This is a genomic window from Candidatus Cloacimonadota bacterium, assembly GCA_028706475.1.
Classification (GTDB): domain Bacteria; phylum Cloacimonadota; class Cloacimonadia; order Cloacimonadales; family Cloacimonadaceae; genus UBA5456.
Genome location: JAQWBI010000011.1, coordinates 1 through 49876 on the forward strand (window position 1 = coordinate 1; position 49876 = coordinate 49876).

36 protein-coding genes, 1 tRNA gene and 2 riboswitches are annotated in these 49876 nt (G+C 47.8%); of the genes, 18 read left to right on the forward strand and 19 right to left on the reverse strand.

Annotated elements, in window-relative coordinates; all coding sequences use genetic code 11:
• Positions 1–281 precede the first annotated feature (281 nt).
• Complete coding sequence (locus tag PHF32_03510) at positions 282–683, forward strand: hypothetical protein (GenBank protein MDD4559795.1); 402 nt, start codon at positions 282–284, stop codon at positions 681–683.
• An 85-nt stretch (positions 684–768) separates the two neighbouring features.
• Here the strand turns inward: PHF32_03510 and PHF32_03515 are convergent, their stop codons facing one another.
• The 4 genes from PHF32_03515 to ppdK form a co-directional block, all read right to left on the reverse strand.
• Positions 769–2031: a T9SS type A sorting domain-containing protein gene (locus tag PHF32_03515; GenBank protein MDD4559796.1), complete on the reverse strand. Its 1263-nt coding sequence runs from the start codon at positions 2029–2031 to the stop codon at positions 769–771.
• A 69-nt stretch (positions 2032–2100) separates the two neighbouring features.
• Positions 2101–2290: riboswitch (cobalamin riboswitch) on the reverse strand.
• 45 nt (positions 2291–2335) lie between these two features.
• Complete coding sequence (locus PHF32_03520; protein ID MDD4559797.1) at positions 2336–4522, reverse strand: TonB-dependent receptor; 2187 nt, start codon at positions 4520–4522, stop codon at positions 2336–2338.
• 67 nt (positions 4523–4589) lie between these two features.
• Positions 4590–4778: riboswitch (cobalamin riboswitch) on the reverse strand.
• 317 nt (positions 4779–5095) lie between these two features.
• Positions 5096–6106 carry a D-glycerate dehydrogenase gene (locus PHF32_03525; protein ID MDD4559798.1) on the reverse strand — a complete coding sequence of 337 codons (1011 nt, stop codon included), beginning with the start codon at positions 6104–6106 and terminating at the stop codon, positions 5096–5098.
• Positions 6107–6640: 534 nt separating this feature from the next.
• Positions 6641–9361, reverse strand: coding sequence for a pyruvate, phosphate dikinase (gene ppdK, locus PHF32_03530; GenBank protein ID MDD4559799.1), 2721 nt, complete (start codon positions 9359–9361; stop codon positions 6641–6643).
• Positions 9362–9830: 469 nt separating this feature from the next.
• Here ppdK and PHF32_03535 point away from each other — a divergent pair, with 469 nt between their 5' ends.
• From PHF32_03535 to PHF32_03550, 4 genes are all read left to right on the forward strand, one after another.
• Positions 9831–12596: a helix-hairpin-helix domain-containing protein gene (locus PHF32_03535; protein ID MDD4559800.1), complete on the forward strand. Its 2766-nt coding sequence runs from the start codon at positions 9831–9833 to the stop codon at positions 12594–12596.
• A gap of 12 nt (positions 12597–12608) precedes the next feature.
• Positions 12609–14063, forward strand: coding sequence for a hypothetical protein (locus tag PHF32_03540; GenBank protein ID MDD4559801.1), 1455 nt, complete (start codon positions 12609–12611; stop codon positions 14061–14063).
• 18 nt (positions 14064–14081) lie between these two features.
• Complete coding sequence (locus PHF32_03545; GenBank protein ID MDD4559802.1) at positions 14082–15737, forward strand: 5'-nucleotidase C-terminal domain-containing protein; 1656 nt, start codon at positions 14082–14084, stop codon at positions 15735–15737.
• Between the two features lie 68 nt (positions 15738–15805).
• Positions 15806–15931, forward strand: coding sequence for a hypothetical protein (locus PHF32_03550; protein MDD4559803.1), 126 nt, complete (start codon positions 15806–15808; stop codon positions 15929–15931).
• Positions 15932–16538: 607 nt separating this feature from the next.
• Here PHF32_03550 and PHF32_03555 read toward each other — a convergent pair.
• A complete protein-coding gene (locus tag PHF32_03555; protein ID MDD4559804.1) occupies positions 16539–17837 on the reverse strand; it encodes a serpin family protein in 1299 nt (432 codons plus the stop codon).
• A gap of 42 nt (positions 17838–17879) precedes the next feature.
• Positions 17880–19424 (reverse strand): YifB family Mg chelatase-like AAA ATPase, encoded by a 1545-nt coding sequence (locus tag PHF32_03560; protein ID MDD4559805.1) that lies wholly within the window; start codon positions 19422–19424, stop codon positions 17880–17882.
• Between the two features lie 393 nt (positions 19425–19817).
• Here PHF32_03560 and PHF32_03565 point away from each other — a divergent pair, with 393 nt between their 5' ends.
• The 4 genes from PHF32_03565 (at position 19818) to PHF32_03580 (ending at position 27593) form a co-directional block, all read left to right on the forward strand.
• Positions 19818–22265, forward strand: coding sequence for a glycogen/starch/alpha-glucan phosphorylase (locus PHF32_03565; protein MDD4559806.1), 2448 nt, complete (start codon positions 19818–19820; stop codon positions 22263–22265).
• Between the two features lie 374 nt (positions 22266–22639).
• Positions 22640–23965: a PKD domain-containing protein gene (locus PHF32_03570; protein MDD4559807.1), complete on the forward strand. Its 1326-nt coding sequence runs from the start codon at positions 22640–22642 to the stop codon at positions 23963–23965.
• Positions 23966–24427: 462 nt separating this feature from the next.
• Positions 24428–25420 carry a T9SS type A sorting domain-containing protein gene (locus PHF32_03575; protein ID MDD4559808.1) on the forward strand — a complete coding sequence of 331 codons (993 nt, stop codon included), beginning with the start codon at positions 24428–24430 and terminating at the stop codon, positions 25418–25420.
• 556 nt (positions 25421–25976) lie between these two features.
• The gene (locus PHF32_03580; protein MDD4559809.1) at positions 25977–27593 is read left to right on the forward strand and encodes an ABC-F family ATP-binding cassette domain-containing protein; all 1617 of its coding nucleotides are present in this window, start codon (positions 25977–25979) and stop codon (positions 27591–27593) included.
• 96 nt (positions 27594–27689) lie between these two features.
• On the opposite strand, the gene PHF32_03585 is transcribed toward PHF32_03580, so the two are convergent.
• The 6 genes from PHF32_03585 to rpsU form a co-directional block, all read right to left on the reverse strand.
• The gene (locus tag PHF32_03585; GenBank protein MDD4559810.1) at positions 27690–28547 is read right to left on the reverse strand and encodes a hypothetical protein; all 858 of its coding nucleotides are present in this window, start codon (positions 28545–28547) and stop codon (positions 27690–27692) included.
• Between the two features lie 298 nt (positions 28548–28845).
• Positions 28846–30585 carry an RNA polymerase sigma factor RpoD gene (rpoD, locus tag PHF32_03590; GenBank protein MDD4559811.1) on the reverse strand — a complete coding sequence of 580 codons (1740 nt, stop codon included), beginning with the start codon at positions 30583–30585 and terminating at the stop codon, positions 28846–28848.
• Between the two features lie 24 nt (positions 30586–30609).
• Positions 30610–32337, reverse strand: coding sequence for a DNA primase (gene dnaG / locus PHF32_03595; protein ID MDD4559812.1), 1728 nt, complete (start codon positions 32335–32337; stop codon positions 30610–30612).
• Positions 32338–32346: 9 nt separating this feature from the next.
• The gene (locus tag PHF32_03600) at positions 32347–34692 is read right to left on the reverse strand and encodes an endonuclease MutS2 (protein MDD4559813.1); all 2346 of its coding nucleotides are present in this window, start codon (positions 34690–34692) and stop codon (positions 32347–32349) included.
• Positions 34689–35225, reverse strand: a complete 537-nt coding sequence (locus tag PHF32_03605; protein ID MDD4559814.1) for a CvpA family protein — start codon at positions 35223–35225, stop codon at positions 34689–34691. Before PHF32_03605 ends, PHF32_03600 begins: the two co-directional genes overlap by 4 nt.
• A gap of 85 nt (positions 35226–35310) precedes the next feature.
• Complete coding sequence (gene rpsU, locus PHF32_03610; GenBank protein ID MDD4559815.1) at positions 35311–35517, reverse strand: 30S ribosomal protein S21; 207 nt, start codon at positions 35515–35517, stop codon at positions 35311–35313.
• A gap of 241 nt (positions 35518–35758) precedes the next feature.
• Here rpsU and PHF32_03615 point away from each other — a divergent pair, with 241 nt between their 5' ends.
• The 9 genes from PHF32_03615 to PHF32_03655 all read left to right on the forward strand — a co-directional run bounded on the left by PHF32_03615 (position 35759) and on the right by PHF32_03655 (position 42267).
• Positions 35759–37135, forward strand: a complete 1377-nt coding sequence (locus PHF32_03615) for a tryptophanase (GenBank protein MDD4559816.1) — start codon at positions 35759–35761, stop codon at positions 37133–37135.
• 135 nt (positions 37136–37270) lie between these two features.
• On the forward strand, positions 37271–37651 hold the full coding sequence (gene gcvH / locus PHF32_03620) for a glycine cleavage system protein GcvH (protein MDD4559817.1): 381 nt from the start codon (positions 37271–37273) through the stop codon (positions 37649–37651).
• 23 nt (positions 37652–37674) lie between these two features.
• Entirely contained in the window at positions 37675–38298 is a 624-nt protein-coding gene (gene gmk, locus PHF32_03625; protein ID MDD4559818.1) for a guanylate kinase, read from the forward strand.
• A complete protein-coding gene (locus tag PHF32_03630; GenBank protein MDD4559819.1) occupies positions 38299–38733 on the forward strand; it encodes a hypothetical protein in 435 nt (144 codons plus the stop codon).
• The gene (locus PHF32_03635) at positions 38733–39395 is read left to right on the forward strand and encodes a uracil-DNA glycosylase (GenBank protein MDD4559820.1); all 663 of its coding nucleotides are present in this window, start codon (positions 38733–38735) and stop codon (positions 39393–39395) included. Before PHF32_03630 ends, PHF32_03635 begins: the two co-directional genes overlap by 1 nt.
• On the forward strand, positions 39388–40164 hold the full coding sequence (locus PHF32_03640; GenBank protein MDD4559821.1) for a metallophosphoesterase: 777 nt from the start codon (positions 39388–39390) through the stop codon (positions 40162–40164). The genes PHF32_03635 and PHF32_03640 overlap by 8 nt, the downstream gene beginning before the upstream one ends.
• A gap of 6 nt (positions 40165–40170) precedes the next feature.
• Positions 40171–41004: a pyridoxamine kinase gene (locus PHF32_03645; GenBank protein ID MDD4559822.1), complete on the forward strand. Its 834-nt coding sequence runs from the start codon at positions 40171–40173 to the stop codon at positions 41002–41004.
• 39 nt (positions 41005–41043) lie between these two features.
• A complete protein-coding gene (locus PHF32_03650) occupies positions 41044–41883 on the forward strand; it encodes an HAD family hydrolase (protein MDD4559823.1) in 840 nt (279 codons plus the stop codon).
• Between the two features lie 54 nt (positions 41884–41937).
• On the forward strand, positions 41938–42267 hold the full coding sequence (locus PHF32_03655) for a DMT family protein (GenBank protein MDD4559824.1): 330 nt from the start codon (positions 41938–41940) through the stop codon (positions 42265–42267).
• Here PHF32_03655 and PHF32_03660 read toward each other — a convergent pair.
• From PHF32_03660 to PHF32_03690, 7 genes are all read right to left on the reverse strand, one after another.
• Complete coding sequence (locus tag PHF32_03660) at positions 42254–42595, reverse strand: carboxymuconolactone decarboxylase family protein (GenBank protein ID MDD4559825.1); 342 nt, start codon at positions 42593–42595, stop codon at positions 42254–42256. The two genes, PHF32_03655 and PHF32_03660, sit on opposite strands and share 14 nt — an antisense overlap.
• A complete protein-coding gene (locus PHF32_03665; protein MDD4559826.1) occupies positions 42592–43692 on the reverse strand; it encodes an iron-containing alcohol dehydrogenase in 1101 nt (366 codons plus the stop codon). Before PHF32_03665 ends, PHF32_03660 begins: the two co-directional genes overlap by 4 nt.
• Before the next feature lie 306 nt (positions 43693–43998).
• A complete protein-coding gene (locus tag PHF32_03670; protein ID MDD4559827.1) occupies positions 43999–46311 on the reverse strand; it encodes a M14 family zinc carboxypeptidase in 2313 nt (770 codons plus the stop codon).
• 72 nt (positions 46312–46383) lie between these two features.
• Positions 46384–47412 (reverse strand): M42 family metallopeptidase, encoded by a 1029-nt coding sequence (locus PHF32_03675; GenBank protein ID MDD4559828.1) that lies wholly within the window; start codon positions 47410–47412, stop codon positions 46384–46386.
• A 23-nt stretch (positions 47413–47435) separates the two neighbouring features.
• Positions 47436–48590, reverse strand: a complete 1155-nt coding sequence (gene dxr, locus PHF32_03680; GenBank protein MDD4559829.1) for a 1-deoxy-D-xylulose-5-phosphate reductoisomerase — start codon at positions 48588–48590, stop codon at positions 47436–47438.
• Positions 48584–49531, reverse strand: coding sequence for a hypothetical protein (locus PHF32_03685; protein ID MDD4559830.1), 948 nt, complete (start codon positions 49529–49531; stop codon positions 48584–48586). The genes dxr and PHF32_03685 overlap by 7 nt, the downstream gene beginning before the upstream one ends.
• A gap of 55 nt (positions 49532–49586) precedes the next feature.
• A tRNA-Ile gene (locus PHF32_03690) sits at positions 49587–49662 on the reverse strand.
• Positions 49663–49876: the final 214 nt, after the last annotated feature.

Here is a 49876-nt window from a genome sequence, read left to right on the forward strand (position 1 = left end):
TAATTACAATCGCCCCCACAGCTCACTAAACTTCCTACCTCCGGCAAAATACAGAGAAAACTATGAAAACAATGTCGATAAGAAACGTGTCACTTTACAAGTGGTGTAAAAAATGGGACAGGGTCAGTGATAACATAGACTTTTATATGGTCTTGCGTAAATTTCTCAAAGCTTGTAATCAGATCTGATATAACGAAGGCAATCCGTTATAGACAAGCCTTCAATGTGGATTAACCTATGCATTGTTATCATGATGCATACAAGGTGATATGGAGAACTCCATGAAAAAATTAACTCTTGTTGCAGCAGCCCTGATGCTCCTCAGCGTATCGTTGATGGGCATCACATTTAGTATCAACGTCATCAGAGCAACAACAAGCACACATGTGTATATTTCTGGATGGACAGGTGTCCCCGGCGGACCATGGACAGATTGGAATCACGTAGAAATGACACGCGGCGTGCCCAACTCTGGTGGGAACGGATATATCTACTACATAACTGCTCCCAGCAACGGGCATAATGGTTTCGATGTTACTGCATATGCCGGTGGTAAATCCAGTCGTAAAACAGGATCAGAATATATTAGCGGCAATAATGTTTGGCTAGATTCCATAGTATTCCCACCTCCTCCACCACCTCCTCCACCACCTCCTGTCAATGATCGTCCTGACTTTCGTTAGAATCCCACTCGTTCGAAAAGCCGTGCCCTCTCAAGGTACGGCTTTTCCCATTCAATCAGTATCAAGGGAGCTTTACTAGCTCTTATTACTTCAATATCACCAGCTTTCCTTTGCTTTTCATTCCCTTGCCGTCCTGCAGGCTATAGAAATAGACTCCGCTGGAAAGCTTTGCATCAGATACCGTTAGGTCGCTTCCCTGATAGGGATAGGTTTTCAGCTTTTGTCCTTTCAGGTTATACAGACTCAATTCCCCGTTGAGAGCTTCTGGGCTACTGAACTTCAGAGAGCTTCCTTGCCGCGCCGGATTGGGTGAAACCGAGAGCTGTGCTGGAATGGCGATCTGGTCTTCACTAAAGGAGGACGCATTATAGAGTTTAAGATCGGTAGGCATCATACCCACAGTGTATTGCTTCCAATTGCTCAGATCCGGATGCAGGATTTCCACAATCCCATTCCCACCCCAGTTTGGCGTCAATAAAGCCACTACATTGCTATTTCCCACAACCCCTGAACACGCATTGGGTAAGGGATTGGAGTCGCCATGCAAGATCGTAAAAGTGGAAGGATTATAGCTATACAGATGCGCCCCGTTGCCATCTGCTACCAACGCCAGATCGGTACCTGCAATCCAGAGAGCCCCGGGAGTGCCCCCAATATCGATGGTTTCCACCACCGTATCCGTGGAAGTATCTATGATGCAGATAACTCCGGCAGTATCTCCCCAATTCCCAGTACAGGAAACATGGAGCTTTCCCTCATACGATGCAAGATGCTGGGGATTGGCACTCACCGGAATGGTACTCAACACAGTAAAGCTCTCCAGATCGATCACGCTCACGGAGCTGCCAGCATAGTTTTGGCTATAATTTCCCGCATTACAAACATACAGTTTATTGCCCACCAGTTCCAGGTCTTCCGGAGCAACACCCACATCCACGGAAGCTTCAACCGTGCCGCTGATCGTATCCAGTTTATACACTTTTTGAGACAGCCAACCCGACACATAGAGCTTTGTTTCATGTTTCAGGGCATCCCAGGGATTGGCTCCGAGCCCAACAAAAATGTTGGATATTGTATTGCCGCTTTCCCGCGAAATCTTCTGTACTGCATTGTCTCCGGAATTTACCGACCAGATATAGTCTTCATCCACCACGATTTTATTGGGTACGGTTCCCAATACGCTAAAGCTGTTATCCACCGTGTCTGTTTCGGTATCGATCCTGCTTAGGGTGCGGGATTGTGAATTCACTACGTAGAGCAGTTCTGCAGCGGCAAAGCCATGAAGCAGCAATAATGCCACTATTAGCAAGAGCTTTGGGAGTCTAAGTCCACTGATGTTTGAGTTCATTTTGTTCACCTCTTTTTGTTTTGATTGTGACTTGAGATGAACACACTGGATATAGCCCATTCCCCGTAGGCTTCTTCCATACTTGTTGGCAGGTTTCCTGGCTTGCAGCGGGTTACGCTCTGCGCGTCATAATTGCCTTCCCATCATATTGACAGTGACAAATAAACCCTGTGTGCTGCTTACAGTGGCGGAGACCGCTTCCGATTCTAACGGAATTCCCTATTACCTTTTGTAAAGCACCATCAAGTCACAAATACACAGAAATCTGCGCTCCAGAAATAGTCAAGCTATTTGTTGAACTCGGCTATGGTTCGTACGCCACCTGCTCCTTTGCCCGATAGTTCTTTGTGGAGATCGATATCCCCGTTTCCCAGTTGATTCCGGGTTGTGGAGTGTAGGCATAGATTTCGTACATTTTATTTAGGATATTGTTTACTCTCAGGTCACAGCGGATATCGATAAACCGCAGCCCAATCCGGTAGAATCCAGCAGTATCCAGAGTATCAAAGCCTTTCAGCGGGGCGATCATGTTATCGACTGTGCTATATTGTTCGCCGGTATAGTTATATTGCAAAGAGCAGCCACGTATGTCGTTACCAAAGTTCAGCATAGCTACTGCCTTCATCGCCGGAGTATATACCAGTTTCTTATTATAAGACGGCGATGGTATGCCACCAGAATTTCTTGCCACATCTTTGGCATCGGTGAAAGTGACTCCGGCGTTTACCTTCAGAAGGCGGCTAATCTGCATTTGTGTTTCAAACTCATAGTTCCGAATCCTTGCCTTGCCCACATTAAAGGGCTTCCAGCTTATCCCATTCAGGTAATACTGTCTCCATTGGATCAGATTTTCCACCAGGTTTTGGTAATAGGCTATTTTCCAGCGTGCTTTACCGGTATTTGCCTCTGCATACATGTTGTAGCCGAATGAGCTTTCGCTCTTCAAGTTCGGATTGCCCTGGGTCTCACTATCCCCGATCCAATACATATCAAAGAGTGAGGGCTGAGAATATGCCGTTCCCACATATCCACCTATAGTAAGCTCAAATCCCAGAGGTACTTGCAGTTCTTGCTCCAATCTCCAGCTCGGCTGCACTTTATCTTCACAATAGTCCGCCCGGAATGCTCCCAGGGCCTTGTAGCTCATGATGCCGGGATACCATACCTGCTGGGCTTGTACGGCGATGGCAGAATTGTCTCGTTCACCGGTTGTTTTGATGTTGCTCAGTCTATTGAAGTAATCATAATCCACTGTACTATATTCCGCGTTTACGCCGAGCTTGGTTTCTTCCAGATTCAGATTGTTACTCAGCTTCAAGCCCCGGCTCTGCTGCGTCTGATCATAATGACTTTTCGCCAGTGTATTTGTGGAACCTTGATTTGTGAAGATGCTAAAATCCCTATTCCACCACAACAGCAACTCATGGGCGAAATCCCGATGCGACAATATGCCCCGCAGGTTATGCTGGGCATAGTTTCCTGTGAGTTTGGAGTTATCATATAAATCCAGGAAGTTTATAGTCCCCGGTAATTGCCGGACAAAGCTGCCCATATTGATGCTGTAGCTCAGCTCTGACGCATCCTTGGAATACCGTGCTTTGGCATAGAAGCTGTCACCAGTTTTTTTGTTGTGCTCTCTTTCCAGTTCCGGCTCTATCCCCCAAAAATCCGGAGTCTTGTAAGTAAAGTTGTTCAATGCCGTGTGATGCATATACTCTGCTTTCAGTGAGAGCGCATCCCGGTTGATCAATAACCTGTAAGCCTGCTTGTACAATCCAAATGACCCCATACTACTATAGATTTCGGCTTCCGCGGCTCTGGCATCGTCAGCTTTTTTGGTGTGAATGTGGATGATGCCGCCAATTGCTGCAGATCCTCCATACACGGATGAATTACCTTTTATTACTTCGATATGACTGATCTGACCAATTGGTATCCGGCTAAGGTCAAATGCTTCTCCAGCGGGATTCAGCACCACACCATCCAGCATCACCAAGCTGTGACGGCTAAAACTGCCCAAGATGGACACCGTCTGCCGTTCCCCGCTCAACCTCGTATCAGTGGTTACAAAAGCGGGATTCTGCAGCAATAGATCGTTGCTGTTATTGATTCCGGCATTGGTGTCCGGATGAATGATGCTGGAATTTAACGAAGGGCTGTTGGGACGGTATTCGATAGCTCGTACCCACACAGAAGGCAATACAATGTCGTCTCGAACCAGAACTACCGGTGCTTTCAGGTCTCTCGTACTAATGGTGCGATCATGAAAGCCCAGGCGATGAATATGAAGTGAATCCGCTTCTGTAGCCAGATAGAAGCTTCCGTCCTCCCGGCTGTATGTGCTGTGCCGGGAATCTGAAACACTGGCTGATGAGACGGGATCTCCATCGGAATCCACAATTTTGCCCCCTATGGCAAAGATGGCACTAGAACAAAGCAGTAATGCACATAGCATCAATACTTTGCCTGTAACTTCTCGCGTCCGTATCATTTTGTTCACCTCTTGAATTTGTTTGTGACTTGAGATGAACACACTGGATATAGCCCATTCCCCGTAGGCTTCTTCCATACTTGCTGGCAGGTTTCCTGGCTTGCAGCGGGTGCGCGATGCGCGTCTTAATGCCTTCCCATCGTTTCGACAGTGGCAAATAAACCTTTCGTGCTGCTTACAGTGGCGGAGACCGCTTCCGATTATCAACGGAATTCCCTATTACCTTTTGTTAAGCACCATCAAGTCACAGTTACACAGAAAAAGCCCCTATGAAATAGTCAAGATATTCCTTAGTTATGCTTCTAAAAATCAGCTCTGCTCCCCCTCAGGATCAAGTGGTGCCGAAGCTGATATCATCGGGTTATCATCGGGTGAGCACTCGATGATAACGGCTTGATATCAGGATAATGTATCGATGAAGTACAGGGGAAGTATTTGCAGGGATATCATGGAGCTAATCCATGCATCACAATATTCTTCGAAGACCTGAGATTGTCTTATTGTCGAAGGAACAAATTGGTTGTCAGTCTGTTACCCCAGAACCTTTCCCAGATTCATCAACTACCGGGCTATCTACACCACTCTGGCCGGAGCTTCTTTGCCTTGAATCACGGCAATGGCGTTGCGTGCGGCCATCATGCCCATTTCTTCTCTGGTCTCCATGCTGGCAGAACCGATATGGGGCAGGATCACCACGTTGGATAATCGTTTCAAATCTGCCGGAATCTCGGGTTCATCTTCATAAACATCCAAGCCTGCAGCCCAGATCCAGCCCTCGCTCAGGGCTTTGATCAGTATCTTCTCATCAACGATCGCTCCACGAGCGGTATTGATCAGGATGGCACCCGGTTTCATCGCTTTTAGCTCTTTCTCTCCGATCAGATGCCGTGTTACGGAGCTAAGCGGCAAATGCAGACTAAGGATATCCGATTCCCGGAGCAGGGTTTCAAAATCTACATACTGTGCCGGGATATTCAGTTCCTTTATCTGAGGTCCATGATAGATTACCTTCATGCCAAAACCTACTGCACGACGCGCCACAGCCTGTCCAATGCGTCCCATACCCAAGATTCCCAGTGTCTTATGATGCACATCTTTTCCCAAAAAGAGCAGCGGTTCCCAACCCACAAATTTCCCTTCCCGGGTATATTTATCGCTCTGCGGGATACAGCGGGCACTCGCCATGATCAGTGCCCAGGCAAGATCAGCTGTACTTTCGGTCAAAACTCCTGGAGTGTTGCATACTGCTATGCCTCTGGCTTTGGCAGCCTCCAGATCAATGTTGTTGTAGCCTACAGCATAATTTGCGATCACCTTCAACTTATCTGTTGCTTCGATCAAACTTCTATCGATTGTGTCGGACAAGAGGCACACTAATGCGTCTTTCCCGGTAATATGCTCTTTCATTTCATGAGCTAGCATCGCTCTTTCAGAGGTATTGGCATGCACTTCAAAGGCTTCCTTGAGCTTTTCCATCGCTTTCTGGGGCAAGAGACGGGTGAGCAGCAATTTTGGTTTACTGGCATCGGGATTCAGGATTTCTACGATTCCACTATTATCTTCCTGGATCTCCGAGGCTTTCATAAAGTATTGAAATTCCAGTATTCTACCTTCGGGATCGGCTCCCCAAAAGTGGTATATCCTAAAACTGGAATTTACGCACGGAGCTGATGTGCTGATGCTTTTATAGCGTTCGTAAGCAGTGTCTACCAATTTCTTCGAATCGTACAAGAAAGTGATGGTGCCTTGGGACTGGCTGCTTTCTCCTATGCAGAATCCCACCAGGAATCCATTATGTTCAAAAATTAGGCATTTGCCTTGATCTAGCCACAGATTTAAGCCCAACGAATCCAGATAAAAACTCCTGAGAGCTTCCAAGTCACGGGTGTTAAAGAAAACGATTCCGGACATTTATCTACTCCATATTATGTGTCGATTATATAGATATAATAAGGTGCGGACAAGAAAAATCAAATCCAAAAACCCACACAGAAGCGGGCATGGAGAAAGTGTGTGTAAGGAGGGAGATTTGTAAGTATCTGGATATAATGATAAAAAAGCAACCGGGACCGTACCCAAAGAAACGATCCCGGTCTATATCTGCTTGCTTGTGTGAAGTTATCGGATTGCTGCCATAGCTGCCGCGAGTCTGGCAATTGGTACGCGGTAGGGGGAGCAGCTAACGTAGTTCATGCCAACTCTGTGGCAGAACTCCACGCTTGAGGGTTCTCCGCCGTGTTCGCCGCAGATGCCCACTTTCAGATTCGGGCGAGCGCTGCGACCGCGGGTAGTTCCCAGTTCCACCAGCTGGCCTACGCCTTCCTGATCCAATATCTGGAAGGGATCGTGTTTCAGCAGGTTTTTCTTCAGATAAACGGGCAGGAATACACCAGCGTCGTCACGGCTATAACCAAAGGTCATCTGTGTGAGGTCGTTGGTGCCAAAGCTAAAGAACTCAGCGCTTTCGGCGATCTTGTCCGCTGTAAGGGCTGCGCGCGGAATCTCGATCATGGTTCCAACCAAGTATTGCACTTTTTCACTGGTCTCCTGGAAGACTTTCTCAGCGGTAGAGCGGATGATTTCTTCCTGCAGCTTGAATTCTGCCAAAGTTCCGATGAGCGGTACCATGATCTCCGGAAGTACCTTCACGCCTTTCTTTTGAACGTTGATTGCGGCTTCGATGATGGCTCTCGCCTGCATCTCTGTGATTTCAGGATAGGTATTGCCCAAGCGGCATCCACGGTGACCGAGCATGGGATTGAATTCATGCAGGGAGTCCACTCTGTTTTTCACTTTCAGGGGATCGATCCCGAGACTTTTGGCGATCTCGATCTGATCTTTTTCCTCATGGGGTACAAACTCGTGTAAGGGGGGATCCAAGAGGCGAACGGTAACCGGGAAGCCGTCCATGGCAGTGAAGATACCTTCAAAATCGCTGCGCTGCATGGGCAGAAGCTTGTCCAATGCCTTTCTGCGTCCGGCTTCGTCGTCTGCCAGAATCATCTCGCGCATGGCATTAATGCGTTCTCCCTCGAAGAACATATGCTCGGTGCGGCAGAGTCCGATGCCTACTGCGCCAAATTTGCGGGCAACTATAGCATCCTTGGGTGTGTCGGCGTTGGTGCGCACTTTCATTTTGGTATGTTTGTCTGCCAGTTCCATAATTCTGGCAAAATCTCCGCTCAATTCCGGATCCTGGGTATCAACTTTTCCTTCCAGTACCTGGCCGGTGGAGCCGTTCAATGATATCCAATCGCCTTCCTTGTAGCTTTTGCCGTCAACAGTCATGATGCGGGTTTTGTAATTGATCTGCAAGGTACCCGCGCCGGAAACACAGCATTTACCCATACCGCGGGCAACCACAGCAGCGTGGGAGGTCATTCCGCCACGAGCGGTAAGGATGCCTTTGGCAACGTTCATTCCACGCAGGTCTTCAGGAGAAGTCTCGGTGCGAACCAGGATCACTTTCTTGCCGTCTTTGGCCCATGCTTCTGCATCTTCGGCAAAGAAAACGATTTGACCGGTGGCAGCGCCGGGAGAGGCAGGCAGCCCCTTCGCTATCACGTGTGCTTTTGCCAGAGCGTCTCTATTGAATACAGGATGCAGCAGTTCGTCCAGTTTCTCCGGTTCCATGCGCAATAGTGCGGTCTTTTCGTCGATCATGCCTTCTTTCAGCATATCCACGGCGATCTTGACCATTGCAAATCCGGTGCGTTTGCCATTGCGGGTTTGCAGCATCCACAGTTTGTTGTCTTGGATGGTAAATTCCAAGTCTTGCATATCGTGGGCATGGTTTTCAAGTTTTTTCTGGATGTCGAAGAGCTCTTTATATGTGGCAGGCATCACTTCTTCCAGAGAGGGGAATTTTGCTGCACGCTCATCTTCGCTGATTCCTGCAAGTTTCGCCCATCTTCGTGAGCCTTCTTTGGTGATTTGCTGAGGTGTGCGGATTCCGGCAACTACGTCTTCGCCCTGGGCGTTGATGAGGTATTCTCCGTTGAAGATGTTTTCGCCGGTGGCGGCATCACGGGTGAAGGCAACGCCGGTGGCACTGGTATCGCCCATATTGCCAAAGACCATGGCTTGTACGTTTACGGCTGTTCCCCATTCGTGAGGGATACCGTTCAGCTGGCGGTAATAGACGGCGCGGTCGTTGTTCCAACTATCGAACACCGCAAAAATTGCACCCCAGAGCTGATCCCATGGATCCTCCGGGAAGTCGTGACCAGTATTGTCTTTCACGGCTTTTTTGAAGAGAACTACCAGCTGCTTCAGGTCTTCACTGGTCAGTTCGAGGTCGTTCTTCACGCCTTTTTCTTCTTTCATGTGATGTATAATAACTTCAAAGGGATCTTCTTCTTCTTTGCTTTGGGGTTTCAGGCCCAATACAACATCGCCATACATCTGCACAAAGCGGCGGTAGCTATCCCAAGCGAAGCGCTCGTTATTGGTCTTTCTGATGATGCCTTGCACGGCATTGTCGTTCATACCAAGGTTCAGGATGGTGTCCATCATACCGGGCATGGAAGCTCTGGCGCCACTACGCACGGAAACCAGCAAGGGGTTTTCGTTGGAACCAAATTGCATTCTCATGATTTGTTCCACGTGTTTGACGGCTGTTTTAACTTCATTGGCTAGCATATCGCGCATTTTCTCGGGGCCAACCTGATTGAACTCAGTACAGGCATCTGTGGTGATAGTGAATCCGGGGGGTACAGGAACGCCGATGAGATTCATTTCGGCGAGGTTTGCACCTTTTCCACCCAGCAGATTCTTCATATCGGCTTTACCTTCAGCGTGTCCGTTACCAAATAGGTAAACGCGTTTAGTTGCAGTCATTTATCCTCCATGAAAGCAATGTATATATTTTATTCATAGATTTTCCAAACAATCTGACATGCTTATTCTGTCAACTGTTTTTGTGTGAAGCTCTTATCATTGGAGCCAGGTTGGAAATAAGGGGTGTCGACCTCCAGGCAGACAGAAGCAGCGGAGCTACCTGCAGTTGAGGCTTGGCCTCTGTGGTGACGAGATGTCCCCACCCCCTGTACTCCTGTCCGTCATGCTGCTATTAACAACGAGGTGAAATACAAGAAGTGAGTTTGAAACGGGAGAAAGCTCTTAATCTCTTCATACGACAGCCGGCTTGGACAAAACAGTAGATAAAATAGCAAAAGCAGGGAATAAAAAAATCCCTTTACAGATAATGAGCTGTTTTTAGAGTGTGAATTCGGACTACAATCCGGTTACTTTGTAATAATACACGATACTTTAGTTATTATAAGCATAGACAGCATAAGGATACGCGATGAAAAAGCTCTTTTTGATGTTCCTTGCCCTGATATTTATAGGGCTGCTCAGCGCTAAGGTGGATCTGAATACCGCCGGCATGAGCGAATTGAAGCAGCTTCCTATCTCGGAGGCGCAAGCGCGGGACATCTATGAATACCGGACTTTTGTGAAGATTTTTGACAGCATATATGATCTTCGCGAGATCCCGTCCATAGATCAGCGCACAATGAACAAACTGAAGCCGCTGGTGGTGGTTTCTGTATATACTGAAACCGATGATGTGACATTGCGCAGAGAGGAAATCAGTGATCTGATCGAGAGGCTGGACAGCAATGAAGGAGCCAGCGAGGGTATGGCAGACGTTTGGGAAGACTATTTGATGACTCCTCAAAACGTAAACCGCATGCACTTCAACGACTTTGTGAGTCTGCCAAACGTATCAGCCGTTGATGCCGCAGCCATCCTGAAAAGAGTGGCACGTGGAGACACCATTGCCGACACCAGAGACCTCCGCGGTACTATGGGGCTTTCCTATTATGGCTATACAAACCTGCGCAACTACGTATATTTCAAAGAACCTCCGGTTAAGAACAGGCTGATGTTTGATGCTCAGATTCAGTACTACACCCGCTATTTTGAAGAAGGTCAATACGATATGCTGCACGAGCCGTTTCTGCCCAGCGATTATGGCAACAACTGGCTGACAATTCCTCAGGACAAACGCAAAACCTACTGGGGTTATTTCGAGCTTGATCAGGTGCATCCGGACATCACTGCAAAACTGCGGATGCGCTACGGCAACAATCTTAAGATGGGTATCATGAATTACTCCCCCAAAGCGCATGATGGCTGGCAATACATGGATTCCGAAGACTTTTGGAACAGCAGCAAATACTATGCCGGCTACGAAAATACCAAGATACCCTGGCTGGACAACACATCCCTAAAGATGTATCTGGGGCATTACCGCGCCACTTACGGCGAGGGCTTAACGATGGAGAATACCGATTTCTACAGCTCGCGCAAGACCGGATTTGGCTTTAGTAAGCGCATCATGGGCATCACTCCGGATCTGTCCAAGGCTTCGCAATATGCTTTGCGCGGAGCAGCGGTGGAATTGGCAAATCCTTATTTCAACGCATCTTTCTTTGTGTCGGACGACGATAAAGACGGCCTGGCATACATCAACGAAGATGGCAGCTATGTAATGCGGGATGAATATGGCAATGATGTCTTTAGAGATAGCGATGGCAAACAATACTTTATGGACGGCGCCACAGCTCGATATACTTATGACGACGGCAGTGCGGTAAGTGCCGATAAGAATAAGTTCTTTTCCTATATTACTCCAAGTCTGCCCTATGATAACGACACAATGATGGAAGCAGAAGCGTATATGAATTCATCTCTGTATCCGGAGGTGATACCTCCGGGATCTGCTTATATCCCGTATCAAATGCAATACATCAATTTAGCGGCTCGCAAGGACGCCATTCGTGAAAAGCTGTGGGGCACTCATTTGGAATTGAGCCCCATAATAGGTACCAGACTTGGCTTTACAACCTATACTGCTTTGTATGAAGATGCGCATTTTGTGGTGCCCGGTTTTAACGATCTGAAGAATATCCTGCTTCGTGATTCCTACAATATTCCCAAGATAGAGAAAGCCATGAATGCCGAAATCAGCAATCTCTACGGCACTCAGACCGATCGCTACAGCCGGGACTATCGCCGCGTTATCGGCTTTGACGGTGGCACAGTATTGGGTAATACTGCCATTCAAGGTGAATATGCCGAGATGAGTAAGTATGGCGAAGACACCAAATTGGGCGACGATCCCAAGGCATACCTGATCAGCTCTCACACTCAATTTGAGAATCTCTATTTTATTACCCTGTATCGAAACTACGACATTGGTTTTGATAATCCTTACAGCAATAGTTTCTCAGAACATGAGCGCTTCAACGATACCATCCTGGAAAAGAATATCTATGCGCTTAGCAATCCGCTGATCTCGGACATGTATCAAAACAGCAATCAATCTCAACCGGAAAAAGGGCTCTACTTTGAGACCAGATACAAATTTAATAGGTACTTCACTGTGGGACGCAGCTATCTGGACTTGTGGGAACGGCTTGCAGACGGTCGTCGCAGTGCTAGATTCCAGAGCGAACTGGAATTTCGTCCATTGTATCAATTGGCGATGAGACTGCGTTATAAGAACCAGGTGAACCGTTATGACGACACAGCAGAACGCGGAGTATCCAAAACCAACGAATACACTGTGGCGATCCGCACTTTCCTTTCCAACCGGGACTTTTTGGAGCTGGAATATCGTTACAATACCGTGCTAAGCCCGCCCTACACTTCGCTTACCTATCCCGCTCAACCGGGTAACAATACAATGGCTGCAGCACAAACCTTGATGACTGGCGATTACATCGGCGTGAATTACACTCACAACTTCACTCCCAGCGTAAAACTGCAGGGTTCCTTCTTGTACTGGTATGGACACGGCATCTCGCATTGGGATTGGGAAGACATGGAAATCGACTTTATGGGCGAACGCGGTGCCAAAGCATGGATCGCCATATCCAGCCGCATCTCAAACAATATGTATATGAATATCAAGTTCCGCAATAAAACCTATCAGGATAAAGAAGTAAGAATCCGCCAATTCAACAATCCCGCCGATGAGGCTTTGGAAGGTCAGCTTACTTATGCCGAGAGAGTGGAACACAGTGAAAACACAATCCGCTTTTCCCTTGATTATCGCTTCTAACGTGGAGGAAACATGTTATCAAATAAATCTCTGATTATATTTGGCCTGCTGATGCTGGTCTCTTTGCTTGGTGCTTTTAGTGTGAGTGACAACTATTATGGACATCCCCCTTATGGGCAGGCTTCACTGGGGCAACGTTACGGCATTTTGGATGCCCGCGGATTTGCCATGGGCGGCACCGGGATCTACAATAATATGCGCCCCGGATCCATAGCCATCAATCCTGCCAATATCACTGCGCAGGAGAACCATGCGGGACTTAGCCTGAATACTATGATCAATCGCGCTGAAGACACTCGCATGCTCCCGCTCTACAACAGCTTTGACGCATATATAGATGATTCGGTTTATGCCTCAAATATCAATGCTTTTACGGATTTCGCCGGAGCTGGCTACGCTGCGATGAACTTGGGGAGATTGCATCTGGGAATCGGCACTTATCATACGCCCTACACCAGTTTTTCCGGAAAGTACAGCGAAGAGATTCGCAACAACCGCAATACCGATAACGACGGTTATCCCGAAAAGATCGCCCAAAACGAGATCGATAACAGCGGTGTGCTGATGAAGACTGCTCTGGCAGCCAGTATCGGCTTTGACATTGCAGATTACTGGAATGTGAATCTGGGCGTGGATTATGCTTTGATGTCTGCCGATGTAGAACAGGAAACCACGATCAGATGGAGCGATTGGGCTGTGCAAACCGTAGGTGAAAACATACTTCCCGATTACAGCAGAACCAGAGATTGGGAGCTTGAGGGTCAGCAGCTGAAGCTTGGTGCGGCTTTCCGTATGGGTCCCCGCTGGGGGATGGGAATTACCATGAGCCCCAAAACCACATTGGACATCAGCGGTAGCGATTTTACCTATCTGGAAGCATCACCAAACACTGCAATGGACAGCACCCTGGTATCGATGGACGGAGATTATGATCTCCCCGCCGAATATAGAATTGGCTTTAGTTACTTCCCCCGCAACGTGATGCGTACCGTTTTCAAAGCGGATCTGGAGATGGTGCAATACAGCGATCTGGACGATATCTACGACGACGTCTTCAATTTCTACGCCGGAGTGGAACACCATGTGGTAAACCGCATTCCTTTGCGCTTAGGATTCCAGGCTGTTAGCAGTTATTTCCAAACCATGGAAGAGGATGTGGATCTGAATGGTGATCCCTTCACCTATCGAGCCGCAAAGAAAGTAATCAGTCCCAAGATAACCGGTGGTTCCTCCGTTCAACTGTACAAAAACTGGGTATTGGATCTTGGCTTTGGATATGGCTGGCGCGAATACCAGGCGTTGGATCTCTTTGGCGATAAATATTATGATGATAGAGTTTACACTGGCGGGGCTTATGCACTTTGGCCAAATTCCTATATAGACCTTCAAAACCGCGGATGGGAAAATCCTGATAAAGTAAAGGAAAACATCGTCAGCTTCAATGCCGGTATTTCTTTTAGCTGGTAAGACCTTGATGAGGTTATTATGAAAAGATATATATTACTATCAGTGCTGATATTGGCGCTGAGCCTGGCTGTGGCTGAGGACTTGCGTCTGGACATCATGTGGTCAAATGACGTGCATGGTGGCATAGACCGCTCTCAAGCCACTTTTATGAATCCGGACTTCCCTCCCCAGTTAGGAGGCGGTGCGTCGGCTGCTACACTCATCAAACACGTGCGTAGCTGGCAGAGCCCAACCCGTCAATCCTTGCTCCTGGATGCCGGAGACTTCTTTCAAGGCCGCCCGGTAGGGACAGTCACAAACGGCGTGTCTGTAATTGAATACATGAACATGGTCGGTTATGATGCCATGACCATCGGAAACCATGAATTCGACATCCTGCAGGATGAATTGGAACCCACTTTGGAATTAGCGAATTTTCCCATTCTTACCTGTAATGTGATCGACACCAGGACCGGAGAGATTCCCTGGTATGCTTTTCCCTATACCATTGTCAATCGCATGGGCGTACGCATTGGCATTCTGGGCTTTACCACCACAGATACTAAACAGATGAGCTTCCCGGAAAACATCCGCAATATCGAATTTCTGAATGAAAAAGAGTCTGTATCCAAATATGTAAAGATATTGCGGGAAGAAGAGAAAGTGGATTTGGTAGTAGTATTGGGACATGCCGGGCTTCCCTATGATAACGTGGAGACCTATCTGAGCCGTTACGACGAAAAAGGAAATCCTCGCTACGCAGAACGACGCGGTCACTGGGGTTACGATGCTCAGGAATTAGCCCGCGAAGTGGATGGTATCGATCTTTTTATCGGTGGACACATTCATAAGGGCTGGCCCAAACCCTGGATTGATCCGGTGACCCACACTATGGTTATCACAGGTTATGCCTACGGTTCAAACCTTGGTTTGCTTACTCTTACCATAGACCCGGAAACCAAGACTCTAACAGGTTATGAGCTCCCCGCCATCCGCGAAGGTGCAATGATCACCCTCTTTGAAGATCAGTTTATTCCCGATCCCGAAGCCAGAGACCTTATCGAAGGCTATGTAGCAGTAGCTGAAGAAGGCATGGATGAAGTGATTGGCTATGCCAAAAACCACCTTTCCCGCACCAATGTAGATGCGCAATCTCCCATGGGCAATACCATTGTGGAAGCCATGAAATATATGGTAGATGCAGATTTCTCCTTCCTGAATCTGGGTGGTGTGCGGGCCGAGATCAAGAGCGGCCCCGTCACCTATCGCAATATCTTTGAAGTAATGCCTTTTGACAATATGCTTATCAGCTTCAAGTGCGATGGCAGAACCTTGCGCCGCATCATCGAAACCCGTGTGGAAGGCAGTAGAGCGGGCTTGATCGTAGCCGGAGTAAAAGTGGTTTATTCCCGTCAACGTCCCAGTTTTGACCGCGTGACCACCCTGTTGGTTGGAGGTGAACCCCTCGATCCGGACAAGATCTATACCGTAGCCACCACAGACTTCCTGATGCAGGGTAATGCAGGACTCACCATGCTGATGGACATCCCAGCCGAAAACGTGACCAATCACAATATAAATCTGCGGGATGCGATCGTGAAATACTTCAAGGACAATTCTCCGGTGGACGTTCGGATCGACGACCGCTGGAAGCGTGACGACAACTCACGTCAAGCACCATATCTGGCACAATAAAAATCTGCATACTATGTCATAGCGAAACTGGTACCACAGAGTCTTTTGCGGCTGTCCTGCAGGAAAATATGCTACAAGCAGGACACAATGTGGAAGGGCTGAAAGTGGCCACACTGAACCCGGTGAAGCAGACTTCGGTGAGAGAAAAGCAGGATATCAGAATCACAAATCTGCCCGATCCGCAAGAAATATGATGTAATGATGTTTGGTGGTCACGTTTGGGCATTCGGCCCCTCCCCGGTGATAATTGCGGCGATAACGCAATTGGATCATCTACAGGGCAAACAATGCTTCAGCTTCGTTACCATGGGCCTACGCTGCCGCTGGATGGGTGGCTTGGACTTCAGTGCATAGTTTTCACCCCATGTATTGAAGTCCATTTGACCGAATAATGTATAGGTATGCAATAAGATACAAAAGGCCATATCAGTTCCAATCGCATTACTTAGGTTGAATCATTCCTCCTCTTTCCCCTTGTTCTATCCAGTGTTGAAGCTGATATCAAGGCGTTATCATCCTGTGCTCACTCGATGATAACCCGATAATATCTGGTTCAAGTATCGATAACCCAGAGGAGGAATGAAGCTATTGGACCGTTTGGTAGAAGTATCAATGTGCTGGAGTTAACAAGACACCTATGCTATCTATCTCTGTCAAAATATGTTAAGGGGTAGCTTGGACAATGCATAGTTACCACCTCAGCTATTGAAGTCCATTTGACCATGTAATAAATAGGTATACATATAGATACTAAGGTCAAATGAACTTCAATCGCATTATCTGAGATTATGCACGACGGAGCTATTCAGCGTCGTCCGGATTAATCACTTTGGCCATAAACAAAGCCTCATTGCTGGGTTTGTGCACTATCATACACAAGAAAGGCTGATCGGCTTTGAACACCGGGATATTGGGATCGGGTGGAGTAAAGGATGTCTTTGCAAAGCCGACCTGAGTGGCGGCCGCTGCTTCCGTTCCTTGTTCGATAACCTCCAAAAAGGCTTTGTGTACGATGTCTGAAATAAAGAGGTTCTGAGCACCGCCGGTTTTCATGATGCCGGAAAAATCCGCTTTACCAGCGTCGAATGCATCGGCAATGCCAAGTGTGCGGAAAGTATCCACCAGTTGATCCAGAGTGTGTTCCAAGCGGAATCTGGGGATTATTACTTCCACTTGACGAGGGCGGGAAAGGCTCTTCATCCAGCTTGTCCACATTTCTTCATTCAGTGCGGCGCTTGTCTCTTCTATATCTTTGGGCAATACAAAGAGCATTACCAATTCAGATTCCGCAAAGGGCATCTCGAGCAACTGGCAATTGCCTGTCTCAGCATAACGGAATGAGCCGGTCTGACGCATCAGAGGCATGGGTTTGCTCTGTTTTTCATCGCGTTCGGAGCTGGTATAGAAAATGCCCTTGCGGGTGTTGAAACTTTCAAACTGAGTCATCCAGTCGCTCTTGAAATAGATGCTGTTTACCAATACCATTCCATCGTTACTGTCGGCTATCTGTCGTTCGGAAATGATGTCTTTAATGCGGTTCTCAGTTTTCTTTTCCACCCACTGGTTAATGAAATCGGCAGTATCTTTGGCTTTATTGAAGTCCAGGCTAAACAGTTCGCTGCCAAATGATTCCTGCAATGTCTTGGCATAATTGGGGATCAGGATATCCTCATTCGCTTTGGCATTGAACATAGCGTTGGCTATATTCAATTTCGCGTTTCCCCGATGCTGGATTTCGTTCAGCATGGATATAGTTTTGCGGAAAGAAAGGTGTTCCTGATCGGGCTTGGAATCGTATCCCATCACTTTGGCAATCTCATCGGCGGTGTTGCCTCGGGAGCCGGTATAAGCCATTCCCAAGGCAGCTTTGATGCTAAGGGGGGAAAGAAAGAGGTTCTCATTCTTTCTATTTACCTGTTCCCATAAACTGTAAGGATATTCAAAGTGCTGCCGGTCAATCTTAGCTGGAGCAGGCACTTTATCCGCTACTACATTCTGCTCTGTAGAAACCTGTTTGGGTTCTACCTGTTTGTTTCTGCTGCAAGCACTTACGGCAAATAGTAATATCAGGGACAATACTATACTAAGATATCGGAACATTATTCCTCCATTTTCTTTATCATTATACGTGGGGTATTGGGATTAACTCCAATATTTTCTATCCAAAGTGCGATATTGGATGGCTTCGGAGATGTGGTCGCTTTTGATGGTGGGCGCATTATCCAAATCTGCGATAGTCCTGGCCACCTTCAGGATGCGGTCAAAGACTCTGGCAGAATAGCCCAGTTTATCGATGGCGTTTTGCATCAGGGCATGGCTTGCGCTATCCAGGGGACAAAACTCACGCATCATCTTGCTATTCATCTGGCTGTTATTGAATATTCCCTTGTTCTCAAAGCGTTTATGCTGAATCTCGCGGGCTTTGTTCACTCGCTCGCGGATAGTGGCTGATGAATCTCCGGAAGGTAGGGCGCTTAGGTCTTTATACGCCACAGTGGGTACTTCCACATGGATGTCGATGCGATCCAACAAAGGGCCGGATACACGGTTGCGGTATCGGCTGATAAAGCCTGGTTCGCATGTGCATTCGTGATTGGGTATGTTTGCCCCGAAATATCCACATGGACAGGGGTTCATGGAGGCGATCAGCATGAATTCTGCCGGGAATGTGAGGCTGGTGGAAGCCCTGGATATAGTTACAATGCCGTCTTCAAGAGGCTGTCGCAATACTTCCAGCACAGCTCGCTTAAACTCCGGCAGTTCGTCCAAAAACAGTACTCCCCGATGAGAGAGACTCACCTCACCGGGTTTGGGATAGGTTCCTCCTCCGATCAAGGCGATGTCGCTGATCGTATGGTGAGGGGCCCGAAAGGCTCTAGTAGTAAGGATACCATTGCGAAAGTCTTTGGAAAATCCCGCTACAGAGTGGATTTTAGTGGCTTCCAGCGCTTCGTCCAATGTAAGCTCCGGCAGGATGGTGGGTACACGCCGTGCGAGCATGGTCTTGCCGCTGCCGGGAGGCCCGATCATCAGGAGGTTGTGCCCGCCTGCAGCCGCAACTTCCAAAGCGCGTTTCACCTGATACTGCCCTTTTACGTCGTGCATGTCCAAAGGAAAGTCGTTCAACACCCGAAAGATCTTCTCCCGGTCAACCTTTGCCCTCTCTATGCTGGTCTCGCCTTTCAAGTAGCGGACTGTCTCTGCCAGCGAAGTAACGGGGATCACAGTGATATCGTCGATAATAGCGGCTTCTTCGGCATTCTCGTAAGGAACTATCAGTATATCCACACCATCACGTTGAGCAGAGATAGCGATCGGCAATACTCCATCTACAGGACGGACATTACCATCCAGGGAAAGCTCTCCCACCACAGCAATCTTTTGCAGACCGGGATCCGGGATGCCGTGGTTGTTCATCACAACAGCCAAAGCGATGGGCAGATCCAATGCGGAAGAATCCTTGCGGATATCTGCCGGAGCTAGATTGATAGTGTATCGGGCACTTTTATAGGATATTCCGCTGTTGCGCAGAGCGGCAAATACCCGGTCTTTGCTCTCCTTAACCGCGTTTGTGGGCATCCCTACGATGTTTACGCCCTGTTGCATGGTGCCTTCCCGATCGCATTCTACCGCAACTTGCAGCGCATCAATTCCCAGTGTAGTATATGTGAGTGCAAATCCTACCATTAGCTATTCCTTTTCGATATCTTTGTTACTTTATTCATCAGTTTTGATGAAGAGAGGGGAGTCAAGCTTTTTCTTGGGAAATGCCTCATCAGCAGTGCGCATATTGGTTGAATGCTCAGGCTTCGCCTTCGCTGTTGAACGGCCTTCGGCCTGTGGCATAGGCTACGCCCTATTGAACCATCACAATTGACCGTGAAAATCCATGCTAGTCTGTGGAAAGAAGAGTGTCTAGCCACACATCCGGATCCGGTACATCTCCTACATCAGAATATGGAACTACTACGAACAAGATATTTCTTGACCTAAATTGCTATCGTACTATACTATAATTATGCTTGATTCTGCGGTTACCTATGTTTATCTGCAGTAAAACTCTGCAGAAAAGGAGTTCTTATGAAGCTAAAACCAAATGATCGATGGCAGTTTTCGTCGACTGACATCTCTGTTGATACAATCGTAGACAGATTCCTTCATAACCTCAAATACGACTTGGGCAAGGATCGTTTTTCCGCCACTGCATACGATTGCTATGTGGCTTTTGCTCTCACCATCCGGGATTACCTTACGGATAACTGGCTGCAATACCAACAAGATCAATATGCAGCAGATGCCAAACGCGTGTACTACCTCTCTTTGGAATTCCTCATCGGCAGAGCTCTCAGCAATGCCCTGATCAATCTGGACATAGTATCTGAAGCTACTGCAGCGCTGAAAAAACTCGGGTTCAACATGAGCGAACTGGCGGAAATTGAATGGGACGCAGGCTTGGGTAATGGTGGTTTGGGGCGCCTGGCAGCCTGTTTTCTGGATTCTCTCTCCAGCCTGAAGATCCCCGCTTATGGTTATGGCATCCGCTATGAATACGGTATTTTCCGCCAAAGTATCCATAATGGCTATCAGGTGGAATCTCCTGATAACTGGCTGCGTTATGGCACAGTGTGGGAGATTCCCCAGCCCGAGCACCTCTATCCCGTCCGATACGGAGGCCAGGTTCATTTCTCGGAGGTCAAGGGCGGCAAACTGAAAGCAACATGGGACAATGAAAGCTATGTGATGGCAATGGCTTACGATTATATGATCCCTGGTTATAGAAACGGAGCGGTAAATACCCTGCGCTTGTGGTCTGCTAAAGCCACACGTGATTTTAACCTCAACATGTTCAATCAGGGAGATTATGTGAGTGCAGTGGCGGACAAAAATAACAGTGAAATCATCTCCAAAGTTCTGTATCCAAAGGACGACACTCTGCAGGGCAAAGAACTGCGCCTGAAGCAGGAGTATTTCTTTGTATGCGCCACTCTGCAAGACATTCTGCGCCGTTATCTGAAAATCCACGACAGCCTTACGGAACTGCCCCAAAAGGTTGCCATCCAGTTGAACGACACGCATCCGGCCATCGCCATTCCGGAATTGATGCGCATCCTCGTGGACGAGAAGAATCTACCTTGGGACAAGGCATGGGACATCTGCACCAAAACCTTTGCTTATACCAATCACACAATCCTGCCTGAAGCCCTGGAAACCTGGACTACACAGATAATGGATGCGGTTCTCCCGCGTCACCTGCAGATCATCTACGAGATCAACCGCCGTTTCCTGGAATCCCTTAGCCTGCATAGCGACAACATCTCCGAGCTCTCGATCGTGCAGGAATTCCCGGAGAAAGCGATCCGTATGGCAAATCTCGCCATCGTAGGCTCACACAGCGTTAATGGCGTCTCAGCACTGCATACTGAGCTTTTGAAACACAATCTCTTTGCCGGATTTTATAAACTCAGCCCCGGCAAGTTCAATAACAAGACCAACGGCATTACTCCGCGGCGCTGGCTGATCCTGTCCAACCAGTCCCTCACGGAACTGATTTGCGATGCCATCGGCGAAAAATGGATGGATGATCTTACGGAATTGAAGGCCCTGGAGCAATTTACCGCTGATGCCATCTTTGTAAAACAGTGGGGCAAGGTGAAGCAAGACAACAAGATATCCTTCGCTTCGCAGATGAAGAAAATGGACAAGATCGAGCTCAATCCGGATTCGATCTTCGACTTTCATGTAAAACGCATTCACGAGTACAAAAGACAACTGCTCAATGCCTTACACATTATTCACCTAGCCTTGCAGATACGCGACAAAGGCATGCGCCCGCTATGCCCTCACAGCTTCCTCTTTGCAGGAAAAGCCGCTCCCGGATACTATATGGCAAAGCTTATCATCAAGTTTATCAACGACATAACAGCATGGATTGCCCAGGATAAAGAACTGGCAAAGCTGATTAAAGTGGTGTTCCTGCCAAATTACCGCGTCAGCTTGGCAGAGCAGATAATGCCAGCTGCTGAGATCTCTCAACAGATATCGATGGCAGGAACCGAAGCTTCCGGTACCGGAAATATGAAATTTGCCCTCAACGGAGCGCTCACAGTGGGCACTCTTGATGGAGCCAATATCGAGATCAAAGCAGCAGTCGGCGCTAAAAACATCTATATATTCGGGAATGATGCCGCTGGAATCCAAGCCCTGCGCGCAACATCCTACAACTCCATGGAATACATTAATCGAGATCAAGACCTGAAAGCCGTGATCGACTTCATCGCTTCCAATGCTCTGAATCCCTCTCAACCAGAGCTGTACAAACCCATCCTGCAAGAACTATGCGAGTTTGGCGATCGCTATTGTCTGATGGCGGATTTTCGCTCTTATGCAGACACCATGGCCAAAGTGGCAAAAGATTACGATAATGAGGCCCTGTGGAACAAAAAATCCATCTGCAACGTTGCCAATATGGGCACTTTCTCTTCAGACTACGTGATCAAGCAATACGCAAAGGAGATCTGGGGATTATAATGCGATTACGTCAGCAATGTAGAAGCGGCATCTTGCCGCTTCTTCTTCGTTTGTCCACAGATAAACACTGATTATCACGAATTATCACCTGCTTTCGTTGGATTTCACGTAGATTTACGCAGATAAAAGCGCAGATAACGCATATTCGATTGAGGAGGGGTGAATCTGGTATCGCCCTCCTGGCTCAGGCAAGCACCATCAACATCAACAGTGCAGCGCAAAGGAACGTTCAACTGCAGCGCTGCAACACTAGAAAACCAAGAACAAAGAACTAATCCAGTCACTTTTAGCTTGACATTCTATCCATAAACCTGAAATTGTTCTTAGTATAGATAACTTTGTACTATCTATTGGATAGTCTGAATGAGGTACGAATGAAACGCTTATTATGCCAGATACTGTTTGCCTCCCTGATCTGTCTGCTCCCTGCTGATGTCCTATTGAACGACTATAGTTTCCAATATGCTACCGGCGTATATGAAGAGATCACAGAAGGTATCGCTTTGGGCTCTGCCGGAGCAGACCGGCAATATATCTGCAATCCCCAGCTTCCTACGGGTAGCAATTCAGTATCGTCCGGTCCCGGTTTTCCCCTTGGTTTTGACTTCACTTTTGCGGGAGAGAGCTTCGATCGCATCGGCGTGCATGTGGATGGCTGGATTGCTTTGGGCAAATCCACCTATGCCGATCAAGCCGTGGATATGCGTTCCAGCCTCATCTATATGCCTCTCAGTACTACTCTGGGCGGTCAGCAGGATGAAACTTTGGTAGCGCGCATAGCCGCCTTTGGTAATAACATTTGTGCTCAGGAAGGCTCCAGCATCCTGCTCCGATGTTCCGGTAGCGCACCACAGCGTAAAGTGACTATTCAATGGAAGCATTACGGCAGAAACGATATCAGCGGAGATTCCTTCAATTTCCAGATTCAACTGCGGGAAGCGGATATGAGTATAGCGATCAATTATGGGCAGATTCAGGTGACCACAGCCTTTGCCGTTCAGGTGGGGATGAGAGCGTCTCCGGCAAGCAATGGAGTAAATTTTGCCAATCGTTATCTTGCCTTGGGCGGAAGTTGGGATACCACGGTAGCCGGAACTCAAACCCAGGATACGGCAGCGGCTACACCCAGTCAGTACCCCGCGCAAGGCAGCAGCTTTATCTGGAATCCCCCTACCGTGTTACAAGCTGATTTTAGTGCAAATCCCCTGTCTGGCACTGCGCCTTTGAGCGTGCAATTCACCGATCTCAGCAGCGCGGGAGCGTCACCCCTCACCAGTTGGAATTGGAGCTTTGGAGATCAGAGCAGCAGCCTCCAAAATCCCCTCATCACCTTTCCCCATTCCGGAGTGTATGATATCAGCCTCAGTGTGGGAGACGGAACTGCCAGCGCCAGCATCACTAAAGTGGCTTATATTACTGTCTATCCGGCAGATATCCCCGGCGTGAACACCAGTATCATCATGGATGGAAACGATGCAATAGTCTCTTGGGAGCCCATCACAAGAGATGTTGATGGCAGCAACCGTACCTCCCAATACTACTTTCTATATTTCAATGGCTCCACTGATCCCTTGGGAGATTTTTACTTTTTGGCCCCGATCGCTTACCCGAATACCCAGTATCGTCATGTGGGAGTGGGACTTGGCGCTCAGCACATGTATTACCGGGTTACGGTCGTTAGTGCAGATCAGGAGGAGTGATATTTGACGGGCTAATCTCGCCTATCCTCATTCTGAGGATCAAGGAAGTCTGAAGCTGATATAAAGGCGTTATTATGCAGTCGTCACTCGATGATAACCCGATGATATCTGCTTGATGTCTGGATAATCCAAAGATCAAAAATGCGGAAGTGTCATCTTGACGCTTTTGTCTCAATCCACGAATTTCCGCGTGCTATTCATTCTTCATATTACCTCTATGACTCCAGCTAATTACATTGATCCGAATTCAAAGAGAAATGTCACCGAATGATGGATATACAGAAAACCTGGATGGGATCAGGCAAAAACACATATATGTTGATTGATATCAACAAAAAATACTCAAATCATGTAGCAGATCGCAATCATTGGTTGACACTCATCTGAAACATCAGTAAATTATCATTGTGGAAAAGAACTAATATCCGCTTTTTTCGAGAGGATAACCGTAAGGAGCTTACCATGAGAAAACTTCTTTTAGTATCAGTCTTTTTGCTCCTGATTTTTGCTGCCTGGGGGCAAGTGACCTATCACCTGGAGCTTACCCACATCAATCCAATGAATGTCAAAGGGATTTTCCGGATCGAAAACAACACCAGTAATACACTCGACTATTATTTTGGATCTTCAGCAAACTTTGAGCTGTGGATGGACGGTTTAGGACCTGGTATGGCTTGGTTGCCCATAGAAAACGAGATTCACATTGAGTCTTATGGAGCTTTTGAAAAAGAAGTTGAACATAGCACTATCCAGCAGCATGATGTGGGTACTCATTACCTGCAGGTGCATTGCTACAACCAAGTACCTGCCTATCCTATCGGTCCCGTTCTGAGCTTTACAGTGGGTAACGGTTCTACTGCGATCGATAATCTGGATTTCAGCTTCGTCCTAAACCATATAAGCACCGAGTCTATCACGGGAACACTTACCATTCACAATCAAGGTACTACTGCCTGGTACCAAAACTTTTCCGGTGGACTGGGCTTTATCGCTGTGGATGGCGATTATCCCGAGATCATTCCCCCAGAGAATTTCCTGAACTATTTGGAATTGGATCCTGGTGAGAGCTATGGCGCAGATATCACTCATCTGTTCAGCACGGCTCCTACTACGGGGAATCATACCGCTACAGTCTATTTGCGCACCTATCCCCCGATTGAATTGGGCCTTACCACAGACTTCGTGATAAATCCTACTGCAACTGATGATCCACACGTACCGGAGCTTGCGCAAATGAGAGTGTACCCCAATCCATTCAGAAATATGCTGAAGATTACTGTGGATAAAGGCCAAAGCCCAGCGCTGTACAATCTGAAGGGACAAAAACTGATGCAGTGGCAAAACCAGGCGGAAATCTCTTGGGATGGCAATGATGCACAGGGCTGCCAGCTGCCGCAAGGCATGTATCTGATCCGGAGCGGAAATCTGATCAGAAAGGTGATAAAGCTGCGGTAGGGGGATAGATTCATCTGCTGCTGGTGACGTATAGACTTCTCCAGGGAGGGGGAGATGCCGGAGCTTCGGAGATAAGTTGCTATAGATAAAGGGCACTATGATGTACTTGGTATCGAGTGTTACGTTACTTCAGTAGTAAAATGCTGTAATATACGTACAATGAGCCTAATCACAGCCATAGTTTGAGTATTCTGTTTTCATCCAGTCTGAATCACAGCAGTTAACCTTCCTCAAGGGGCCAAGATGGTGAATTGCTATCAGTTGAGTTTGATCCGCCAGTAAAGACTATTTCCATGTGAATTACAATGCTCCTGACAAGAGTTCCAACATTGTCCTCACCATATCCGCAATTCAAATAGTAACGCTCTGCAAAAAGTATTTGACACAAAGTCCTGCATATGCAGAGTAGCATGAAATACAAACAAAGGAGAAAAATCAGATGCACAAACAGAATTGAATCAGTAGCGGCTCTTGCATTGATTTAACACATCTGATATCTCAGGCTACGGGCTGTTACTGCTATATCCCCTTCTAAAACTGAATTAAGGAGAATAATATGCAGTTCATACAGCTAAAAGACATCCACTATTGTTATCCAGATCAATATCAATCCATCCTTAAGGGTATAGATTTGGTGATTGCCGAAGGTGAAAAGATAGCCCTGATCGGCAGCAATGGCAGCGGAAAAACCACCCTGTTGCGCATCATCCTGCAAGAACTATCGCCCACCAAAGGAAGGATAAATTACCCCGGCAGCCCTCCAGTAATTGCGTATCTGCCTCAGGACATAAAGGTAAGCTCCGGGAATCGAGTGCGGGAATTCTTGCTGAATGTTCAGCCGGAAAAATTCCGTTTGATTACCGGGATCGAAAAGCTCTCCGCCATCGATGAGCTTAGTCCAGAGGAGGGGATACAGCTTTCTTCCCTGTGGCACGAATATCACGCCGGCAATGTGACGGATTGGGAAAGCGATGTACAGTCCATGATCATGCGGATGAATTTGCAACATCTGGCAGAGCGCGATTGCAGCAGCCTTTCCGGAGGTGAATCCACCCGTTTGCAACTGGCGGCGCTGCTCTTGGAAAAGCCGGACATCCTGATTCTGGACGAGCCTACCAACCACCTGGATCTACCAAATATCATGTGGCTGGAAGATTGGCTTTCGTCCTACAGCGGAGCGGTACTGTATGTATCTCACGATAAGATGTTTATCGATAACACTGCCACAAAGATAGCGGAATTGAAAGCGGGTAAACTGGATATCCGCATGGGCAATTTCGCCAGTTTCAGCCGGGACAAAGCGGACTTGCAAAATCATCAAATGGTACAGTATCAAGAGCGCAAGAGACTGATCCGAAACCTGCAGCAAGCAGTGCAGAAACGCCGGGGCTGGGCGCAAAGCTTTCAACCGGAGACGCGGGCAGAAGGCAGAGGAGCGGTATATGAATCCGTCTTTAACGCAGCCAGAACCCAGATGCAGCAAGCCCGCTATATCGAAAAGCGGATCCGGATGCTGAATGAGCGCTATCACGTGGAACGGCCGATGTTTGATAAAGAACGTAAAGTGGATTTTGGCGAAGTGCATCTTTCCAACCGCGAACTGATCAACATCAGTGCGATGAGCTTCAGCTACAGTGACAAGTGGATTTTCAAAGACTTCTTTTTCAACCTTGGCTCTGCAGAGCGAGTATGGCTAAGCGCTGCCAATGGTTGTGGAAAAACTACCTTGATGAGGCTGATCTATGGCGAACTGAGCCCCCAAAAAGGCGAAATATCCTATGCTCCCCGCCTTCGAATAGCCTACTATCGGCAGGATTTGAGCCTTCTGGATGCCAACCTGACGGTGCTGGACTATCTTCCTGATAGTGGTGGCGACAACATACACATTCACAATATGATGGGCTGCCTCGGTTTGAAAGACGATCTGGCCAATGAAGAAATGGGAAGCCTTTCCTGGGGAGAAAAAGCCAAAGTACAGATCCTGGGCATCCTGCTGGGCGAGTATAATGTGTTGCTGCTGGACGAGCCTACGAACCATCTGGATATGCGCAGCCGGGATCTATTGGCGCGCGCTCTGGAGAAATATACCGGAGCCGTGATCTTTGTATCTCACGATCGTTCTTTCATACACCGGATAGCTACCAGGGAGTTGAATCTGGAGAAGGATGTATAATGCGGATGGTAGATGATGAGTTGGCCGGATCTTCGTTGAAATACAAAATAGGCGGGACCAAAATCCCGCCTTGTGCTGATGAATGAATCTTTGAGATTAAGCTTTTTGTGAAAGAACCACGCGCCATTCTTTATTGTGGATCTTGATGGTATCCCAATATGCTTTTTTGGCAACCACTTCTTCTTTTCCCGCTGCCTTGAAGCTGTATTCGCCTTCTCCGCTAGCTTTTGTGGAGATGGTTCTGGCTAGCTCCAGTAGGGATTCATTCCCCTGAAACATAGGATCCGTGAAGGTGTTTGCGCCTATCTCGGGCTTATCCTGATCGCTTACGACCATGCCATCGGGTTCCATTGCCCACAATTGATAATCTGTCCCGACTCCGGCATTGTTCATAACAATCTGGGGGAGCATCGATGTATCCAGAGTGAGAACGAGGGAGCCCATGAACTTCTGTTTGGCATCAAACAAATGATATGCTAAGACCACTGTGGCAAAGCCTTCCACGGCAATATCCCGAGAATCGCCACCGAATCTGAGTGCCGACTCCCAGACTTCGCCTATGTCAATCTTTGCCACAAATGCCCCAGCCCTACTTGATGAATGAATACCAAAATCTGCAGCATCGCCGTTGTTCCCCGTGATGTAAACACTTCCATCCGTGCCCGCAGCAATGCCGTGTCCAATATCCGCTCCTGTACCGCCCGCACGATTTGCCCAGGCCCAGGATCCTTCTGACAATATCACTGTTACAAACACTTCAGTGCTACAGAAGCCTTCTCCTGTTAACACATCATCTCCAAAGTAAGCTGGGGAAGCAACTGTACCGGTGAGATATAAATTGCCAATGGCGTCTCTGTCGATGCTGTAAACATAGTCATCTGATCTGCTGCTGCCACCGCTCAGGGCCCATAACCACTGTGGATTCTGGCCAAATAAAGAAACACATACGAGCAAAAAAATGCTCCCAAACAAACAATTCGCGTATCATCATGTCTTCATCCTAGCATGAATAGTGTCCCTATCATAATCAAATGAGTGTATGTGAAACTTTACTGTTAAGCAAAATCTCACATGTTTATCATTGTCTATTACGGGATTTGTATAATCTCTGCAACACTCCACACATAATTGATGTGGTAATACCAGTATTGTGTGGGTAGTACTTGCTATAGGGATTGCAGGTACGACACAAAAAAGAGCAGCCTAAGTGACTGCTCTATATAACTAATTGTATCCTGATAATGGTACTAGCTTATTTCACATGGAAGTTATCCAGGAATTGCTGCAGGATGGCAGCCCGGCTGGGATGCCGCAGTTTCTTGAGAGCCTTGTCTTCGATCTGGCGGATACGTTCACGAGTCACCTGAAAGATATTGCCTACTTCTTCCAGGGTACGGTGATAACCGTCGTCGATGCCAAAGCGGAGGCGGATCACGCGTTCTTCGCGGGTTGTGAGCGTTCTTAGCACTTCATCCACCTGTTTCTTCAGCAAGCTGCGTTCGGCTAGGCGTTCAGGGGAGATGATGGTTCTATCTTCGATGAAGTCGCCCAAGATGCTATCTTCGCTGTCGTGGCCGATGGGTTTATCCAGCGAGACGGGTTCTTTGCTGATGGACAGGATGTTTTTCACCTTTTCCACGGGCATATCCAGTACTTCCGAGATTTCTTCGGGATAAGGATCGCGGCCCAGCTTTTGCATCAGGCGGCGGCTGGTGCGGTTGATCTTGTTTATAGATTCGATCATATGTACAGGAATGCGTATTGTTCGTGCCTGATCTGCGATGGCGCGGGTGATGGCTTGACGAATCCACCACGTGGCGTAGGTGCTGAATTTGAAGCCCTTGCGGTAGTCATATTTTTCTACAGCGCGCATCAGCCCGGTGTTTCCTTCCTGTATGAGGTCCAAGAATTCCAGTCCGCGATTGTTATAACGTTTGGCGATGGAGATCACGAGGCGCACGTTGGCCTCGATCATCTCGTTTTGCGCCTTTTCCTTGTTGCGTTCAGCGCGGTCTATTTCACGCAGGAGGAAGACCAATTCGGTGCCGGTCATCTTTGTTTCCAGTTCTACGCGGCGGATCTTGCGGCGGGCGTTTTTGATCTTACGCAGAGTTTCCACAAAGATATTGGGATCCATATTGGTTTCGCCTTTTACTTCTTCAAAATCCTCATCGCTTTTCTTCGCGCGGCGTCCGTAGGTGCAGATTTCGTCTATGGTATAGCGTTTGATCTTTGTAAGTTCATTAATGGAGTGATAGCTTTCTTCGATGCGTTCCACCAGGCTGCGGATGCGGTAGACCATGCGTTTGATGAGTTTGTCGTTGTAGGACAAGCTCATGAAGGTTTCCACCACTTGTTCGCGTAGTTTATCTATCTCTTCTTGCCTGCTGGCGGTACCGGTTTCATCGAAGTTACAATTATCCAGGATGCCCCCGATCTTATCCAGGGTTTTCTCGTTTTCTTTCAGTATTTCTTTGAAGTGATCGATGATTTTGACGTCCTGATTTTTGTCGATCCAAGTACCGATATCCACTTTGAAGATTTGATCCAATCTCACGCGGCGTTCACGGTAGCGATGCAGGAAGTTGTACATTTCGCGCAGAGTGGAGCCTGCCTGGAACACATTTTGATTGATCATCTTCTGGTAGGTTTCGATCTTTTTGGCTACGCGTACCTCGCCATCCCTATCCAGAAGGGGAACTCTGCCCATCTCCCTCAAATACATACGCACCGGATCATCATAGAAGCGTTTGGTCTTGAACTTCTTGGGGGCAGTGGGTTTACGAATGGCCGCTCCGCCTTTGGTGATGCGTTTTTCGGTTTCGTCGATGATCTCGATTCCATCTTGCGAAAGGTCGAAGATAATGTCGTCTACCTTATCCAAAAAGAAGGGGCTATTTGGCAAGATGTCGTTGATTTGTTTGAAGGTGATATATCCGGAGTCTTTTCCCAGATCCACCAGCTTTTTCAAACATTCGTTATAAGTAATCATCAATGCTCCTTGGCAAAGAGTTCTCTAAAAGAGGACTTTATTTACCACCCGCTTTGTCATTCTGCGATACTCACGGGAAAGTGTTTCCTTCTGTTTGAGGAGTTCCAGATTGCCGGAATCCCTGTTTATTGCCTTGTCCAAGACCTCCAGATCCCGTTTCAGCTTACGCAGTTTCAAGTCTCGGATCATACCAGAAAGGTTTGCTAAATGCAAATCCTCAAACAGAAGTTCAGCCATGCTGTTTTTGATTTCATCATTTTCAATATCGTCCAAAAGCGCTGCCGGATTCCAGGTCTCCAGTTTTGGGATCCTGGATTGCAGGAAACTAAAGACTTGGCGGCAGAGCTTACTGTTAAAATAATCCACAGAGAGTTCATTGGCAAGAAGATTGTAACTATCTGCATCTTTCAAGGCCATGCCTAGAAGCTGCATTTCCATGCTGGTTTCGGATAGTTTTGAGGGGGATGGCGCGTCTTCCGGCTGTGCTGTCGTGGTTCCTCCGCTGCGGCGCAGACTGGAGAGCAGAGACTGAGTGGTGATACCGAAGCTGCGCGAAATGTCAGCGACAAATAGTTCTCTTTGGATGGGATCGTCCAACTGTCTCAGAGCGTCCAAAAGGAGGTCTATGCGCTCCTTCACAGGTTCATCGATATTCGTGGAAGTGGCCATGAAATCGATGAGAGTTGGCGCTTTATCTATCAATTCTTGTAAGGCGTCTTTGCCAAAAGCAAGCAGGAAAGAATCCGGATCTTCTCCTTCGGGAAGTGTGGCGATGCGCACTTGCATGCCTTTGGAAAGGCAGAGCATACCGCCCCGGATAGCTGCTTTCACTCCGGCTTTGTCGCTATCGTAGAGCATTACCGTTTTCCGGGAAAAGCGGTTCAACAGGAGCACCTGATTGAGGGTGAGCGCTGTACCCAAACTGGCAACAGAGTTTACAAAACCATGTTCATAGAGACGCAGAAAGTCGAAATAGCCCTCGCATACCAGAGAGTAGTCCATCTTGCTGATGTTGTATTTGGTCTTGAAAAGGCCATACAGCTCTTTGCCTTTGGTATAGAGATCGGTACCGGGAGAATTTATGTATTTGCCAGAGTTCTCTTTTTCTTCGATGATCCTGCCGCCAAAGGCAATTACATCCCCGGTATTGTTGTGAATAGAAAACATCAGCCGATCGCGGAAAAGGTCGTTCAAAGCTCCACTATATTCGGTAAAGAGTCCGCTTATTTTCAGCAAATCTACGCCATAGCCTTCTTTGAGCAGATGATTCAACAGGCTACGGTTTGAAGGCAGGGCAAACCCCAGTTGCAGCTCCTTGGCCGTCTGAGGGCTAAACTTCCTTCCGGCAAGGTATTCCAAGGCATTATCAGCGTGCTCAAACAGGCATTCTGCAAAAAAATCACCAGCACTTTTATATACCTGTAAAAGCTGTTGACGGCGAGTGGAGGCTACTGTGCCGCGCTCGTGTTCGGGGATGCTGAAACCGGAGCGCTGAGCCAGTTTTTTTACGGCTTCGATGAAGTTTAGCTTCTCATATTCCTGCACAAAAGTGAAGACGTTGCCGGCCTTTCCGCAGGCGAAGCACTTGAAAATCTGTTTGGGCTGGCTTACATACATGGAAGGTCGCGTATCATCGTGAAAAGGGCATACTCCACGCCAGTTTGACCCCATATGTTTCAGGGGTACATAGGCTTGGATTACATCCACAATGTCATTTGCCTGGCGAATTTGGTCGATCAGGTGGTTGTCCAACGCTCTTCCTTATATTTTTACTACCGTTACCCCGCTTCCGCCTTCAAACATGGGCGGGGTCTCGATGCTTTTAACATTCTTTTTTCGGGAAAGATACTCGCGCACCTTGGTTCGGAGGGCTCCGGTTCCTTTTCCGTGTACGATTCGAAGAGTACTGAAGCCGGTGAGGGCAGCGTTATCCAAAAATTCATCTATGAGGGGCATCGCTTCGTCGAAAGTGAGTCCCAAAAGCTTCAGTTCCGTCTGAACCTTTGCATTTACTTTACTGGATGTAAGCGGTACTGCCGGTTCTGTTGCGGTTTGTGTACTACGGTAGAGATTGCTCAGTCTGGTTTTGAAGCCGATACCGTTCATATCCACAGTAGCTTCTTTGCCATTGATGGACAGTATTTGTGCTTCCGCTTCAAAATCTGCCAGCCAGACGCGATCTCCCACCTTGGGATTATCCGCTTTGATGCGGCCTTCGCTGTTGCTTCGTTTCAGTTCGCGGTTCAGTTCGTCATTCTGTATGGAAATATCATGCAATTTTCTTTCCGAAAGCTTGCGGCGTTCTTCTTTGTCCAATGCTTTCAGCTCGTTCAACTCTCTATTATACAGCTTTTGGAAGCCTATTAGCTCGGTCTGCAATTCTTTGATGTGTTTCAGGCGTCTTGCTTTCAGTTCAGTTTGCCATTCTCTTTCTTTGTCGTCCAATTCGTTAAGGCGATTCTGTATGTTCCGGGTTTTCAATTCGTATTGATAGATGCTTTTTGCCAGGTCCTTCTTCTGATCCTGCAGTGTTTTGATTAGGTTGCTAAACTCCAGGTTTTGACTGCCGGCAAGTTCTCTGGCGCGGTCAATCAAACTGGGATCGATACCCAGAGAGGCAGCTACTTCGATGGCAAAGCTGTCGCCGGGAATGCCGATATTGAGGTGGTAGGTGGGGATTAAAGAACGCATGTCAAATTGCATGGCGGCATTCACGCAGTGTGGATGAGATTCGGCGAAGACCTTCAGAGCGGTGTAGTGCGTGGTCACAATGCCTTTCACACCTTTTTCGGTAAGCTGTTCCAAAATAGCCTGAGCTAAAGCGGATCCTTGCTGGGGATCAGTAGCAGCACCGATCTCGTCTATCAGGATCAGGCTGCTGGTTTTGGCACTTTTCAGCATGCTTCCGATCTTGTCCAGATGAGAGCTGAAAGTGGAGAGAGCATTCTCGATGGATTGATCGTCTCCGATATCAGCTAAAACTTCTGTGAAGCAACCGATCTCGCTTTCTTCATCTACTGGAACCGGCAAGCCTGTCATAGCCATCAAGGTAATGAGCCCTACGGCTTTCATTAGCACAGTCTTCCCGCCGGTATTGGGTCCGCTGAGCACCAGCATGTTGTAGCTTTCACCCAAATTTAGATTGAAGGGTATTACTTTATGAAAACCGTTTGTACCTTCTTCGGCGATCTTTTTCAGGATCAAAAGGGGATGTCGGGCGCTCTGTAGCCGTAGTACGGGATCTTCACGCATCTGCGGTACTCTAGCCTTGATACTGTTTGCCACGCGTGCTGCCGCATAAAGGAAATCCAGACGGGCGAGATGTTTCTGATTGTTCAGTAACTCGCGTTTATGTACGCGGATGGAAGTGGAGTATTCGCTGAGAATGCGGTAGATCTCGCGCTTTTCTTCATCTTTCAGGAGCTGCAGTTCATTGTTCAAGGGTACTATTTCTGCAGGCTCGATGAAGACGGTGGCACCTTTGGCAGAATGGCTCTGAACTATGCCCGGAACGAAAGAAGCTGCGGATTCTTTAACTGGAATTACAAAACGATCGTCTCGCTGAGTTACGAACTTCTCCTGTAGAAAACCTTCCATGCGGGGTTCGGTAAGCATGTTTTGCATTGTGCGCTGAACCCGGCTGCGCAGACTGCTGATACTCCGCCGGATGCGCCCGAGTTCCGTCGATGCGCTGTCCAGGATGTCGCCTTCGGGATCAAAGATACGATCGAAAGCCTGGCGAATCTGGGGCAGAGGGACTACTCGCTTTACTATCTTTTGAGCCAGTGGCAGTTCATCAAAAGCGGAGTTGCTTTCCCCCAGCACTGTAGCCAGAGAGGAATTCTGGCAGATCAGCTTCAGTTCCTCGTAATCAAAGATGCCGGTAGAGCTATCTTCAAAGAGGAAAGAGATGTCGCATAGATCGAAAAAATCGAAGGTGATGCCTTGCTCCAGGGCGTTTTGAAAGGCAGCGATTAGGTTTTGGGAAGCGCACATGGCGTTGATGTCGGTGAGCGGCTTCAGTTCCCTTATCTGCAGCTTGCCCAAATCGCTGTGACAACTTGCTGCCAGGTGACCCAGCAGCAGTTTGAATTCCCGATCGGTCATTTTGATTCGTCTTCCCGCTTCTGCAGAAACTCAGGCATTTTGATGTAGTTCATCCTGTTTTTTAGATTCAGTTTTGCAAACATATCCTCTTTCAGCTGTTGCACTCCCACGTACACCCGGTGTTTTTCAGGATTTTTCAGCGGTTCAGAAAGCTTTGGTATATAGTCCATTACAACGCTGAAAATGATTACCAGGATTAGTCCGTTCAAAAATCCTAGGATAGCGCCCAAGCTTCGGTCTATCCACGATAACTTCATGGCACGGATGAAGCGTTCGAAAATCCATATTACAAAGCGCACTATCACTACAATGAGGACGAGGATCAGCACCACTGCGATGATGGTGGAAAGGGTCTTGCTATGCCCATATTTCAGCATCAATTGATTTGCAAGCAGAGGATAGTAATGACCCACTAGGAAGAAGGCCAGAACAACTCCGGCAAATTGAACTACCGCTCCTATCAGGCCGCGTCTGATACCAATGACAGTACATACCAGCATAAGTGCCAAAATTATCCAATCTATCACGGCCATAATGTGCTCCCTTTTGCCATAAAAAGCATACAGGGATGCGCATTGATCCCTGTATGCCGTATTAATCTTACAATAAAGCTTGGCTTTATTTCATGTAGCGTTGCATCCGACGCTGGATTTTCAGCATCTTGCGACGTGCAGCGTTCGCTTCGCGTTTCTTCTTTACGCTAGGCTTCTCGTAGGCCTGATGCTTCTTTATTTCCGAAAGAATTGCGGCTTTCTCGCATTTCTTTTTAAAGCGCTTCAAGAGATAATCGAAGGATTCGTTTTCTTTTGACACTACTGTCGGCAATCAAATCACCACCTTTTGTTTATGATTTAAGAAATGCCAATTTCTTGGCTGCTGGAATTATGTCAAGCAGGAAATTTGCTACAGGCGAAACATCGGCTCAATTGGCCTGGAAAAGGGCTACTGGCGGTAAAGACAGTCTGCAAAGCCAAAAAAGATTTGACACAAATCAGTAGCACAGGACTCTGCCTTTGGCACTAATACAATAAACTAACTACTAGAAAAATAAAATAACGGAGTAACAATGAACACACAACCTTATGCAGAACCTTGGCGCATCAAAATGGTGGAGCCTGTAAAGATCCTGAGCCGGGAAGAACGTGCCGCAAAGATCAAAGCCGCGGAATATAACCTCTTCAATCTTGACGCTGAAGACGTGTATATCGATCTTCTTACTGATTCCGGTACCGGTGCGATGAGTGACCGGCAATGGTCTGCTCTGATGCAGGGCGACGAGAGTTATGCAGGGTCCCGCAGCTTTTTGCGCATGAAGAAGGTGATCAACGAAATATTGGGCTTTCCTTATGTGATACCCACTCATCAGGGCCGTGCCGCCGAAAACGTGTTGTTCTCTGCCACTATCAAAGCCGGAGACATCATTCCCGGTAATGCCCATTTTGATACCACCAAGGGGCATATCGAATTTCGCAGAGCCATTCCTGTGGATTGCACTGTGGACGAGGCCGGAGATCCCACTCTGGAGCTGCCATTCAAAGGGAATATTGATGTCAAAAAGCTGGAAGCCTGTATTGCCGAACATGGTGCGGACAACATTCCCATGGTGATTCACACCGTTACCTGCAACACCGGAGGCGGGCAACCAGTATCCATGGCAAATATCAAGGCAGTCTCAGCAGTCTGCAAAGCCCATAAAATCCCGCTGATATTCGATTCTGCCCGTTTTGCCGAAAATGCCTATTTCATCAAAGTGCGCGAAGATGGTTATCAGAATAAAAGCATCAAAGAAATCGTGAAAGAGATGTTCAATTATGCAGACGGTATGACTATGAGTGCGAAGAAAGACGCAATCGTAAACATTGGCGGATTCATCGCTTTGCGTTCTTTGGAGACATATCGCGAGTGTGCTACGTTCAACATCATGTTCGAAGGTTACCTTACCTATGGCGGTATGAGCGGCAGGGATATGGATGCCCTGGCGGCAGGATTGATGGAGAGTACAGAATATGACTATCTGCATGCCAGAGCATCTCAGGTAAAATACCTGGGAGACAAGCTCATTGCTATGGGAATCCCGATAGTAAAGCCGGCCGGTGGTCACGCCATCTATGTGGATGCCAAAAGTGTATTTCCTCATATCCCGCAGATTCAATATCCTGCGCAGGTATTGGCGGTAGCATTATACGTGGAAGCGGGAGTTCGCGGAGTGGAGATAGGCACAGTATTGGCAGATCGAGATCCTGTGACCCGTGAAGAACGTCCTAGTAAAATGGAATTGCTGCGTCTGGCGATACCGCGCCGCGTATATACAAACAACCATATGGACGTGGTTGCGTGGGGCTTGGAGCAAATCTGGCCAAAACGCCAGAGCTACAAAGGCCTGAAGATAAAATACGAAGCGCCGATTATGCGGCATTTCACCGCTACCTTTGAAACACTGTAAACATGTTTGATCATCGCGGGCTTCTTTATCCCTGATACCCGCATACCTTATATAGCCAAGCCGCACTTTATGCTTGACACAAAGTGCGACTCGTGACTTTTGGCTTGAAAATACAAAAAAATCCGGGAGATAAGCATGAACATTATTGATGACCTGTTCTATACCGATAGCCACGAGTGGGTGAGAGTTGATGGAGACATCGCCACAATCGGCATTAGTGATTTTGCTCAGCACGAGCTGGGAGACATAGTTTTCGTAGAGCTACCTGAAGTGGGTATGAAGGTTTCTGCCGGCGAACCCTGCGGATCCATCGAAGCCGTTAAAGCCGTTGAAGATCTCATCTCACCGGTTTCCGGGAAAATCACCGAGCGCAACACCGATCTGGAAGACAGCCCTGATCTCATCAACAAATCCTGTTATGAAGACGGCTGGATCATGAAGGTACGCCTCAGCAACACCGATGAGCTGGAAAATCTGCTCAGTGCGGTAGAATACAAGAAGATTATTCCCGAATAAAAACCGGTTCGGTTTCGCCGTCTTTGATAGAAAAAAGCGATAGCTTCCTGATCATTCTCTCTGCCCCTTCTGGAGGTGGGAAAAGCACGATTTTACACGAAATCCTGCAGCGGTTGGATAACGTGGATTATTCCGTAAGCTACACTACCCGCAGCCCCAGAGGCGAAGAGCAAAATGGAGTTCACTATCATTTTGTGAATCAAAAGGAATTTGAAAATCGCAGAGCAGATGGAGACTTTCTGGAATATGCCAAGGTCTTTGGTAAAAGCTGGTATGGCACTTCCATCTCCTACATCAAGTCCCGCTTGGCGCTATCACGTCATGTGATAATGGATATCGATGTTCAGGGCGCTTCACAGATTGCCGCTACAGATATTCCCTATGTAAAGATCTTCATCATCCCGCCATCCATGAAGGTTCTGAAAGATCGGCTGATCAAACGGGGCACGGATAGTGCGGAGGATATCCAGAGAAGATTGGATACTGCAAAAAAAGAACTTGCCTGCATTCCTGAATATGATTACTTGGTAATCAATGATATATTGGAAGATGCTATCCAAAATGTAATGAGCATTATCAAGGCGGAAGAAAACCGCATATCAAGATACAAGCAACCCATGCAAGGTTTCTTGGGAGAGGAGAAATAAATGATAAACGAAAAGATTGAAGGTTTCCTGGAAAAGGTAAACATGAACTACTTGTTCTGCCTTCTCTCAAAACTGGAAGCGCAGCGCATCAATCAGTTCCCCAGCTTCGTGAAAAACAAGTTTGACAAGAAGATAACTGTGTTGTCTATGGAACACGTTGCTGCCAATGAGGTCCCGGATTACATCAATGAACTGGCTGAAGCTGAACAAGCGATGGCTGCAGAGCGGGCCTTGTTTGAAGACAATGAAGAGGGCGACGATTTTACCGAAGAGACCATCGATGATTCCGCAAAGTTTGCCCGGGAAATCCAAGCTTCGGATCCCTCCGAATACGATAGCTTCGAAGTAGTGAAAGATCCCTTCGCAGAAAGCGATGACGACGAAGATATCGACGACTTTGACGATGATGACGACGACGAAGATGACGATGAATAATGTCACGCCGTGCACTCGTTCAATATCTTGAACTCTTAAAACAAAGCGGCATCCGGTATCTGTATCGCAGTCCGGATTCAGATCCAGAGCAGCAGGACAGGCAGCAATTGCTGGACAGCCTGCGCACACGTTACTCAGATTGTACAAAGTGTCCTCTAGCCGCCGGACGGATCAATCTGGTTTACGGAGAAGGTAATCCCTTTGCCACAGTGATGATCATCGGAGAAGCTCCCGGTGATAAAGAAAACCTGAGTGGCAGACCATTTGTGGGTGCTGCAGGTCAGCTTCTGGACAAGATGCTGGCTGCTATCCATCTGAATCGCGAAAACATATATATCGCAAACATTGTAAAATGCCGCCCGGAGGGGAACCGTAATCCAAGTCAGGATGAACGCTTGGCCTGTCTGCCATACCTGGTAGAGCAGATCCAAATCATCCGCCCCCGTATGCTTTTAGTGATGGGACTGGTGGCCGCACAGACACTCTTTGGAAACACAGAGACTCTGTCATGGAACCGCAGCCATCGCAACGAGTTTATGGGCATTCCGGCCTGGGCAACATATCATCCCGCCGCGCTCTTGCGCAATCAACATTGGAAACGGCCGGCCTGGGAAGACTTGCAGGAATTTCAAAAAGCATACGAAAGTCTGACAAATGCGTAAGACAATACTGCTATCCGTCATTCTCCTGATAGTAATCTCTTCCAGAGCCAAGGTTCTAATCTATGGTGATACCCGCAACTTCCCGGAGGTACACCGGGAACTGATCGGAGAGGTTCAAGACCTGTGTGTGGAAGCCATCTTTCACACTGGGGATCTGAATCAAAGGGGAAAGGCGCAGAGTGAATACGACTCGTTCAAAGAGATTATCTCTCCGCTAAAGGCTCCATTCTATGTTGCCAGAGGAAATCACGAAAAAGACCTTGCTCTATTCCTGGATAACTTCAGTTCAGCAGAGGGGCGCAGCTATTATAGCGTTGTCCACGATTCCCTGAAATTCGTAGTACTGGACAGTAATCTCTCCCTCCTGCCCAATACCGGGCAATACCGCTGGATGCTAAATGAACTGGAAAGCGCCGATCTCCCCATAGTGTTGATTTTGCACCATCCCATCTTCAGTTCTGGGTATCATGGCGATGAATTGGGCTTGCAGTACTATCTGCCCCAGCTACTGAAGAAACATCGAGTTGCAGCGGTAATCAGCGGACATGAACACAGCTTTGAACACCTCAGATGGGAAGGTTTGAATTTCTTTGTGTCCGGTGGAGGCGGTGCACCTTTGCGGGAGAGGGAAAATCACGATCCTCGTTCTCTATACTTCAATATGACTCATCATTACAATCTCCTCAGCAGAAAGTCCAACTCCTTACTGTGGCAGTGTTTTGACCTCCAAGGCAATTTGCTTTACGAATGCAATGTATATCTACCCTGAGTAAACATGAACAACAAGGTGCTGGCTATTAATGATCTTTCCGGATTTGGCAATACTTCGCTGATGGCCTTGATTCCTCTTTTATACAAGTATGGGTTGGAAGTGTGCGCCCTACCTAGCTCCTTGCTTTCCTCCAATACGTGTTTTCCTGGTTACCAGCTATTGGCTACAGATGTATTCATGAAGGATTGTCTGAAACACTGGCAGGAATTGGGGATGGAATTCGGTGCAATCTATAGCGGATTCCTGGGCAATCCGCAGCAAGTGGATACCGTGCTGGAAGCGATTGAGACGCTTGCTATCACAGAAACACTTGTGTTGATCGATCCGGTAATGGCAGACAATGGTGAACTTTATCCCTGTTATGACGAACATATGATATTGGCTATGCGTCGTTTGATTGCAAAGGCAGACATTATCACTCCAAACTTCACCGAGGCCTGTTTTCTGGCTGGAATCGATCCCAGGGATGATGCGGGAGAAGAGTGTTTCAATACTATTTGCAACAAACTACACGATTTAGGAGCTTGTGAGCTCATCATTACAGGTGCTCCGGGCGTAAAGGACGGCTGTAACATTATCTATTCTGCTTCTCCAAATACACAATTACAAAGCTATGCGTGTCAATACATCCCTTGTTTTTTCACCGGTACTGGCGATATCTTCAGCACTTTGATGCTGGTCTATATGCTTAAGGGCATACCGAGACCGGAAGCCATCACCAAAGCTGCGGATTTCATCTACAATGCCATCAACCATTCTCTGGCCAAAGGAAGGGATGGCAGAGCCGGAGTGCTGTTGCAGGACATTCTGCAAACAGGAGAATATGGATGCCAGTAAATGATCGGGAATGCATGAATCCCGTACCGTGGAGTTGATTTGTTTTTTCCCGGCGCTTGCGTAAGCGATCTGGACGGTACGCTGTTACCGCATAACAGCACAATCAGCAGGGAAGACCTGCACACTCTGGAAGAGCTCTCCGAGAAAGGAATATGCAGAGTGCTGGCTACTGGCCGTTCGCTTTATAGTATGCGTAAAGTGGTGCCTAGAAGTGCTCCTTTCGATTATGTGATCTTTGCCACCGGTGCCGGGATAATGGATTGGCATAGCCAAGAGCTTATCTACAGTCAAAACTTGGACGGGGAGCAGATTAGCCGCGTTTGTGCTGTATTGGAGGAGTTAAATCTGGACTATATGCTGCACAACGCCATCCCTGAAACTCACCATATGCAGTATAAGGCGTTCAATGGTATTCCGGATTTCCTGCAGCGAGTGGAGATTTATCGCGAGTATGCCACTCAATTGCGGGCAGATCAAGCCCCCAATTGGGATCAGGCCACTCAGTTCCTCGCCATTGTGGATAGCCACCGCAAGGATATCTATGACAGCCTGTCACGTCTTTTGCAACCTCTTACCATTATCCGCACCACATCGCCATTGGATTTCTCCTCGCTGTGGATAGAGATCTTTGCTCCGGGTGTGAACAAGGGTAGTAGCTTGGAATACTTGTTGAAACACATAGGCTTATCTCTCTCTCAGAGTATGGTTGTGGGAAATGATTACAACGACTTGCAGATGTTGAAGATATGTCCGAATGCCTATGTGACGGCAAACGCACCGGAGAGCATGAAAAAAGAGTTCAGAACAGTAGGTCTTTGCAAGGACAACGGCTTTTCCGAGGCTGTAGAGCTTTGGCTGGAAAGTGCCGGACTTGGCTGAACATCACGTAACTATAAAGATAAAATGAGAATAACTGGAAAAGAATAACTTGTTATGAAAACAATCGTTTTGCTCTCAATTTCAAACATCTTCATGACCTTTGCCTGGTATGGTCACCTGAAATACAAATCATCTCCCATTATCAAGGTGATCCTCATCTCCTGGTTTATAGCATTCTTTGAATATTGCTTCCAAGTGCCCGCAAACCGAATCGGCTACGGTGTTTACAATGCCTATCAGTTGAAAACCATTCAGGAAGTGATTACTTTGGTTGTATTTAGTGTATTTTCTGTCCTATATCTCAAGGAAGAACTACGCTGGAATTATGTAGTGGGCTTTTTTCTGATCGTGCTGGCTGTGTTCTTCATCTTCAAGAAGTGGTAGCCAGCTCCTCCCAGTATGCCACGGCTCTGCGCAGATGTGGGATTACGATGGATCCTCCCACCACAAGGGCGATATTCATGGCTTCCAGCAGTTCGTCTGTGCTTACTCTCGCATTATAACACTGATCCAAGTGATAACAGATACAATCGTCACAGCGTAACACCATGGAAGCTACCAAGCCCATCAATTCCTTGTGTTTGGCGGAAAGTGCTCCCTCAGAGTAAGCCGCTTGATCCAAGGCAAAGAAGCGTTTGATATTCAAGTTGGCTTTGTCCAGAGTAATCTTCGTAAGCTTTGCCCGCTGTTTCCTGAAATCACTCACTCTCATACTCTCTCCTTCTGAACGCTTTTCAACAGCGACATCAGATCAGCTTTATCCGGTATTACCGGGCTGATCACGGTGTTTCTGGCGGCTAGAATCTGGTCTGTCCAAGAGTATAAAAGGGCATCGTCCGCATCCACTTTCAGCTTGATCGGAAACGCATCCAACCACTCCAGAAAACCTTCCATAGTCATGCCTAAACTGGCAAAAAGCTGATCCAGTTCTGCTTTTACAGCAGGATAATAGTAGCGCATGATGATCTCGATGAACATGCCGTTGGCAAGACCGTGTGGGGTGTTGTACTCTGTGGTGAAGGGGTAACCTATAGCATGCTGCAAGGTTGTGCTGGTATGTGCAATGGTGATGCCTCCATACATCGATGCCAAACACAATGCATTACGGGCTGGCAGATAACCGGGATTCTTCAGGCAGGTCTGCAAGTTATCTTTGATGAGGGATATTCCGCGAAAGATCATGGGGTACAAGAGCGGATTACGCATGGAGCTGTAGATGCCTTCAAGTAGATGTGAAAGCGCATCAATGGAAGTGTTCAGGCTGATCCGTGGAGAAAGGCTCAATGTGTATTTTGGATCCACTATCGCCAGCCGGGGGAAGAGCAATTCGCAACCAAAACCAGCCTTCTTGTGAGAGCTCTTGTCCGTTAGGACACTGTATTGCGTAGTCTCAGAGCCTGTTCCGTGAGTAGTGGGAATGGCTACGATGGGGTAGGCATTCTGGTGCATTTCGGCATCGTATAACTGGTCAATCAGCAGGTCATTGGCAGCGGCTAGCGAGATGGCTTTGGCGGCATCCAGCGGGCTGCCTCCTCCTATTCCGATCACAAAATCGCATGCCTCTTTTATGAGTTGCCCTTTCCCGGCTATGATCTGCGTAGTGTCGGGGTTTTCAGAGATTTCTGCAAATACACTGTGGGCAATACCCTTGGAATCCAGTAAGGGCAAAAGATCGCTCATCACTCCGCTTTTGACAGCGCTGCTTTTCCCACATACGATCAGGGCTTTTTTGCCCATAGATGGTAAGTATGCGCCGGCTTCATTAAGGGCATCGGCGCCAAAGCATATTCTGGTTGGCAGGTACAGCATGATATTACTCCCAAAATGGTCTTTGAGCTAAATCAATACGAGCAGGGGCTGGGTGTCAAGACATATCCGCATTATTTGTTGCAGGAACGTATAGCTGGTGTAGCACATGTTACCGAAGTATGCCTTTCAATGGGCATCTCCATGGCTGCCTCAATGGTTAAAACTATGCCGAAGCAGATATAAAGGCGTTATCATCGAGTGAGCACTAGATCATAACGGGATGATAACAGCTTCATCACCACTTAATCCAAGGAGAAAGAAAACCCCAGGCACTGGGCTTGGGGTATTTCAATAATGTATTAATACTTATTTTACCCAGACCATACGGCGGGTTTTGTTATATTTACCGGCCTTCATACGGTAGAGATAAATGCCGCTGGCCAGAGTTTTGCCATCGTCATCTTTTCCGTCGTAGAGCCAGGTGTAGCTGCCTTCGGCTTTATTGCCGGGGCGATAGCTGCGTACCAATTGGCCGCGGATATTGTAGATGTCGATATGCACTTCTGAAGCATCGGTAAGGCTATAGGGGATGTAGGTTCTGTTTTTTGCGGGATTGGGGTAGTTCTGATACAGGGCATTCTTCTCCAAACCAGGCACCAGTACGTCTTTGTGGGCGGATGAGCTGCCGGAAACTATGTAGATGTTGTCGATAGTCCAGCCCGGATCGGTCAATTCATCGGCGATGCCAACATCGCGCAGTCGGAAGCGCAAGTATATCCTTTGTCCAGCGAAATCAGAAAGATAGGCATATTCCTTTTGCCACCAGTCATGGCGTCCGGATTTTATCCAGATTTCCTGCCATGAGCTGCCGTCCGTAGATACTTCCACGGTTACCGGATCAAAGTTCCATTCGGTATAAACATGCGAATCGAAGTGCAGTAAGGGATTTCCAGTAAGAGGAATATCGATCGGAGTTTTGGTGGCAATCCACACATCGCAGTTTCTGGCGTAGTGTCCGCGTCCACCCCAGCTATCCGTTATGGCATTCCCGTTCACACTCAATTCATCCTGCAGCAACCAGGGACCGTTGATCTCCCAATTGTCTGTGCCCTGTTCCCAGGTTTCAGAGAAAATGATATTGGCTTCTCCCAGTTCAAAGCTGATTTGAGAAGCTCCGGGAGCGATAGCCAAGTTTTCCAGGTATGGATAATAACCATTATTCCAGATTTCTATGGGATACGTGCCTTCAAAACCTTCGTATTGATAGGCACCTACTATGTTCAGTTCGTCTGGAATAAAGTCCTTGATGATGATCCTGGCGGGGATGTTCATGCCATTGCTGCTCACATAGCCGTGCAGTTGAGCGCTTTGTTTGGGGCTAAGCTCCGGATTGCGAGTGGTTCTGCCGGTGTTATATACAGTAACGTTGGTGATGACGGTGTCCCAATAACCCTTCTTGCGGGCTTGAATAGTGTAGTTGCCTTGGGGAAGGACTTTCCAAAAGCGTCCGGTATCAGGTGAACTGGTGCGGGGAACGAACCATGGTGCGTGTTTTTCGGGGATTATGATCTCAGCTTCCAGGGCTTCTCCGGTAACGCTGTCTATCACAGTTCCCGTAAGCATGGATGTGGAAGGAACATCGGTGGAATAGTTCAAAGCGCGGTTTAGCATCCACCAAACGCCCTCGCTGGCGCGATCAACGGTATCCAGCATCATTGGTTCCTCTGGCTGCAGATTGCTGGTGCCGACCTCGATGAGAAGCTGGATGGTGCCATATTCCTTGTACATCCAATCGTGGAAAGCTCCTCTGCGGCTGGCATTGGGATAGTATTCGTAGGGTTGGCCGTTCTCTTTATGGATTGCAGTAGCCACGCCCTGTGCGATGCTCTGGGCAAAAGCAAAATCGGGAGAGGGACGCACATCTTTCCAGTTATAAGAAAAATAGACTTTTTCGGAGAAATTGCCAGAGCGTGAGGAGTGCCAGCAGATGCTATATACAAATTTCTTCTGGTCGCACAATGCTTTGATGGCTTGGTTCTCGCTTTCGCTCATGGGAGCGGGTCCGCGATAATAGTCGTAAACCTCATCGCCACCGGGTTGCATCAGGGTGTCGCCATGAGCCCAGTTGAAATCGAAATTACGGTTGATGTCCACACCGTCGATATCATAACCAACGCGCGTATCGAAGTCCAAGATACCATTGTTGTTATTATCACGTTTGTTTTTGCGGTAAGATGTATCCATGTTTGCGGTTACCACATTGTGTCCTTCCGGATTCAAAGTGGGCACCCACCATGTATCCAACTGATTGATCCACTTTATATATGGGCTGGATTGATTGTTTTGCAAGATTTCTTTGGCGTTGCTGAGTGTGATCTGTACGCCCAAAACTTCCTCAGCATGAACCTGACCCACAAAGAGTAGTGCGGGACGGTTCCAAGACCCCTCAAGCTGTTGAACATCGTTGGATATTTGCAGGGCATAGATGGGGATTGAATCATGTTCAGAGTAGCCGATAATGTGGACTTTGGCCATAGTGGGATACTGATCTTCCAGGGCAAAAAGCTCACTGGTGGCTTCCTCGTAAGTGTGATAGCACTCGGGGAGAGGAAGGTTTACCTGAGCGAATAGAATCAGGGGAATAAAGGCCATCAACAGGCATATGAGGCGTAATCGCATTATATACTCCATAATTATTAACATTTACGGTTTATTGGATGCAATTTCTGCTCCAAACGGTGATTATATCGTTCAGACTTGGCCCAGATAGGCTTCCAGCAGCTTTAGCGTGTTGTCGATGGCTTGAGTGTGAGTGCGCTCGTAACCGTGAGAGGCAAACACTCCGGGGCCGATAAGGCCGTGTTTGATGTCATAACCGGCTCTCAATGCGCCTTCCACATCTGAACCATAGTAAGGATAGATGTCCACCGCATATTGCAGATTCATCTTTTTGGCGAGCTTGATCAGGGCATCGGTAACGTCCCAATCGTAGGGTCCACCGGAATCCTTGGCGCAGATGGAAACCTTGCATTCGTCGGTTCCCAGGTCGTCGCCTACAGCACCCATATCTACGGATATCATCTCCACGGTGTCATCGGGAAATCCTGATGCTGCGCCATGGCCAACTTCTTCGTAGGTGGTGAAGAGAATACCAGTCTTCCTGGTGAGTTTCAGTTTACCGTCACGAACTTCTTTGGCTAAGGCCAGCAGTACTCCGGCACTGGCTTTATCATCCAGATGGCGGCTCTTGATGAAGCCGGAATCGGTGTGAATGGTACGGGAATCCAGGGAAACAAAATCTCCGGGTGAAATTCCGAGTTTCTCGGTGTCGGCTTTGCTTTTCACGATCTCATCGAGGACTATCTCCATGTTGTTGTCGTCACGTTTACTGGTACCGGAATCGCTATAAACGTGCACTGCCGGACCGTTTATATATACCGTTCCGGAGTAGCGTTTGCCATCTCTGGTGTGAACGGTAACGTTTTCGTTTTCAATGTTGTTTTCAGGGTAGCCGCCGATCTTGGTGAAACGCAATCTGCCGTTGCCTTTGATGGCGCGAACCATAGCCCCAAGTGTATCGATATGTGCGGCAAGAATCAGGGGATTGCCCTCGCCGCCCAGATTGGCCAATACTGAGCCCTTTCGCGAGACTTGAGCTTCATAGCCCATGGCACTCAGTTCTTCAATTAGATACTTGGTCGCCACCTTGGTGAATCCGGTGGGGCTGGGAGTTTTGCACAGAGCTAAAATCTGCTCTACGGCGTAGCGTGTGTAATCCATAAGTTCTCCAATTTATGTAAATTCTATTGCTTTGCGAATATCGAAAGGCATCTATTGTAATAATTGCGATTGGCGGCAACAATGGAACTAAGATCGGGATCAGGGATCTGCTGGGCTTCAGCGATAGTGCGTTCCACCAGAGGAAAGATGCCGGTGAAGGGGATTTTCCCTTCCAAAAAGAGTTTCATTGCCGCTTCCACGGCAGCATTCATCACTGTGGGCAGAATCCCGCCCTGTTTGGCGACTTCCAGGCCCAGATAATACAAAGGGTAGCGTTCGGCTGAAATGTCTTCAAAACTAAGTTGTGGCAGCTCCAAGAGATTGGTTTGCACCAATTCCGATTGCCAGCGCTCTGGATAACTGAGAGCGTATAGAATGGGGAGGCTCATGTCTGGCGAGCTTATCTGAGCCAGCATAGAGCCATCGCGGAATTGCACCAAGGAATGAATGATGGACTGGGGATGGATGACTGCTTCGATGCGTTCGTAGGGCATATCGAAGAGCCAGTGTGCTTCCATCACCTCCAGAGCTTTGTTGAACATGGTAGCGCTATCCAGAGTAACCTTTGCGCCCATATCCCAATTTGGGTGTTTTAATGCCATTTGGGGTGTGATGCGGGAGAAATCCTGCAAAGGCAGAGTTCGGAACGCACCGCCGGAAGCAGTGATGATGAGCTTTTGTACTTCATGATGAGGGTGCTTGCCCAAGGCTTGAAAGATGGCGGAGTGTTCACTATCTACAGGCAGGATTTGTCCAGGTTTCTTCAACTTCTGAACCAGATGTCCGCCCATCACAAGAGATTCTTTGTTTGCCAAAGCCAGTTGTTTGCCTCTTTGCAGGATGGCGAAAGTGGCTTCAATACCTGCAGATCCGCCGATGGCGTTCAAACCGATATCGTAATCCGCATCATCCAGAAGCGCCAGCAGAGCCTGCCTGCCGAAATACACTTTCTGTTCGGGGCATTCATCCCGGATACTCTGCTGCAGCTTGGGATCGCTGATGCCGGTGAATACCAGAATGGGGATCCGGAATTTGCGTGCTAGGGGACAGAGTTTGGCGGAGTTTGAATGGGCAGCGGCGAGGTTAATGGAGAGATTTTGTAGATGCTTGCTATAGACCTTAAAAAAAGAATCCCCTATGGAGCCACTTGCGCCCAGCAGGGCGATCTTTTTTACCATGAGTAGGTTAGTGAGATCTTATGAGTATAGCCCAAGCCATCAGGTGCATTGGTCTTTAAAGCGTAGTATAAACCAAGGGGTTTGAATTGAAGCCCCAATCCGGTGCTGAAGCTGTCCACATCATATCCCGCCATCAGTTGTAAAGCGGGAATGGGGCGGATCATAAGCCCGGCATGAATGTCTCCGCTAAGGGAAGAGCTGCTGAAATTGCTGGCATCACCGCGCTCTTCAGCATAAATCTGGCTACGAACGGCAAGATGGACGGGGATTGTGCGTTTCATGATATCTCGGCTGTAGGAAAGCTCCATATCCAGATTTGGTATGGCTATCTCGTGTTCGCCGGATTCCCAGAGGATCTGTGTACCGAAGAAATCACGGAGATTTATACCAAGCAAGAATCCCTTTCCCGGGTCCCACAAAGCACCCAAATCTGCACCAATGCCGTAACCGTTGTGCTCGGCAAGGCTGCGGTAGGCAAGCTTTGGCGAGATTCCCAGATAGATGTTTTTACTCATCTCCCTACCATAATTAGCGTACATTATCAGGTCTTGGTTGCTTACCGTTTTCCACACATAGGGACGGTTGTCGTTGCTGAGTTCTTCCTCTTCGTTTTCCAGCTTTGTAAGCTTAATTTTATCGATGGCAAGATGATTGATGGTGATGCCCGAACCGCTGCCAACCTTGAGGGAAATCTGGTTCTGAGTAAGTAGCCCTTCAAAATGATCACTGCGCATCAATTCTACTCCGCGAGAATTATCGTAAGCCAAGAGAGCTGGATTCCACCAGCCGGCGGCTTGGGATGCAGAATATGTGAGTCCGGTACTGCCCATGGCTTGGTTTTGCACACCGGGGCTGAAGCTAAAGATTTCTCCCGCATATTTGGTGGCTGCCAAAGGCGTAAGTAATACCATGAGCAAGAACATGAGCTGTAAGTTTTTCATAATGATTCCTTCACAGACAAGATAAGCGATTGCGGCGAAGAAGAAAACAAAAAAGTGGTGGGCCCAGAGGGACTCGAACCCCCAACCATCCGGTTATGAGCCGGAAGCTCTACCAGCTGAGCTATAGGCCCCCATCACTATGACTTTCCTTAGAATCCAAGGGGCTGTTTTTGTCAATCAGTTTTTTATTGCAGTACATCCGAGAGCCTCTGCAAAGGCACTTTCATAGAGTTTTTTTGATAAAGACAGCAAAGATTAATTGACTACTAGAATAAGGATAAGGCGTCCTTGAGACGCCGAAGACGTGGCACCAGCCAAAGCTCTTTGAGGCTGGGGAAAGGGCAA

Excerpts from the sequence above, each read along its gene's own strand:
- PHF32_03510 (MDD4559795.1), top strand. The coding sequence starts at position 282 with ATGAAAAAATTAACTCTTGTTGCAGCAGCCCTGATGCTCCTCAGCGTA.
- PHF32_03515 (MDD4559796.1), bottom strand. The coding sequence starts at position 2,031 with ATGAACTCAAACATCAGTGGACTTAGACTCCCAAAGCTCTTGCTAATA.
- PHF32_03520 (MDD4559797.1), bottom strand. The coding sequence starts at position 4,522 with ATGATACGGACGCGAGAAGTTACAGGCAAAGTATTGATGCTATGTGCA.
- PHF32_03525 (MDD4559798.1), bottom strand. The coding sequence starts at position 6,106 with ATGAAAGCCTCGGAGATCCAGGAAGATAATAGTGGAATCGTAGAAATC.
- ppdK (MDD4559799.1), bottom strand. The coding sequence starts at position 9,361 with ATGACTGCAACTAAACGCGTTTACCTATTTGGTAACGGACACGCTGAA.
- PHF32_03535 (MDD4559800.1), top strand. The coding sequence starts at position 9,831 with ATGAAAAAGCTCTTTTTGATGTTCCTTGCCCTGATATTTATAGGGCTG.
- PHF32_03540 (MDD4559801.1), top strand. The coding sequence starts at position 12,609 with ATGTTATCAAATAAATCTCTGATTATATTTGGCCTGCTGATGCTGGTC.
- PHF32_03545 (MDD4559802.1), top strand. The coding sequence starts at position 14,082 with ATGAAAAGATATATATTACTATCAGTGCTGATATTGGCGCTGAGCCTG.
- PHF32_03550 (MDD4559803.1), top strand. The coding sequence starts at position 15,806 with ATGCTACAAGCAGGACACAATGTGGAAGGGCTGAAAGTGGCCACACTG.
- PHF32_03555 (MDD4559804.1), bottom strand. The coding sequence starts at position 17,837 with ATGTTCCGATATCTTAGTATAGTATTGTCCCTGATATTACTATTTGCC.
- PHF32_03560 (MDD4559805.1), bottom strand. The coding sequence starts at position 19,424 with ATGGTAGGATTTGCACTCACATATACTACACTGGGAATTGATGCGCTG.
- PHF32_03565 (MDD4559806.1), top strand. The coding sequence starts at position 19,818 with ATGAAGCTAAAACCAAATGATCGATGGCAGTTTTCGTCGACTGACATC.
- PHF32_03570 (MDD4559807.1), top strand. The coding sequence starts at position 22,640 with ATGAAACGCTTATTATGCCAGATACTGTTTGCCTCCCTGATCTGTCTG.
- PHF32_03575 (MDD4559808.1), top strand. The coding sequence starts at position 24,428 with ATGAGAAAACTTCTTTTAGTATCAGTCTTTTTGCTCCTGATTTTTGCT.
- PHF32_03580 (MDD4559809.1), top strand. The coding sequence starts at position 25,977 with ATGCAGTTCATACAGCTAAAAGACATCCACTATTGTTATCCAGATCAA.
- rpoD (MDD4559811.1), bottom strand. The coding sequence starts at position 30,585 with ATGATTACTTATAACGAATGTTTGAAAAAGCTGGTGGATCTGGGAAAA.
- PHF32_03600 (MDD4559813.1), bottom strand. The coding sequence starts at position 34,692 with ATGACCGATCGGGAATTCAAACTGCTGCTGGGTCACCTGGCAGCAAGT.
- PHF32_03605 (MDD4559814.1), bottom strand. The coding sequence starts at position 35,225 with ATGGCCGTGATAGATTGGATAATTTTGGCACTTATGCTGGTATGTACT.
- PHF32_03615 (MDD4559816.1), top strand. The coding sequence starts at position 35,759 with ATGAACACACAACCTTATGCAGAACCTTGGCGCATCAAAATGGTGGAG.
- gcvH (MDD4559817.1), top strand. The coding sequence starts at position 37,271 with ATGAACATTATTGATGACCTGTTCTATACCGATAGCCACGAGTGGGTG.
- PHF32_03630 (MDD4559819.1), top strand. The coding sequence starts at position 38,299 with ATGATAAACGAAAAGATTGAAGGTTTCCTGGAAAAGGTAAACATGAAC.
- PHF32_03635 (MDD4559820.1), top strand. The coding sequence starts at position 38,733 with ATGTCACGCCGTGCACTCGTTCAATATCTTGAACTCTTAAAACAAAGC.
- PHF32_03640 (MDD4559821.1), top strand. The coding sequence starts at position 39,388 with ATGCGTAAGACAATACTGCTATCCGTCATTCTCCTGATAGTAATCTCT.
- PHF32_03645 (MDD4559822.1), top strand. The coding sequence starts at position 40,171 with ATGAACAACAAGGTGCTGGCTATTAATGATCTTTCCGGATTTGGCAAT.
- PHF32_03655 (MDD4559824.1), top strand. The coding sequence starts at position 41,938 with ATGAAAACAATCGTTTTGCTCTCAATTTCAAACATCTTCATGACCTTT.
- PHF32_03660 (MDD4559825.1), bottom strand. The coding sequence starts at position 42,595 with ATGAGAGTGAGTGATTTCAGGAAACAGCGGGCAAAGCTTACGAAGATT.
- PHF32_03665 (MDD4559826.1), bottom strand. The coding sequence starts at position 43,692 with ATGCTGTACCTGCCAACCAGAATATGCTTTGGCGCCGATGCCCTTAAT.
- PHF32_03670 (MDD4559827.1), bottom strand. The coding sequence starts at position 46,311 with ATGCGATTACGCCTCATATGCCTGTTGATGGCCTTTATTCCCCTGATT.
- PHF32_03675 (MDD4559828.1), bottom strand. The coding sequence starts at position 47,412 with ATGGATTACACACGCTACGCCGTAGAGCAGATTTTAGCTCTGTGCAAA.
- dxr (MDD4559829.1), bottom strand. The coding sequence starts at position 48,590 with ATGGTAAAAAAGATCGCCCTGCTGGGCGCAAGTGGCTCCATAGGGGAT.
- PHF32_03685 (MDD4559830.1), bottom strand. The coding sequence starts at position 49,531 with ATGAAAAACTTACAGCTCATGTTCTTGCTCATGGTATTACTTACGCCT.